The following is a 57,671-nucleotide window of genomic DNA, read 5'->3' as shown; positions in this document are numbered from 1 at the left end:
CCAATAGCGATGGAACCGGTGACATTCCCGGAATCATTGAAAAGCTCGACTATCTGGAGTGGCTGGGGATCGATACGCTATGGCTGTTGCCCTTTTACTCTTCGCCCCTCAAAGATGGTGGCTATGACATTAGCGACTTTATGACAGTGCTCCCAGCTTATGGCAATGTCTCAGATGTTGAGCGCTTGCTCGAGGAGAGTCATTCAAGGGATATAAAGGTCGTAGCTGATTTAGTCATGAATCACACCTCAGATCAACACCCATGGTTTATCGAGTCCTCGTCAAATACCACCAATGCCAAGTCAGACTTTTACGTTTGGTCGGATGATCAAGAACAATACAAGGACGCCAGGATAATCTTCGTAGATACTGAGCGTTCAAATTGGACCTATAACGAGAATCGAGGTCAATACTATTGGCACCGCTTCTTCTCTCATCAACCCGATCTGAACTATGATAACCCCCAGGTTGTCAATGAGATGATGCAGGTTCTGCACTTTTGGCTTGAGAGGGGTCTAGATGGGTTTCGACTTGATGCAGTTCCTTACCTCTTTGAACGCGAAGGAACAAACTGTGAAAATTTGGTTGAGACTCATAATCTCCTAAAGGTGATTCGCAAGGAGGTGGATTCAAAATACCAAAATAAGGTCCTTTTAGCAGAGGCGAACCAACTTCCTCATGAAGTGGTTGAATACTTTGGAGACGGCGACGAATGTCATATGTCATTTCATTTTCCGATAATGCCCAAGATGTTCATGTCTATCAAGAAGGAGTCCTCGGAGCCACTTCGTCAAGCTATAGTTCAGACCCCTCCAATTCCCAATGGATGCCAATGGGGAATATTCTTACGTAACCACGATGAATTGACCCTAGAGATGGTTACTGACGAAGAGCGTACCTTCATGTACCAGGCATATGCGGCAGATCCTAGGGCGCGCCGTAACGTAGGAATCGGGAGAAGGTTGGCGCCATTGATCGACAACGATCGACGAACAGCTGAGTTGCTGCACTCGCTCTTGCTTTCGATGCCCGGTTCGCCGGTCTTGTACTATGGTGATGAGATTCTGATGGGCGACAACATGTATTTGGGTGATCGAGATTCGGTACGCACGCCAATGCAATGGAGTTCAGATCGCAACGGTGGCTTTTCGAGATCGGACTATGCCAGTCTGTATCTGCCAGTTTTGATGGATCCGGTCTACGGTTATGAAGCTCTAAATGTTGAATCTCAACTTCTAAATCCAAGCTCTTTTTTACAGTGGCTTCGTCATATGCTTTGGATCCGTCGTGGTAATCCAGTCTTTGGCACCGGTGATTTTGAGTCGATTGAAAACGATAACGACGCAATCTTTTCTTTTGTTAGGCGAGATCCAGAGACTGGAACTGCAATTCTGTGTGTGAATAACTTTGCCAGAACAGCTATGCCGGTGAGCCTAGACATTAGCGCATACGAAGGAAATATCGCCAGGGAACTTTTGGGCGGTGTCGTATTTCCTAGGATTACCTCGGTACCATATGTCTTGACCCTATCGGCTTATGGTACCTTTTGGTTTGATATCTCAGCGAGTGGGACCTCAATGCGAAGTCAAATCGAAGAGCAAGAGGTAGATCAACAAGAGAACGATCTTTATGGCGGTGCGTGATCTTGGATAGACACCCAACAATAGATGAACTCGGCCAGGTCGTGTGTGAACACATAAACGCCCACTCTTCCTCGTTGAGGTGGCTTGGCCAGGGCCAATCTGTAAAAAGCGTGGATTTGGATTGGCTCTACGGTGATTTATTTGAGCCAGGATCTTTTGACGGTGCTATCTACGAAGCTCGAATATACACCTCGAGCGGTACATTTAGGGGGCTTTACTCTATTTCGTTCAAGGAGTCCTTGGGGCTAAATGGCGACGATGAAGGTGTCGACCAAGGTTCGGCGCACAAGGCTGCCGAGGTAGTTTTTGACTTTGAGGTTGTAGATCTTTTGAGCAAGGACGCTGGTGAGATCCTGGGGGTGGCTCTTGGTCTATTGGTCGGTTCGGGATCAGTGGTAGTTCGAGAAGGATCCGAGCTCCAAGGTTTGATTAACTCTTATGGGGAGAAGATATCTCCGATTGTCTTGGACCAGACCAACTCTGCCTTTCGAGTGGGCGACATTGCCTTTGGCAAATATTTTCGAAGTGTGGGGACCCGTCCAAGGGAGGCTCGTCTCTATGGCCTTCTTGCCGATTGCGATGTGGTTCCTCGTTTCTACGGCGAAATCTTCTCTAAGGGTGGCGAAACTGTAGCAATTGTTACCGAGCTTCTATCTGAGCCACGCAGTCTTTGGGACTATCTCATAGAGTCGCTAACTCTAGAGTTGGATGAAACGCGCCGTGAACTATTATTGAGCCATATTCATGGTATCGGTTTGGCGCTTGGCAAATTGCATGGTCGTCTAGATGAGCTTGCTCGAATAGACTTATCAGCCCATGACGAGGTCTACGATCTCGATGATTGGGCCCGTCATCGATGTCGAGCTCGAGGTGACGTGGTAAGTGGCCGATGGGCTAGCTCGCTCGTTGGGGACGAGAAGATCTCTGTGCCCCTCTTTGGAATTGTCGATAAATCAGACTTGGCGAAACATCGTTTTGAGATTCATGGTGACTTTCACTTGGGGCAAGTCATGCTGAGCGGTTCAGATTTGAAGATCATCGACTTTGAAGGCGAGCCTATCAGCGATGCCGGCCAAGTTAACCATCCCCTTCGGGATCTCGGTGGGGCTCTTCGATCACTGTCGTATGCGATCGAGATCGCTCGCTCTCAAGGAGATCTGTTAGGGGATCCTAACGCTCTACTTTTAGAGCTGAGGCGCGCGCTCGTGGATGGATATGCCAAATCGCCTTTTGGAGCTTTCATCTTTGAGGACATCCAAAGTACATATTTGACACTTTTCTTTGAGATGGAAAAGGCTCTTTATGAGCTATATTACGAGAAGCGCTTTCGACAGGACTACATTGGGGTTCCACTTTCCTTTTTGCTAGCTCTGACTTCATCTCTTGGTGGGGTGGAATTTAAAGTTGGTGACGATGCCTCTGAGGAGCTGGTCTCTAATTGGCTGAGCGAACTAGGCAATTACGATCCCAAGGTCGCCATCTCGGACCTTTACCTTCTTGGTGGGAGTTAGCTCCTTTTGGTAGATCTATGCCAAAAGGATTTCTGAGGTGCTTTTAATCTTTTTGCTTTGGCAGCTAATAGGTCTTGTCTCTTTTACTGGTAAATATGAAGGCGTTACAAAGATGTTCGTGGCTTTGCCTTGCCATTTTACTTTTTGCGCTTGACAGCGTATACCTAATGCTTGTTGCATTGGCCAGTTAGATGGAGCCAAAGGTTTCGATTTCAAGGTGAGAGCCCGCTATGTTTATTTATCTCCGTTTGCTAGAGATCTTATCAGCCTGAATGGCGCAAGTAATTTTTTGACTCGGATCCATGTGTTTGAGTTGATTCAACGTGTGAAGCAGGGGAGATTAAATGAAGCGGGATGATAACAGATCGACCGAGTTATCCTTTTGCAATGTTGGATAGGTAATTAGATTCGTGTCGTCTAAATCATATTGAAGCCCATCAGCCCCTATTTTTGCTGACACTATCCAACTTGATTGGTTGGTGACTCCAAAATCTTGCTCCTTGAATCCTATATGATGATTCGGGTTGCCTTTTAGGGTGATTTTTTTTGGGTTATCTTTAGCATGTAGTAATAAACCTAGATTGAATAAAGGTAGCCATTTAAAAGATCATCTACGGGTGATTTCAACTCCATAACCGTGGGCATGTAGTTGGCACGGGGTGAAATATGGGCGTCGATAGAATCTTTGATGTGGCCGGATCTCGATGAAGTATTGGTTGCGAGACGATTTGAATATTTTTTAAATCCAGAATGAGGAGTACCACTAAGATGGCCGAGTTGACGTTCATGGGAGAACTTGATCTTTTCTTATTTGGCCACGGAAGGCATAATCGAATCTTTGACCATTTAGGTTCCAGGGTCGGAACTATGGATGGAAGTTTTGGTACTCGTTTCGCGCTTTGGGCCCCACACGCTAAGAGCGTTGCAGTCTTTGGAGATATGAATTTTTGGGATCCATCAACTGCCTACTATTTGAATCCAGAGGGAGACTCTGGGATTTGGCAAGGGTTTATGGTTGGTGTTGGTCCAGGTCAGCGCTATAAATATCGCATTGAGACTCAGTGGGGTGGAGTGGTTGAGAGAGTCGACCCCTACGCCAGGCAGAGCGCCGAACCACCTTCTTCGGGATCAGTGATACCATATGACTCAAATTATGATTTTCAAGACGATGGGTGGATGTCGACTAGACCGACCTATTTAGGCGATAAGGCGATCTCGATCTACGAGTTACATCTGGGTTCGATTGCCCGTGACCCCAGCGATCCTTCTCGTCATCTGACCTTTCGGGAGTTAGCTGACTTCTTGTTGCCTCATATCATAGAGACCGGGTTTACCCACGTTGAGTTAATGCCTATCAATGAGCATCCCTTCTATGGCTCGTGGGGCTATCAAACGACCTCTTTGTATGCTCCCACTACACGATTTGGAACCCAAGACGAACTTCGGGAATTTATAGATCGATTCCATCAAGCTGGAATTGGGGTCATCGCCGATTGGGTTCCGGCCCATTTTCCGCGCGATGAATTTGCCCTTGCGAACTTTGATGGCTATAGCCTCTATGAAAAGGACGACCCAAAGATGGCCAGTCATGGTGATTGGGGTACGCTGGTCTTTGACTACTCAAAGCCACAGGTGAGAAATTTTCTGCTGGGATCGGCGCTCTATCTTATTGAAGAGTTTCACCTTGATGGTCTTAGGGTCGATGCTGTAGCGTCCATGTTGTATTTGGATTATTCGAGGAACGACTACACCCCTAATATCTTTGGTGGCAACGAAGATCTAGATGCGATTGAATTTCTCAAATACTTCAATGAAATGGTGCATCAAATCGGTGCTACGACGATTGCTGAAGAGTCGACAGCCTTTGCGAAGGTCTCAAAACCCACATATGACGGTGGTCTTGGTTTTGGTTTTAAGTGGAACATGGGTTGGATGCACGACACCCTTGCTTATCTTACGAGGGATCCAATGTATCGCTCCTATCACCATGGTGAGATAACCTTTGGCCTTCATTACGCCTTCTCGGAGAATTTTGTCCTGCCTCTCTCTCATGATGAGGTCGTACATGGAAAGGGATCTCTTTATTCGAAGTTTGCGGGAGACCAAGAGACTAAAGTAGCTACCATAAGGGCGCTCTATGGATGGATGTGGGCTCATCCAGGCAAGAAGATGCTCTTTATGGGCGATGAATTTGGCCAGATTTCGGAGTGGGCTCACGATCAAAGCCTTGATTGGCACTTGCTTGACAATCCAGTACATAAAGGGATCGCTACCTTGGTGAGCGATCTGAATCGAATTTACAAGAGTCATCCTGAGCTATATCAGGGAGATTCAAATCCAGCATCATTTTCATGGATCCGAGCAAATGATGCTGATAAGAATCTTTTTATTACAGCTCGCTTCTCTTTGTCAGGGACATTGATCTGTGTGGCTAATTTTTCTGGTTGGCGATACGATTCAATTGCTATTGGTCTGCCAGAGGCGGGGGAGTATGAGGTTATCCTAAATACAGATGCCACCAAATATCAAGGACGTGGAGTGGAAAACCCAAGAAAAATCGTCTCGAGGCCAAATGAGTGCGATGGCTTTAGTGACTCCACTTCGATCTCAGTGGGCGCGAATTCCGTGGTTTGGCTCTATTTAAAGAAATGATCTTTTGAAGGTCAAGTTGTCCTTGGTCATATATTGTGAATGAATGAAAATTATTAGTGAATTTAAAGCGTTCGTCTTGCGTGGCAACGTTGTTGACCTTGCTGTGGGTATCGTAATTGGCGCCGCATTTGGCGCCATGGTAACTGCATTGGTGAAAGATCTCATAACACCACTAATTGGAATTGCTGGAAATTTCAACTTTTCTGCTCTTCATTTCACTGTAAATAAGAGCGTTTTTCTAGTTGGTGATTTCATCAATGCGATCGTTTCATTTATTATTTTGGCAGCGGTAATCTTCTTCTTTGTAGTAAAGCCCATCAACTCATTGGTGGCACGGACAAAGAAGGCTCCGCTTCCAGCCGATCCGATCACTAAGGCATGTGACTTCTGTACCAGCGAAATCAATATTGCTGCCACAAGGTGCCCTTTTTGCACTTCGGAGCTAGCCGCCTAGACCAAATAGTTAAAACCACAGAGCATGCTCTTGGGATTCGTCAATCACAATGGCGACTAACCCTAGGTGACCGTCTGTGATGGTATTGTTTGGCGGCTTGTCAGCAAATGGAGCGGTGAGCTAATTGTTTGCTGGGCAAGGATGGTTTATTTTAATTGATCATTTATTTCAATTGTGAGCGATTGGCAATAGACCACAGGGCGTTTATGATGTTTCATGCTGCCCGGGTGGCGGAATGGTAGACGCAGGGGGCTTAAACCCCCCGGACCTGAAAGGGTCATGCGGGTTCGAGTCCCGCCCCGGGTACGCTAAAGCTTTGCTAAGTAAGCCTCACAAGCTACCCTTTGCCCAGTTGCTTTTGCCCAGTTGCTTTTGCTCATGAACCGCTGCTTAGGAGGATAAGGCTCCTCTTTTAGAGATTTGTTCTTCTTGTTTTGTCAGATCTAGAGCTTTTTTCTGGTTTATATCGATTTGTCTTGTCCTGGGCTGGCTGGCAAATCAAGCTGGGTCCATCAAGCTGGTCTAATTTCTCGCGTAGGTCAGAATTGATCGAGATTTATTTGCTGGTGACTGGTCTTTCTGACTCCTAGCCCCAGTTTCGGCGTGCGTCATGAATGAAAGAGGTTGTAAATCATGTAGAAGCTGATAACAATCACACTGCAATGCTACATAGATGATGGAGGTAGGCCCTCCGGGATCGCCTTTTGGGAGGAGATTCCAAACCACCGTACGGGGCATTAGCTAAAGACTGTTGTCCAAAGCGGTACGGAAAAGTTAGAGCAATGACTCTTTCAGGTATGAGTTAAGAAGACGAGTGAAAACAAACCACTGACGAAGCGTTCGAAATTGGTATGGATGATGTCGAAACCGAGGGACGTCGAACTTTCGGGACAACTTGGAGACTAACCCAATTAGTGCTCCTTGGGCATCCGGCGTGTAGGTGGCGTGAGCTTAACATCAGGCGTTTATGTGGAACATGAGAACCCAGTCCTAGACGTTCTTGGCTAAGCCCACATGGGCTAAGCCCATAGATGAGGAAAAACCTACAAGTTGCAGATCAACAAGAGGGAAAGTACCAAATGCCTATGGATTGGGGGCGGACCATCCCGTAGTAGCTACGAAGTCCTTGTAATGAGGATGGAGCCAAGGGGATGGAGTGAACAGGAAATGCAAATGAACAACTTCTCAAGGTAAAAGTTGAGGGGGAGGGATCAAATGTCAAGACCGGTAACCGTCAGTGTATTTGCTGGAAGTAACTGTTATATATCTTAGTTGCTATCCACTCGACCGGGGTAGCAATAAGTCAACTATCCCCGATTTATTTTCTTGCTTGTGTCAACTCCTCCCCAAGTAGATCGGTAATGGAGATTGGTTCGTCACAGGAGGGACAATATCCCCCTATTCCTACTCGAGCCATAAAGGTATTACACTCTAAGCAGCGTTGTTCTCCGAGGGATCTTTCACCACAACACCTACACTCATAGACGGTGAAGCCTCGATGTGACTTTGACCCTGGAACTGTGACTGGAAGAATGCCACCTATATCGTGACGTCGTCGATAAGCAAGAGCCCGACAAGCATCTGAGCAATAGGTTCTCCTCCCTGACAAGGGGAAGTTGCCTCCACAGACAGGGCACGCTATCGTGACGCTATCGTGACGCAACGGAGGTCTGGCACTCATGGCAGACTCGTTAGGTTCAAATCAGACGCTGCAGTGGTGGACTTTGATGTTGTCGTTGTCTGGTTTGTTGGAACAAGTGACGTAGAGACAACTGGCTTTCAGTTCCGGGTGTTGGCATTGATCCATCGTTTTGGATTCTTGGCTTTGGCCTCCTCGTAGACCTTGACTCGCTTGGCGAGGATCATGACATCTTCGCCGTTATGTTTTTGGTTTGGGGTCACAAAGTTCAAGCCAGAGTGATGGTGCTCCTCGTTGTAGAACTGAACGAATCCCTCGATCCAGACCCTTGCCGCCATGAGGGAGGCAAAGCCATCGTGGGGATAGCTCGCACAGTACTTGACTGTGCGAAACATCGATTCCATGTGAGCATTGTCATTCGACGTCCTGGGACGTGAGTAGGAGGCAGCTATACCAAGTAGGTAACACAGTGCCACTAGGGTTGTCCCCTTCATAGGTGAACCGTTGTCTGAATGTAGTACAGAAGGAGCGAGTGAACCCTCATTCAAAGTGGCCCTCTTTAGGACAGTTGCTAGATTTTCAGATGATTCATTCTCGTAGATCTCATAGCCGACGATCTTCCTGGAGTACAGGTCCATAATGAAGTGCAGGTAGTAGAAGAGACCTTTGATAGGCCCTGGCAGGTAGGAAATGTCGGTGACCCAAACTTCACGTGGTCCCTTAGCTACATGATTGGGCTCAGAACGCCTACGAGGCAGCGCTACCCGTCCTCGTCGCTTATTGAGTCCCGCGTCTCCTAAGACCCGATAGAAGGTGGACTCTGATGCTAAATAGACTCCTTGATCCGCTAGAGCTGGGACAATCTGAGCCGGTGGCAGTGAGCGGTACTCAGGACTGGCGCACACCTTTAGGATCTCGGCCCTCTCTTGATCACTCAGGGCATTAGGTGGGGTTGGATAGACCCTGGTGAGTCGTTTATCTTCGAGGATCGCATCTGAGATCTCCTTAGGTGATGCTTTGGTGGCATCCACTCCACCTGCCTTCCTCCAACGCTCATAGGTGCTCTCGCAGATTCCCACCTCCCTTACTGCGCAAGAGAGGTTGACACCAGCGCTATTGGCCTCAGCAATGAGAGTTACGGCTCGTTGGCGCTCTGAGAGAGGGATCAATCTTCCCTGTCCCCCCAGAACGCCTGGGCTTTTCCCCGCAACACCAGCAGAGCCGCAGTTTCTGCTAGTGCCTTCTCCTTACGAGCAAGTTCTCGTTCTAAGAGTGTCACCTTTGCTCGTTCATTGGCTAAGTTCGCACGGTACTCCTTGGCAGCGATACTAGAGCGGTCATTGGCTTCTTGACAGGCCGACTTCCAGCTATCGAGATCCTCCGCAAGAATCCCATGTTCTCGCAGGTAGGTACCAAGTTCGAGTTCGGTCATGGATTCAGTTCTAACAACAATCTCGTACTTTGCCTTCGACGAGAGCGTAAGCGACGGATTCCCAGATGCTGAGAACTTGCCAACGGCACCAGTTCGTTTCAGTGACGCGTTCCAGGTGTAGAGCGTATTGAGTGGAATTCCTTCAGCATTAGAAAGCTCGGTAATAGCACCCTCTGGAGCATTTCCACCATCGCCTAGCTCTAAGAGCTTCCTCAGCACTCGTTCCTTTTGTTCTCTTGGGTATACCTTTTTCATGACTCCTCTATCCTCGCCCTATATATGACTGTAGTAGATTTTCCGGCAAAGACTCTGAGGGCTAGGGAGACCACGACAAGAAAAAGCTTTTGATATCGACAAGTACGTCGTACTTAAAGCATACAAAGAGGCAAAAGCCAATCGAGGAGCACCAGGGATTGATAAGCAGTCCATCTCAGTCTTTGAGATGGATCTAAAGAACAATCTCTACCAACTCTGGAATCGAATGGCTTCTGGAAGTTATTTTCCAGCGGCAACTAGATATGTCGAGATAGACAAGTCAGATGGCGGTAAAAGAATCCTAGGTATTCCAACCGTCAAAGATCGCATCGCCCAAGGGGTAGCTAAAGCCTACATAGAGCCAAGATTGGAAGAGGTCTTCCACGAAGACTCCTATGGTTACAGGCCGAATCGCTCAGCCCATGATGCCATTGAAAAAGCACGCAAGAGATGTTGGAAGTACGATTGGGTCATTGATCTAGATATCAAGGCCTTCTTCGACACAATAGATCATGAACTGCTGCTAAAAGCTGTCTCTATGCACGTATCAGAGCCATGGATAATTCTCTACATCAAACGTTGGTTGAAAGCTCCAATGCAAAACAAAGATGGACAACTAATAGATCGAGAGCAAGGATTACCCCAAGGCGGGGTGATTTCTCCGATTTTGGCGAATCTGTTCTTACATTACGCTTTTGACAAATGGATGGTAAAGAACTTCCCGGATGCCCCGTTTGAACGATACGCGGATGACCTTTTGGTACATGTGGAAACAAAGAAACGAGCCGAAGAGATCCTAGAGGCTATAGGTCAGAGAATGACGCAGGTCAAGTTGGAGTTACATCCACAAAAGACCAAAATCGTCTATTGTAAGGACTCCAACCGTAAAGGAGAGTTCGAACAAATACGCTTTGACTTTCTAGGATTTACCTTTGCACCACGCTACGCCCGCAATAAGTTCAAGCAGCAGTTTAACAACTTCCTGCCAGCGGCTTCAGATAAAGCGGTAGAAGAAATGGGCAGAGAACTTAGGCGGTTTCGTATTCACCTCCAAACAGGCCAAACCATAGCCGAACTCGCCAGGCTTTACAACCCGGTGATCTTAGGCTGGATCAACTACTATGGACGCTTCTACAAATCCAGATTAGGCCAACTCCTCCGACGTATCAATATCTATTTGATTAGATGGGCACGCAAAAAGTACAGGCGACTTAGCATACGAGCAAATGCTTGGAAATACCTATCTCAAATAGCCGAACGTGAACCCAATCTTTGGGCTCACTGGTCATTTGGGGTAATACCAAAAGTCGGTTCGCTAGGAGCCGTGTGAATTGAGAGGTTCACGCACGGTTCTGTGAGAGCGGGGAGGGGAAGTTCCTCCCCGCCACTCGACGTGCGTCATGAATGAAAGAGGTTGTAAATCATGTAGAAGCTGATAACAATCACACTGCAATGCTACATAGATGATGGAGGTAGGCCCTCCGGGATCGCCTTTTGGGAGGAGATTCCAAACCACCGTACGGGGCATTAGCTAAAGACTGTTGTCCAAAGCGGTACGGAAAAGTTAGAGCAATGACTCTTTCAGGTATGAGTTAAGAAGACGAGTGAAAACAAACCACTGACGAAGCGTTCGAAATTGGTATGGATGATGTCGAAACCGAGGGACGTCGAACTTTCGGGACAACTTGGAGACTAACCCAATTAGTGCTCCTTGGGCATCCGGCGTGTAGGTGGCGTGAGCTTAACATCAGGCGTTTATGTGGAACATGAGAACCCAGTCCTAGACGTTCTTGGCTAAGCCCACATGGGCTAAGCCCAAAGATGAGGAAAAACCTACAAGTTGCAGATCAACAAGAGGGAAAGTACCAAATGCCTATGGATTGGGGGCGGACCATCCCGTAGTAGCTACGAAGTCCTTGTAATGAGGATGTAAGCCAAAGAGATGGAGTAAACAGCAGATCTAGTTGTAATTGGCAAATGAACAACTTCTCAAGGTAAAAGTTGAGGGGGAGGGATCAAATGTCAAGACCACGACAAGAAAAAGCTTTTGATATCGACAAGTACGTCGTACTTAAAGCATACAAAGAGGCAAAAGCCAATCGAGGAGCACCAGGGATTGATAAGCAGTCCATCTCAGTCTTTGAGATGGATCTAAAGAACAATCTCTACCAACTCTGGAATCGAATGGCTTCTGGAAGTTATTTTCCAGCGGCAACTAGATATGTCGAGATAGACAAGTCAGATGGCGGTAAAAGAATCCTAGGTATTCCAACCGTCAAAGATCGCATCGCCCAAGGGGTAGCTAAAGCCTACATAGAGCCAAGATTGGAAGAGGTCTTCCACGAAGACTCCTATGGTTACAGGCCGAATCGCTCAGCCCATGATGCCATTGAAAAAGCACGCAAGAGATGTTGGAAGTACGATTGGGTCATTGATCTAGATATCAAGGCCTTCTTCGACACAATAGATCATGAACTGCTGCTAAAAGCTGTCTCTATGCACGTATCAGAGCCATGGATAATTCTCTACATCAAACGTTGGTTGAAAGCTCCAATGCAAAACAAAGATGGACAACTAATAGATCGAGAGCAAGGATTACCCCAAGGCGGGGTGATTTCTCCGATTTTGGCGAATCTGTTCTTACATTACGCTTTTGACAAATGGATGGTAAAGAACTTACCCTATGCCCCGTTTGAACGATACGCGGATGACCTTTTGGTACATGTGGAAACAAAGAAACGAGCCGAAGAGATCCTAGAGGCTATAGGTCAGAGAATGACGCAGGTCAAGTTGGAGTTACATCCACAAAAGACCAAAATCGTCTATTGTAAGGACTCCAACCGTAAAGGAGAGTTCGAACAAATACGCTTTGACTTTCTAGGATTTACCTTTGCACCACGCTACGCCCGCAATAAGTTCAAGCAGCAGTTTAACAACTTCCTGCCAGCGGCTTCAGATAAAGCGGTAGAAGAAATGGGCAGAGAACTTAGGCGGTTTCGTATTCACCTCCAAACAGGCCAAACCATAGCCGAACTCGCCAGGCTTTACAACCCGGTGATCTTAGGCTGGATCAACTACTATGGACGCTTCTACAAATCCAGATTAGGCCAACTCCTCCGACGTATCAATATCTATTTGATTAGATGGGCACGCAAAAAGTACAGGCGACTTAGCATACGAGCAAATGCTTGGAAATACCTATCTCAAATAGCCGAACGTGAACCCAATCTTTGGGCTCACTGGTCATTTGGGGTAATACCAAAAGTCGGTTCGCTAGGAGCCGTGTGAATTGAGAGGTTCACGCACGGTTCTGTGAGAGCGGGGAGGGGAAGTTCCTCCCCGCCACTCGACGTGCGTCATGAATGAAAGAGGTTGTAAATCATGTAGAAGCTGATAACAATCACACTGCAATGCTACATAGATGATGGAGGTAGGCCCTCCGGGATCGCCTTTTGGGAGGAGATTCCAAACCACCGTACGGGGCATTAGCTAAAGACTGTTGTCCAAAGCGGTACGGAAAAGTTAGAGCAATGACTCTTTCAGGTATGAGTTAAGAAGACGAGTGAAAACAAACCACTGACGAAGCGTTCGAAATTGGTATGGATGATGTCGAAACCGAGGGACGTCGAACTTTCGGGACAACTTGGAGACTAACCCAATTAGTGCTCCTTGGGCATCCGGCGTGTAGGTGGCGTGAGCTTAACATCAGGCGTTTATGTGGAACATGAGAACCCAGTCCTAGACGTTCTTGGCTAAGCCCACATGGGCTAAGCCCAAAGATGAGGAAAAACCTACAAGTTGCAGATCAACAAGAGGGAAAGTACCAAATGCCTATGGATTGGGGGCGGACCATCCCGTAGTAGCTACGAAGTCCTTGTAATGAGGATGTAAGCCAAAGAGATGGAGTAAACAGCAGATCTAGTTGTAATTGGCAAATGAACAACTTCTCAAGGTAAAAGTTGAGGGGGAGGGATCAAATGTCAAGACCACGACAAGAAAAAGCTTTTGACAAAAGACAAGTACGTCGTACTTAAAGCATACAAAGAGGCAAAAGCCAATCACAATAGACACAAAGCGAGCACCAGGGATTGATAAGCAGTCCATCTCAGTCTTTGAGATGGATCTAAAGAACAATCTCTACCAACTCTGGAATCGAATGGCTTCTGGAAGTTATTTTCCAGCGGCAACTAGATATGTCGAGATAGACAAGTCAGATGGCGGTAAAAGAATCCTAGGTATTCCAACCGTCAAAGATCGCATCGCCCAAGGGGTAGCTAAAGCCTACATAGAGCCAAGATTGGAAGAGGTCTTCCACGAAGACTCCTATGGTTACAGGCCGAATCGCTCAGCCCATGATGCCATTGAAAAAGCACGCAAGAGATGTTGGAAGTACGATTGGGTCATTGATCTAGATATCAAGGCCTTCTTGGACACAATAGATCATGAACTGCTGCTAAAAGCTGTCTCTATGCACGTATCAGAGCCATGGATAATTCTCTACATCAAACGTTGGTTGAAAGCTCCAATGCAAAACAAAGATGGACAACTAATAGATCGAGAGCAAGGATTACCCCAAGGCGGGGTGATTTCTCCGATTTTGGCGAATCTGTTCTTACATTACGCTTTTGACAAATGGATGGTAAAGAACTTACCCTATGCCCCGTTTGAACGATACGCGGATGACCTTTTGGTACATGTGGAAACAAAGAAACGAGCCGAAGAGATCCTAGAGGCTATAGGTCAGAGAATGACGCAGGTCAAGTTGGAGTTACATCCACAAAAGACCAAAATCGTCTATTGTAAGGACTCCAACCGTAAAGGAGAGTTCGAACAAATACGCTTTGACTTTCTAGGATTTACCTTTGCACCACGCTACGCCCGCAATAAGTTCAAGCAGCAGTTTAACAACTTCCTGCCAGCGGCTTCAGATAAAGCGGTAGAAGAAATGGGCAGAGAACTTAGGCGGTTTCGTATTCACCTCCAAACAGGCCAAACCATAGCCGAACTCGCCAGGCTTTACAACCCGGTGATCTTAGGCTGGATCAACTACTATGGACGCTTCTACAAATCCAGATTAGGCCAACTCCTCCGTCGTATCAATATCTATTTGATTAGATGGGCACGCAAAAAGTACAGGCGACTTAGCATACGAGCAAATGCTTGGAAATACCTATCTCAAATAGCCGAACGTGAACCCAATCTTTGGGCTCACTGGTCATTTGGGGTAATACCAAAAGTCGGTTCGCTAGGAGCCGTGTGAATTGAGAGGTTCACGCACGGTTCTGTGAGAGCGGGGAGGGGAAGTTCCTCCCCGCCACTCGACTGAATTTCCCCCAAGACCCCGTTTAAGCCCCCTTTTAGCCCCTATTTAGGGGTAACCCCTATTTGGAGATGCTGGTAGATGAAGTTCGGTTTTCTCAAGTGGCGAATGTAGTGCCCTAAGCTGAGAGTTAGCTGGGAATATTGGCCTACAAGGTAATTCATCTGGTATACTTGTTATATGTTCATTCGCGAGAAGACCACTAAGAATAAGGCAACTGGAACTAAATATATAAAGCATCAGTTAGTTAGGTCTTATCGCGAAGGAGACAAAGTACGCCAAGAGATAGTTATGGATCTAGGACGACTTGAGATTGATCCTAAGGACTACAAGAAGCTAGCTCAGATATTGACGATGAGACTAGCTGGCTCTGAGTCTTTGTTTGAAGGTGATCTAGAACTAAAGTCAATCGCCGATAAAGTTCTATCTAGCTTTTCTGTTACTCAAACACTTCGCTCTGATCGTGAAGTAATCACAAAAGATGCCGAGTTCCTAAATGTCAATACATCATCTCTAGAGGCATCTGATATTAGGCGCTTAGGTCCTGAACTAATAGCTAGTAGCTTCTATGACAGATTGAAGATCAAAGAGCAACTACTACGGTGTGGCCTTAGTGAAAAAGAGACAGCAATTGCTAAAGCTGTAATATGTGCTCGTTTGGTTGCTCCTTCTTCTGATCTTGAAACACATCGCTTCCTAAAAGAGGACTCTGCACTCTATGAATTGGTAGACCAAGACCTTAGCAATATCGGTAAAGATGCTATTTATGAGATAGCTGATGCTATCTACGAAGCCAAAGACTCAATCGAGATGGCACTTATCAAAGCCGAGAATGAGCTTTACCCAACTAATAAGCGTCTCTTTTTATTTGATCTTACCAATGCCTATTTTGAGGGACGAACACTTGGTAATGATCTAGCCCAATATGGCCACTCCAAAGAGAAGCGCTTCGACTGTACTTTAGTAAGTCTTGCCCTTTTGGTGGATGATCGTGGACTACCGATCTATAGCCACATATATCCCGGTAATCAGTCAGAGCCTGAAACCCTTGGTGATGTCTTATCTAGTATCTCTAGTCACCTAAGACAGGGACTCTTTAGCGAAGATCTCCCAACGGTTATCATGGATAGAGGGATAGCAACTTATGACAACATCGCACTGATTGAGTCCTATGGTCTTAGCTATCTGGTAATTACACGCGCTAATGCAGCTAGACACTATCTAGCTGAACTACGCCAAGGAAAAGATACCTTCTTAGAGATCAAGAACTCCTCCAATGAGAGCATCTACATCAAAGAACTGGGTGATGACCTGGGTGTTGAGCTGGACGGCAAGGTGGGAGTTGTCGAGTCGGGTGCCGAGATGGATGGCAAGGTGGGAGTTGCCGAGGCGGCCAATGAGTCTCTTGGCGTCGATTCCATCGATGCCGGTCTACAAGTTGCCGGTCCTCAAGTCGCTCATCCACAAGCTAACCATTCACTTGGCGGCGAGTCCCTCGGTATCGATTCGATGGATACTGCTCCACAAGTAGGCGGTCCACAGGCCAAGCACTCCCCGAGCAATGAACCCCAAGCCAATCATTCCAATAGAGCTCAACCATACGCAAGTGACTCAATGGACAACAAGATAAAGCAGATCCTATGTATCTCAGAGCGTCGCAGGGATAAAGAAGAGGCAATTGCTAGAGGTATGCAAACTAAGTTCCAGAGTGCATTTGACAAACTAGCTGACTCAGTTAAGCGTGGTCAATATTCCAATGCCACAACTGTGGCTTCAAGAATAGGAAAGCTAAAGCAAGAGCATCGCTCTATTGCACGTCGCTATGAGATAGATGCCATAACTGGCGATGACCAAAAAGTCAAAGAGCTGGTTTTGACCGAGAAACCAAAAGTAAAAGAAGCAGCTGAGACTCTCTATGGTGCCTATGTGATTGAGACCAATAGGAACGATCTAGAACCAGAAGAGATCTGGAAGCTCTATATGACCCTAACAAAGGTAGAGGATGCATTCAAAGCCCTAAAGAGCAATCTAGGGATGAGACCGATCTATCACCAACTAGCTAGTCGTACCGCTGCTCATCTATTTATCTCAGTAGTTGCTTATCACCTCTATGGAGCAATTGCACTTAGCTTATCTCAAGCCGGTGACAAAAGAAGTGTTCACAGCATTCTTGCTCAAGTGTCTACCCATAGCCGCTTGAACGTAACGATGTTAGATGATAACAAACGTCTACATAACCTTCGTATCTCCTCTACTCCAAACTCTACCCAAAAAGAGATCTACTCTATTCTTGGAGTAGTAGATACCCTAGCTCGAACCAAGAAGGTGATTGCTCAACTGTAGTGCCCAAATCCAGACACCAATATGGTCATGAACTGGGCTTTCATGGGGTGGTTGCCGAAAGTAGGGCTAGATAATTATGTAATATTTTTCATACTTATCAAGTTTCGTAAGCAAGAGCCATTTTGGAATCAGATTCGCGGAGTAGCGGATGTGGAGACGCAAACACACATGTATTGAGAAGTCGCTCTACCAAGGACATTTCAAAGTGCCTTCGGTTGAATCGGTATGCGAATTCCTCGAGGTAAAGTTGCTTATGTTCCTCACGTCCGTGGTATGTTCCGTCGATAAATTTCTTGCAGTTCCCTATCAGGATGTTGAGCCATTTGAATGTTACATGTGCTTGTTCGTCTTTGGATAGAGTGATCGAATGCGCTAGTCCAAGGTCTCGAGCACATACCCCGTAACTTGGGTTACCATCACTTATCAGCTTGGTATCGGAATCTAAACGTCTCACAAAAACATCTTTGAATGATTTAGCAGTGGTATCTTTGATTACTTCCATGAAGCAATGAGTAGGAGCACCATTGCTAATCGACACTCCAATTAGGACATTGGTTTGTTTTGTTCCCTTTCCTCTTCTGCCTTCGCCATGGCTCTCACCACCTAAAAAGAACTCATCTACCTGGACGTTTCCTCCAAGTTTATATAAACCATTTCGGTCAGCCATTGCTTTTCGTAGCTTATTTAGCATCAACCAGCCAGTCGAATAAGATACTTGAACGAATTTAGCAATGGTAGTAGCCGAAAGACCACGCTTGTCGTTGGACAATAGATAGATAGCGGAGAACCACTTGGATAAAGAGATATGGCTTCGATGGAAGATGGTTCCGGAGGTAACGCTAGTTTGACGGTGACAAGATTTACATTGAAAAAGTGGAGCTCGAGATGCTGCATTTCTTCGATGGTTTGGCCTGATTAAGGTAAACTGGTCAGAGTCACACTTTGGGCATCTAAATCCCTCTTTCCACCGCAATTTGATCAAATGATCTTCACATGCTTCCTCTGAAGCGAAGCGTACCATAAAGCCTGAGATATCCACCATGCCTCCTTAATCGAACATCTGTTCTACTAAAGATTAGCTCCAATCTGGTCTCGGTGGAGGCGAAACTTACGAAACTTGATAAGTATGATATTTTTCTTGTAAACTTACGGGCATTATTATATGAGAACTAATTTCGATCTAGTGATTTTATCGGATTTAGAGTACTGAAACTAGGAGAAAGTAGGCATGGAGAGAAAAATTGGCTTCGGGCGGCTGTCCCGCCTATTGTTGGTACAGATTGCTGTGGTATTGGTAACTGGACTCGTGCTTTCGGTACTGTCGGTTACCCCGGCTTCAGCATCACAGGTATCCAACACATACTATGTCACAGTCTATGCCAACCAAGCCTACGGGATAAATGGTACTTTTTTTCAAACTCGGGTGAGCCCAGCGTTGCCCACAGGGGTATCTTTGACGGGTAGCGCTAGCTGTTCAACTATGTATGACAGTGGGGAGACCGGGACGACTGAGACGGTACCGACGAACGGATTAAACACACTTAACGTGGGCTCTTATTACTTCGTCACCAGCTCCTGTGCTAGCGAAAAAAGCTATCCGTTGGCCCTGACTGGTACAACCCAGCTATACAAACTTCAGATCCTTGGCGGTGCATACACAATTACCCCTGATGCAACGAAACTCCTAGCCTTTAGTTCAGAGAATAAGACCAATAACACGGTTACATTGGAGGTGGCCCTTGCGTACTTTCCGCCGAGTAGTGATAGCTCTCCATTGACTGGCCAGACAATCACCTTTGGTGAACAAGGCCAATTAGATGTCAATGGAATCACTACCGAGTTGTGGTCCGACCCTCCCTGTTCTCAAGGTAGCACTGCAAATCCTTCAAGTATTCAAACCGTTGGACCGTCTTCCTCTTCCTCTTCCTCTTCTCAAGCAAACTTGTCATTCGCAACGTGCACTCTGACTGGTCAAGATGCCACCAACTTTATTAAAGGCACCGGTGCGTGGACTGCCTCCTACGCTGGAAGCACGAACTACAAGCCTTCGTTCACCTATGGGGAGCTCGGTGGCGATACCTCAGTCGCACAGGCCACTTATGCGATACAGCAAGCAATACAGCAGCAAAAGAATCAGGTACAGATTGTTCTTAACACGTCGCCGCCGAATTGCCACCCAGCAAATCAGACAGACACCTCTATTATCACAGTAAGCATCGGTGAGCTCAGCTGCTCTCAAATCCAGATTTTGCAGACGGTCGTTGGAGTCGTCTTTGGAGTCGCGGCTGCATTGACCTTCGGTGGAGGATTACAGTTGGTAGCTGACATAATTGACCTCGTTAATTTCTCAAATGCCTCAGTGATAGACCTGCCAACTCTTCTCAACACCCTTGCTGCCCAGCAGAAAGCCCAGCTGGAAGCTTATTTTTCCACATCTATTTGATAAAGTGAGTACTAGAGTGAAAAATGAAATGACGGCGGCAAGGACGCACTTTCTTTCTGGGTTCGGACGCTTATTGTTGGCTGTAATGTTCGTATTGGCCGTAGGGATGATGGGGTTGACTCGAAAATCCACAGTCCAACTCGTTTCCGCGGTTGGAACTCTCTCGGCGACGAGCACAGCTATGGTGCCGAATGGCTTGGCTGTAGACGCGGCCGGCAACCTTTATATATCAGATATCGGAAGTCACGTAGTTTACAAGGTCACTCCACAGGGGGGTCTTTCAATTGTGGCTGGGGTTTCGGGCTCAAGTGGCGCCCTCACCCGGGGACCGGCTACAGCTTCGGAAATTGGCACCCCAGCCGGTTTGGCGGTTGACGCTAGCTCCAATGTGTACTTCGCAGACTCTTACAATCAAGCAATTGGGAAGGTGACATACTCGGGATCTACGTTGCCCGGAATACTCTCTATCTATGCTGGCAATCCTGGAAGTTACGGAGCCCCCATTCCAGGCCCCGCGACTAGCACCCCACTCTCGTCTCCGGAGGGTATTGCACTAGACAGCGCTGGCAACCTCTATGTCGCTGATTCTTTCCATTCGGTGGTTGAAAAGTTCACGCCCTCTGGGACCATGTCGATAGTGGCAGGTCAAGCTGACACCATCGGGGCACCCAACTGCACGTTGTCGACAACTACGCTTTACGCCATCACGTGCACGCCGATTCCGGCCACCAGTGCTTATTTGGACATCCCCGAGGCAGTGGCGGTTGACGGTAGTGGTGATATCTTTATCGCTGATACGGGTAACCATGTCGTCGAGGAGATTAATTCACAGACAGGGCTTCTTTCAGTTATTGCCGGGGTACCGGGCTCAAGCGGTGCTCCTACCTTAGGCCCGGCGAATAAGTCTGCGCTAGGTGATCCCACGGGGTTAGCCCTGGAAGCCAGTGGCAACCTTTACATTGCCGACCCGTCCAACAATGTGGTCGAGGAGATTAATTCACAGACAGGGGTTCTTTCGGTTGTAGCTGGGATGGTGGGCCAAAGTGGGCCGCCTACGCCGGGTCAGGCTACCTCATCTAAACTCAACAGTCCTGGGGAATTGGCGATATCGGGCAATAAGCTCTATATATCGGACACCAAGAACAACGTCGTGGAAAAGGTCGACCTTGCAGCGGGTACCCTTTCCATCTTTGCTGGTACAGGTACCGCACCAACACCAACACCAACCTCAATACCAATACCAACACCAACACCAACACCAACCTCAATACCAATACCAACACCAACCTCAATACCAGCACCAACACAGGGCTCTGGATATCAACTTGCTGCTGCCGATGGAGGCGTCTTCTCTTTTGACGCCCCCTTCTATGGCTCCGCGGCCAACACCCGATTGAATGCGAGGATTGTGGGTATGGCCCGCACTCCTAATGGTGGCGGTTACTGGCTCGTGGCCGCCGATGGAGGCGTCTTCTCCTTTGGTGACGCCGCTTTTCATGGATCGGCTACCAATATTCGTTTGAACCAACCGGTGGTGGGTATGGCTGTCGACCCCGCGACCGGCGGTTACTGGCTCGTGGCTGCCGATGGAGGCGTCTTCTCCTTTGACGCCCCCTACTACGGTTCGAAAGGCGGCGGAAACCTTACCTCAGCGATCGTCGGGATCGCCTCTACTCCGGATGGTGGCGGATACTGGATTACTACCGCGGACGGGCATGTCTACGGATTTGGGGACGCCTCTTACCACGGGGATATGGCCGGTAAGTCCCTGAACCAGCCGATAGTGGGTATCGCCTCTACCCCGACGGGTGGCGGTTACTGGCTCGTGGCTGCCGATGGAGGCGTCTTCTCCTTTGGTGACGCCGCTTTCCATGGATCGGCTACCAATATTCGTTTGAACCAACCGGTGGTGGGTATGGCAGTCGACCCCGCGACCGGCGGTTACTGGCTCGTGGCTGCCGATGGAGGCGTCTTCTCCTTTGACGCCCCCTTCTATGGATCGGCTGCCAATATTCGTTTGAATGAGCCGATAGTGGGCTAGGGCACTAGGTGCTGGTCTGGTAGCGCCCATGCGGATCGAATGGTCTTTGCAACAGCGAGGTGGACGATGTCAACAGAGAAGACGCTGACGCCCTCCATTCGGAGATTTCCTTCCGAGGAAGTTGGTTGACGCTAGCCGTCGGTGTTGGAGTGGGCATCAAAGCGGGCTCGGATCTCGGGAGCGCGTTGATGCCCGGGTTCTCGGCTGCTTCCGTGGAACCGTGCCCGTGCCCAAAAGCAGCTCACCGTAGCTATAGGCTCGATCCAATGCTCCGGCATGCCTGGCGATGACACAACGAAGCTGGGAGAGTTGGAGCTCGGCGTAAAATCCGTTGCCGTTGCAGTGGCGAATATTTCACTTTGTCTTGTCTATCTACTCCAGTAATATGTTTCCACCCATTCCGGAAACCCTTTACCGCTTCTTTGAAGTAGGTAAATGCGAGAAACTTGCAAGTGGATCGAATGTCTTGATCCACTTGCAAAGAGCGAGGATTGAAAAGAAAGAGAAGATGGTTCTTGGAACCATTGGTGATTAGAAATTGTTTCAAGGATCCTTTTTTTGACCAACTTGCAGCAAGATATTTTTGACCCATCTCGCCCATTCGTGGTACTTCTTCCAAGCAGATTGAGATATCGCTTATTTTAGAGTTTTTAATTCTCTTGGGTCAAAGTCGACTTCGGTCGGGGATAAGTTAGATGACGCATCTGATTGACTTTTGATGATTGCTTCGTCGTGTCAATTAGATTTTTCGAATTGCTGAACTATTTAGGTTGTCGAAAGCTTGGCCGTCTTTGAGGATTAGTTCACATACGTCCGTTTAACTGTCCAGTCAACTCGACCTTCAGAGGTATTCGGGTCCTGATGCGCGTCAGGGAGAAGTCTTGGTTTTAGGGTACTTCTCATTACCGTCAAATGGTGGCAAAAGCTTAAGCCTCGGATTGTCTCTGACGTCCACCTTTCTCGACAAGACGACGGTAATGAGGTTTTGTGAATGATGCTGGGTAGTTTTATATCGAAAAAGCCGATACCGCAAATCTGCGAATTTTGTTGGTTAAATCGGCGAACCAGAATTAGAATCAGCTCTTGTTACGAATTGCTTGCCCTTCCAAAACTAGTGTCCTTGAGGCTCTTGAACATACTCGGATTGTAGTAGTGGAGGGTACTAGTGTCCCCTCTCATAAGTTCCCTGAGTTCTAGTTCCCCAGATACTTTGCCATCGATGCGAATATCTCGTCAGCTGTCTTTACCCACCTAAATGGTGTTGGGTCTTGGTTCCAGCGCTCTGCCCAGGTGTTGATCGAAGCAACGAGTTGCTTTTGTGACTTATGGGTGGATCTGTGGAGCATTTTGGTAGTCAGTTCCGAGAACCATCTCTCAACCAGGTTCATCCACGAGGAGTAGGTGGGTGTAAAATGGAAGTGGAATCTGGGGTTTTTTATGAGCCAGGCCCGTACAGCATCGGTTTTATGCGTTGCATAATTGTCCAGGATGACGTGGACTTCGAGTTCTTTTGGAACTTCTTTTTTCACCTGATCCAAAAAGGCTATGAACTCGATCGCCCGATGAGCCTTTGTGGTGTTGGTGATCACCTTGCCAGAGGCAACATCAAGTGCTGCAAAGAGATTTGTTGTGCCGTTGCGTTTGTAGTCATGTGTTTGCCGCTCTGGAACAAAAGGTCTCATGGGAAGCAGTGGCTGGGTTCTATCCAACGCCTGGATCTGTGTCTTTTCGTCAATACATAGTACCAGTGCAGCATCAGGGGGATTGAGATAGATCCCAGTTATGTCGCGGACTTTTCGGTAAAGGCCGGATCGGTACTGATGTTGAAGTATCCCAAGACATGGGGCTTGAGGCCAAAGGTTCTCCAGATACGTGAGATGCTCGCTGGTGATACCCCGATCCGCTTGGACATTGAAGACGTCGACCACTGGGTAGCAAGCGGGGGCTCTTCTTCCAAAGTGATCCTTAGAATCTCGGCGATCTTTTCGTCATCAATGCTTCTCGGTTTTCCACTTCTCGGTGCGTCATCGAGAAGTTCCACTCCGTAGTTGATAAAACGCCGCTTCCATTTGCATACCGTCTCTGTAGATATCTGAAGTCTTTGCGCGATCTCGTTGGTTCCAACCCCTTCGTTACTCCATAGGGCAATGCTGGCCCTTGCCACCTGTCCTATGGGAGCTGTGGACTTTCTTACCACTGCTTCTAATTCGCTACGTTCTTTGGGACTGAGCGGAACCACCGAAGCTTGTCGTCCAGATCTCTTCTTGGGCGGCTTGCTCTGGTTGGCATCAATGTTTGGCTCCTCTGAAACGGTGTGACTTAGCATCGTTCTCCCTTGCAAGGTTATGTCCTTACCAAGGAGAACAACCTTACGAAGGGATTAATTCCTCAGTTTCAGGGAACTTATGAGAGGGGACACTAGGAGACTATTGCGCAATTCATAGATCGACTCTTTCGGGTGGTATCTTTTGACTCAGAATGCAGTTGCTATACCTTATCTAGCATTAAGTGAGGAGCTTTAAATCCAAAACAGCTAAAGATCTACTTTTGCAATTGTCTCCTAGACAGGTAGGTAAAACCACACTGATCAAGGAGATCATCGATACTCGAGGCGGACGATTTGTCACGTTCGACGATATAGTTGCAGCCATTGGTGCCCGAGAAGACCCGGTTGGATTCGTGGACTCAGACCCAAATCGCCTGCTGACAATTGATGAAGTTCAACGTGTTCCAGGGTTAATATTAGCCCTAAAGTATATAGGTGACCGTGACACTCGCCCGGGTAGATTCCTATTGACCGGATTGGCCAACCTGCTAAAGTTATCGGCTATGCGGACAAGTTCGTGGGCGTACTGAGGGTATCGAACTTTACGGCATTAGCCAGGGCTAACTCGTAGAACACACGGTAAAGTTCATTGATAGGCTTCTTTCTCGGGATCGTTTCACAAACTGCACCAGTCAACTTAACCGAAGTGATTATCTCAACCTGGCGATTATCGGCAGTTACCCTGAAACGATCGCCCGGCCGACGCCGTAATCGTTGAATCGATAATTGTAGGGCGACGCTTTGGTTGATTACTATGGGGGTGTAGAGCGTCACTGGAGCTGATGATGCTGTGGGGGCGACCGCGTAGCCGCCCGAAGCCGATCTGGCATGCGATACTGAAATTTCCCAACGAACTTTAACTACTTACTTGGAGTTACTGCAGACGCTCTATCTAACTCAGCAGATTCTAGCTTCGAACACTAATCTAACTAAGGGAAGTTTTCTCCAAACCAAAGGTATCGCCTCTCGATAAGGGCTTAGCCGCGCGGCTATTCAACCTATAGTCGAAAGGAGGTTCGCTCGAGGCTAACCCAAATGCAGAGGGTGGATTGATCGAGAGTTTTGTCGTCAGTGAAATCAGACGTCAACTCACATGGAGCCAGGAGGCAGCCAGGCTTGCACACTTTGATGACCAGTGCCGTCGGTGAGGTAGACCTGGTCCTTGAGATGCCCGACGAAAGCTAGGCCGGCATGGAAGCGACGATATATTTTCAAGCTGCAGCTTTTGGCTTGTTGATCCCATTTGCACACGTGACAAGGTCGATAAGAGAACTGAGAATGTTAAGTGCTTTTTGAGTTATGGGATGACCTTGCACTACTCGCCCAAGAGTGCGTCATAAAGACTAAATTACCATTCGATAACTTCGCACAAGCTTTTTCTTGTAAAAGAATTATGAATGCGGAAACCGCATCTGATTGTATTTTCGAGAATTTTATTTTATTTGCTAAGGATACGAAGGAAGCGTCACTGCTAGTTGCTCAATTCGTATTAAACTTCGACCAACATAAACAATCCATGATTTTCAATAGCACTCCAGTAGTGGTTCTTTTAGACAATGGCGATCTCTATCTATGAAAATAGATTACGGGTTCAAGGTTTTATTCTCAAGAATAAAATAGCGGGGAAATGCGGTGCAGTTTTGGTTGGTTGATCTTTTTCCGGATGAGAGCAAGCAGCCTAAGTTGACAGCGTTGAGCAGGCCGTTATGAGATTTTGAGGTAGTCACTTGGTGTCTCAAGTTGAATCTCTTGGTATGGATGGATCCGATACCAAGGTTTGGTTGAATTGCCATGAGTTCGCACGGTATCCTTGATCTCTGTGGCCCAGGCGAGATTGCGGGCCTTGATTTTAGACCTCGGCGAGCTGGGTAACATCAAATTTTAGGATTTCAGGTATCAAAGATAACGCTACCTCTATTGGCTAAATCTTGAAACGGCCCCTATACCGAAGCCAATTTTAAACCAATAGCGATAACGCTATCTTTGCGTAATTGTAATGGTTCTTGCTGGATCTCTTTGGAAAACACTAGAGATCCAACCGAGCTATCAATCGGTTTGGCTAATTTTAGCGATCTGCGCCATTAGGCGTGACTTGCGTCGCGATGCCTGATTCTTGTGAATGATACCCTTGGTAACTGCTTTGTCAAGCTTGGAAATCGCAGTTCGAAGCGTTTGCTCCGACTTTTCCGCGTTACTTTGGGCGTCTGCGATTGCTACCTTAACACGAGTCTTGAGCTCAGATTTTAGGGCCTTGTTCCTAGAGTGTGCCACTTCGTTCTGCTTATTGCGCTTGATCTGGCTCTTGATATTTGCCATGTTTACCTCAGTTGTCGTTATGTCTAAAAACTATCGCTTCGAAAGATGGCTTTGCGTGAATCCAGCCCAAGGTAGGATTTGGCGTTTGGCCACATATAGGTATGAATATTGAGCGAACCGCACTATTTTCAACTACCTACATCTATTGCGAACAACTTAGTTTAGCGCTAATGGATCATAAATGCGCCGAAAGAACCTAGTCTGATTGTTCAGAAATGGTAGAAATTAATAAGATTCGCAATCTTTCAATAATTGCACATATAGATCACGGTAAGTCAACTCTCTCAGATCGAATTCTGGAGCTGACTAAAGCCGTCGACCCCAGAGAGATGCGCGAGCAGTATCTCGACTCGATGGATATTGAGCGCGAACGAGGCATAACCATAAAAGCCCAGAATGTGAGGGTAAATTGGAACGGACATATTCTTCATCTGATCGATACGCCCGGCCACGTTGACTTTGGTTATGAGGTAAGTCGATCATTGGCGGCCTGCGAGGGAGTGGTATTGCTGGTGGATGCGTCTCAAGGGATTGAGGCACAGACCTTGGCGAACTGCTACTTAGCGATCGAAAATGATCTCGAGATTGTCGCGGCGCTAAATAAGATTGACCTTCCCGCTGCGGACCCCGATCGTTATGCCGCCGAGATTGAAAACGTATTAGGAATCCCAGCGGATTCAATACTTAGGGTCTCAGGAAAGACTGGCGTGGGGGTAGATGCTCTTTTGGATGCCGTTGTCGAGAGAATTCCCCCTCCAAAGGGAGACCCAAATGATCCTTTGCGTGCTCTGATATTCGATTCCATCTACGATCAATATAGAGGTGTCGTCTCTTCTATAAGAGTAATGGACGGCACTCTGCATGCCAATGATAGATTGCGGTTTCTTCAGGCTGGAACGCTACAGAGCGTCGAAGAGATTGGTGTTCGTACTCCGGTTCAGGTACCTGTGGAAAAGCTCGGACCTGGAGAGGTTGGATACCTTATAACCGGGCTAAAGGATATCGGCCAAGCACGTTCCGGAGAGACGATAACAACGGCTGAAAAGGGGGCTACGGTCGCTCTAGATGGCTATTTGCATCCAAAGCCTATGGTCTTTTGCGGATTGTATCCCATCGATGGTGATGAATTTGAAGATCTTAGGGAATCCTTGGAAAAGCTGCGTCTGAACGATGCCTCATTTACCTATGAGCCAGAGTCGTCATTGGCGCTGGGGTTTGGTTTTCGGTGTGGGTTTTTGGGGCTACTACATATGGAGATCGTTAGGGAGCGTTTAGAACGGGAGTTCGGCTTAAGTTTGATAGCGACGGCACCATCGGTTGAGTATATGGTTACCGTTGCTGGATCGGTTGACGCAGTTTTGGTGGACAATCCTTCAGAGATGCCGGCCGCTCAATCGATAATAGCAATTTCAGAACCATTTCTCAAGATCAACGTCTTAACTCCAAGCGAATACACCGGCACCATCATGGAGCTTTGCCAAAGTCGGCGAGGCGAGATGGTTAATGTCAACTACATCTCACCTGAGCGTGTCGAGATGATCTATAGAATTCCACTTGCTGAAGTAGTGATGGACTTCTTTGATGCCCTTAAGTCCCGAACCAAAGGATATGCCAGCTTAGATTACGAATCTGATGGTTATGCGCCATCAGATTTAGTCAAGGTCGATATCTTGTTGAATTCGACTCCCGTGGACGCCTTTTCTGCAATTATTCATAAGTCAAAGTCATATGACTACGGACGAAAAATGACCACAAAGCTTCGCGAGTTGATACCTAGGCAGCTATTTGACGTTCCGATTCAGGCAGCTGTTGGCGGTCGAATCATTGCTCGTGAGACAGTGAAAGCGCGCCGTAAGGATGTCCTTGCTAAATGTTATGGTGGCGATATCTCTCGTAAGAGAAAGCTGCTCGAAAAGCAGAAAGAGGGTAAAAAGAAGATGAAGAATATTGGAAGGGTAGAGGTCCCTCAGGAGGCATTCATCTCCGCACTGCGCCTCGACGATTAGAACGGCGACATGGAGTAAGTCTTTTATCTTGTTGGGTGGCGTAAGATAAAAGACTATGATCCAAAATCCACTTGATATCGTTCAGCTCTTGGCCGGCGATTCAAAGGTGCGCGAGAATCCTTTTCCAATCTACGACATGGCCCGTTCGATGGGAGAGGTAATCCCTGTAATGGAACGGTTTTACTTAGCCACCTCCTTTTTTGCATGCGATAGCGTGCTTCGTAACCACAGCTTTGGCAAGCGAGCAGATTCGATAGAACAGGCACGACCTCTAATCTTTGATTCCAAGTATCCGCCGTCGATGCTCTTTCAGGATCCGCCGAACCACACCAGATTAAGGCGATCGGTCACGACGTTTTTCACACCCTCAAAGATCTCTGGTCTAGAGCCATTGATTCGTGAAACTACTAGGAGCGCCTTATCGTCAATGGTCAAAGATGGAGGAGGAGATATCGTCTCAAAGGTGGCTCTAGAGATACCGATTTCTGTGATTTCAGCGATGTTGGGGGTCGATAGAGGTGAGCGGTCGAACTTGGCCCAAGAGGTCGCCATCGTTGCAGCCAGTTTGGATATCGGAGAGCGCGTTCGACAAGGTGACCGCCAAGAGCTAATTGATGCTGGAAGTAACCTGTTGTCTTTTTTTGATGAGCTTATTCAATCTGACCTAGAAAAGACCAGATTGCTTACATCCCTAATGGAAGGCGATAGTCCTCTTGATGGTAAAGAGACCGCCGTAATGGCACTTTTGCTCTTCATGGCAGGATTTGAAACTACCGCCAATCTCCTTTCAAGCATGGCCTATCGCCTGGGTACCGATGATGAGGTGTATTCGAAAGTAGGGGGTTTTAACGACCTTTTGCCAAGGGCGGTAGACGAATTTTTGCGTCTCGACTCTCCGGTTCAACTAGACGGTAGGGTGGTTCAATCTGAGGTGACGATCGCCGGCGTCGAATTAGAGGTTGGAAGTTTTATCCTGACGTTGCTAGGTGGGGCAAATCGAGATCCATCCGTCTTTGAAGATCCGAACGCTTTTAGGCTAGATCGGTCGAATTCCTCGCTTATCTCCTTTGGTGCTGGTATCCATCATTGTGTTGGTGCGACACTTGCTCGACGTGAGGGTGCGATCTTTTTAGAGGAGTTACTGAAATTGCCGACTTATGAGGTGGTTTCGGCTAAGGCGAAGAGCTCGTTGACCCTGCGAGGTTTCGAATCCATAGAAGTAAAGTTTTAACAAGATAGTTATCAACCACTAAACCTTGACCGTGGCTTCGAAAAGGCGCGATGCTAAGGTCAATTCGTACGATCAAAGTTGAATTTGAGTATTGGAACTTTCCAGTGCCTCGTGGTGAGCCTGACAAGATTAACAGAAAGTTCACTGGATGCAAAAGGTGATTGTCTGGCTAAGGCGAGACTTGAGATTGAGCGATAACCGAGCCATGGCGGCGGCTTTGTCGCTACCTGATGCGGTTGTCTACCCCTATTTTGTTTTTTCACCCAAGTTGTTAGAGAAGACCTCTCCTGTTCGTTCGTCTTATTTGGCTGGTGTGGTCAGGGACCTCGATGGAGATCTCGATGGTCGACTCAATTTGGATTGGGGCGATCCTGTTGGGTCACTCGTCTCTTTCGCGCTTGAGATTGGCGCCACAAAGGTCTATGCAACTAAAGAGTTCTCGCCGCTAGGACGGACGCGCGATGAAGCTGTTGGACTGAAGCTCAGGTTAAATGGTATTCAATTTTTACTAGGAGATTCGCCATATTTGATCTCACCCGGAAAGATCAATCGTCAGAGTGGTGGATGGTACAAGGTGTTTACTCCCTATTACCGTGCTGCGTTGTCCCATGGATTCGAACTTCCTTTCGATATTCGATTTGATCCAAATAGGTTCTCAAACCGAGTTCTCTTTCATCGCCAGGCTGAGGCATACCTTGAAGGTTCCGATTGCTTTGATAGGAAGCGGTTCCCTACCAAAGCTTCATTTGTGTTGGAGGCCTTTTCGACCTTTGTGGAGGAAAAATTAAGTCACTACAGCATTGGTCGCAATAGTCCATCGACCGAGAATACCTCCGTCGTTTCACCAGCTCTTCGCTTTGGAGTGGTACATCCCCGCCAACTCGCGTACTTGGCCTCTGGCCAGGAGGGTGGCTCTGACTATATTCGCGAGCTTTTTTGGCGAGATTTTTACGCCCAGGTCTTGTTGAACAATCCAGAGAGCGCATGGAAGAACCTTAATGAACAGTTTGATCAACTTGTTTATGATGAAATAGACGAGGCAACGACGCGCTCGCGCTTGCAAGCATGGAAATTAGGGCTTACCGGATATCCCATTGTCGATGCCGGCATGCGTCAGCTGCTTGCGACGGGCTGGATGCACAATAGGTCAAGAATGATCACTGCGTCGTTTTTGATCAAGGATCTGCACGTTCCATGGCAGGTTGGTGCCCGCTACTTTATGGAGCATCTCATTGATGGAGATTTGGCCTCGAATAACCACTCTTGGCAGTGGGTGGCTGGTTCGGGTACAGATGCAGCCCCCTATTTTCGAATCTTCAATCCCGTGCTTCAATCTAAAAAGTTTGATCCCAACGGAGACTATATAAAAACATGGATCAAGGAGTTGGCGGAGATCCCGAGCCGATTTGTGCACGATCCCTCTGAAGCCAAGCGTCTCGGTCTTATTGGGGAAGCCTCTTATCCGTCGCCGATCGTTGATCACGCCTTAGAGAGGCAAATAACACTGGAGCGTTACGAGGCGATGAAGGTCGTTACCGCTTCGAACTCTGATGAATAGCCATCGACCCTTCGCTTTGACTTTTCGGCTTCTTCAACCATTGGATATTCATTTTTGGCTGCTCCAAGTTACTTCAAATTCACATGGCAACCCATTACAGCGTTATCTATCTCAAAGCTAGCCGGAGGACCACTGTTCTTGTGGTTTGCGTATTAGCCGAGGAACTGAGGTTTTCACTCGATATGCTAAAGAAGTTGTTCAACCAGGAACGGCTAAGGTAAATCCATGCTTGGACATTTGGAGGAAAGTGGTGCTTGAGCCAATCAGTCTTAGACGAATTCATCATGTGTATACCGAAGTCCGATTTTATTAGCGGATGCTAGATCGCACTAAGATTCACTCTTGATCCATAAATTGTCAGATATTGACGTATTAACAGCTGTAAGTGCTGTAATAATGCTAACAAAATGTTTTTCTGCTTAGGTTTTAAGAATGAGGAGCTTCAATACAGCAGTCGCTATTTGAAGAGTCGGGGAGCGCTCCGGCGGTATCGCGAGAGTTAGCATTGGCACTTTTGCGTTTCGCTGATTCTGGTATTGACGATGTACAAATTAGCGAATTTAAAATAGATGGGTCGCGGGAAACTCGCCAAGTACATGTTAACCCCCGAAAACAGTTGCGATTGATACATCGTGTGCTAGGCGAAGAAATAGCTTTTGATTTTGAAGAAGCATTAGTTGGAACTCAAATGTGATTCTCTCTCATTGGGCCTACTCTAAGAGCCTTAGGCGGAGGCCAAATTCTTATCTTTGATGAGATCGATTTGAGTTTTCATCCAAGATTATCAGCACGTTTGGTGAAACTATTTCAAGATCCCGAGATTAACCCCCCCCCAAAAAAAAAGGTGCTCAGCTGATCTTCACCTCCCACGATACCAGTCTTCTAAACCACCTAAATCGTGATGAAGCCTGGCTAACCGAAAAGGGTGAGAGTGGTGCGATTACTTTGACCGCTCTGGTGGAATATGGTGGAGACAAAGTTAGGAGATCCTTAAACTCGGAAAGAGCGTATCTGCAAGGAAGATTTGGCGCAGTTCCTGAAATTGACCAGTTCGCGCTTCGTCAGGCGATTGGACTGGTTTCGACCGGTGACTAGATCTCAAAGAACCAAGGGTACCGGAGGAAACTCTCTCAAGCGCCGGGTGGAAGTTCGCAAACCTCGATGATTGTTTCTCATATTTTACGAAGGGGTTAAGGACCGAGCCGGAGTATCTTGAAGCACCAAAGTCGCAACCGTGGGTACGTGATAGTGTGGCAGTCACCTTACAGGTGCAAGATGGACTGACGCAGTGTCGAATCATCATTGTCTAATTGAGAGTTCCTCACTGCAGTAATCCTTAGTGCATCGGCAATCTCAGGTCGCTGGTAATGGCGGCACAGAGGAGAGTTTGCCAACCTGACTCATCATCGGCGCGCTAAATTACTACTTTTCTAGCATGACATAACCAACGCGAGAGTCACGGCAGAAAAACTTTCTCAAATTTCACTCATTTTCGGGCCTGGTTGCTCTCAGCTACTGGCAAACTTGACTAGACGTAGCTAGCTACAATCACTCCGGCGACAACCCACTTACCTAGAGCACATCTCCAATTGCGAGTCCAAACTAATCGGACAGCTGGTAAATATAAACAACGACATAATGTCTCTTTATGCTGGTCAATGGGACTTGAATCCAGTACTGACAGGTTGAACCGGGGAGAATCGAAGTACGATAACGGGTATACAGCTTATTTCGGAAGGCTAGTTAGGCTGAGCGTGTGCGGAGTCCTATCGAGTTCAGAGAATACGAAGAAGGTGATCTCGATGGTGTGATTGCCTTGTGTAGTCAAGAGAGCTGGACCTCCTATGCCGACGACAGGGATCGAGCGCGGGAAGTCTTCGCCGCGCCCGGGGTGGTCGCCGTGGTTGCCACTGCTTCCAGGCATATTATTGGGTTCGCCTACTTCCAAACCGATAGAGCGATACAAGCTCACCTGTCTCTTCTCGTTGTAGAACAGACCTTTCGCAGACTCGGTGTCGCCAAGGGAATCATATCCTACGCGTTCCCGTTGCTTGGGGCTACGAGAGTCGATCTAATTACCGATACCGCCGAAACCTTCTATCGCTCTCTTTCCCACAAGGCGGAGTCGGGCTTCCGGCTCTATCCACCTAGGACATCCACTAACGACATGTAAGCGAGGTAGGTTCTCTTTGGCGATGAGAACCGATCCGATTTTATTAATGACCAGTTATGGTGGACGCTAGACATATGCCGGGCCGTCTTGCTGCTGGAGGGCAATGGGTGTCGTTCTGCCCGGATGGTTGAGAGTTTTGCCTCGCTCGACACAGCTACCAATTCGTGTCAAAAAAAAGTTACGGAATCCTGAACAACTATGAATGTTCTCGACAAATACTGAATAAGTTACCCGCTCTGAGCTGCGTTGATATAAACTCATGACCCTTATTTAAGAACCCAAGAGCCAACTATCCACATATTGGAATTGACCCAATCTGTGGAATTTATGTAGTGTTCGACGCTAGCGCCATTATTGCAATTTATATGGCATCAACTACTACTTTTGTTGTAATAGTTGCCGAGTTAACTTCCAAAAGCTACATATCTGATCGAGGCGGAATCCTTGCCTCCGCATGGAGCCTCGAACTGTTGATGCGGTTTTTTTGCAACCACACTCAGAGATTAGCGACACTGGGAAAACCAGGTACTAAGGGAAAACCAGGTGCCAAAGCGACCACTTCGAGCAATCAATAGTATTGATTTGGCAAGAAGATGGCGCTTTTCTTGGCCAAATCTTTTTTGGAAGTGTGTTTGTGTTGCCAGCAACCTGTTTTTGACCCACCCCACTTATTCGTGGTAGTGCTTTTGAGCATATAGAGATATCGCTGATTGTAGATTTTTGAATTCTCTTGGGTAGGTCGATCCATGAGAAACCGCAATTAGCTAGATTTTGCCGGCACCAAAATGTCAAAAAACTATTAATCGAAAAACTAAGCAAACGTGCCAACTATCCTGACACTCACCGCTATGGACAACCTCGTATCTAGGTCGTAAACCTATCTAATTCAGAGGATCTGAGATTGCGATCAGAGCGCTTTTTTAGTCATTTTCGTATGAGTTAATCGAATGTAGATTGTCATAACGGTAACTAGATAAGTGATCCAAACAATGCCTTGTAGGACTGTGGGTGTTGAAGCGTATCCAAAAAAGCTATGGACGATATCACCGAGAGTTGAAGAGTCGGGTAAAAGCGACGAAGAGTTCCACATCGTCTCTCGAAGTAGAGGGAGATATCCCAGACTCTGGAGGTTTTCCGCTGCGTCCACCAAAAGCCCAGCGCCAAATGCCATGAGTGCGATCCCAAGTATTCGAAACGCTTTAGCTATATCTAGCTTTTTTCCAAGGCGATAGATCGAAAAAGCAAAGGCTAAAGAAGCAAGTAACCCAATTGCACCGCCAATAATGGCGCCCTTCGCGCTGGTAGCAAAGACGATTGCAAGAGTAAAAACCATCGCTTCGAGAGCTTCGCGCCCCACAGCTTGGGCTGCCATTATCGCGATTCCTAGGCGTGCACCTCGCTCAAGGGCTTCATTGGTCTGTTTTTTTAGTTGTGTTGATACTTTTCTGGAGTGACTGGTCATCCAAAATGTCATATAGGTCATTACGCCTGCGGCGATGAGGTATGTGACCGTCTCGAATTGGGTTTGAAGGCGTGTTCCCGCGTAATCTTTAAGGGTCAGGTAAATTACTGTTCCAGCTATTAGAGCAAAGGCTAGCGCAACGCTCACGCCTAAAATGACGTCTTTGAAGTTTTCCCTTTTCCCGATCTTGTCAAGGTAGGCGAGAAGGATCGCAACGATTAGAGATGCTTCAATCCCCTCACGTAGAAAGATTACGAGCGTTGCCAGCAAACAGACCGCCTCGATTCATGATTGGCGACGTCAAAGGGTTTCTTGGATAGCCCTTTAGCCACATAGAGCGTATGAAATCGAAGATTCATTCCAAGAAGGATTCATAGTTTACACAAATTAGAGGGGCTGCTGGCTGCAATTGCGAGGTTGAGTGCCCTAGCTATCTCTTAGATCTTTTATTGAGTTTTGGTGGCTTGTTGAATTGATGGGGCTATGGATGGAGGAGGCCTACTGTTTTGATAGGCATAGAGTCTGATTCGACCAGGTGCGATAAGCGCCTAATAGTTCTTTGATTTTTCGCCGATAGTTGCTTGGTATCTTTGTGAGGGTAGCCTAGTTTCTTGCGTGCACTATTGAATTTTGAGTCTTGATGTGGTTTTGTGGCTTCTGGTACCCCCTAGGGTATGGTTTTAGGGATAATCGGTGACTCGAGATACGGAACTTCGAAATATTGGACTAGTCAAGGAGCGGTTTTGAAGGATAATGAGTATTCGCTAGCTGAAGAGATTGAGTCTCACGGCTATGTCATTGTTTCCTCGAACGCTATCCAGAAGTTTGTGCCTGAGGGCGAAGACGAAGTTCCTCTTATCTCGATTGTAACTCCGTTTTATAATCCGGGTGAGCATTTTGAAAGCGCTATTCGTGAGATGGTGAATGTTCTAGATAGCGTCGGCCTCTCATATGAGCTGATCGCGGTAAGCGACGGTTCGACTGATTCAAGTCCTTCCACCATCTCTAAGATCGGAATCTCTACCATCAAGGACGTATATCACCTGCGACGTCAAGGTAAAGGTGCTGCTCTTAGAACGGGTTTGGCGCTAGGTCGTGGAAAGTACCTTGGGTTCATCGATGCTGATGGGGATATCGATCCATCTGCACTTAGGGCATTCATTGGCACGGTCGCGCTTTATGAGCCTGATATTGTGCTTGGATCGAAGCGTCACCCAATGTCCAAAGTCGTATATCCTCCAATCCGGCGTCTCTATTCGGCAATGTATCAACTCTTGATTAAGGCTCTGTTCGGTTTGAGCATTCGAGATACCCAAACAGGAATCAAACTTGCTCGCCGTCAAGTAATTGAAGATGTTCTCCCACTGATGGTTGAAAAGCGGTTCGCATTCGATTTGGAGCTGTTTGTGGTGGCTCGCCGTTTGGGATATCGGAACTTTTTTGAAGCACCGGTGGTGATTCGGGAACGACTTACCTCTACGGTCAATAGCCGAGCAGTCTTCAATACCATCGTCGATACCTTTGCGATCTTTTATCGCGAGAGGATCTTGCACTTTTATGATAGGGTCACCTAAGACCTCAGGTGACGCTGTAGTTTTCATTGTCAACCTGGACTTGTAAGGTTGTCACATAGCATTTTGCTAACTATTTGTCACCTACTGGCTCTAGCGGAAGGATTATTGAAATCCCTAAATCTGAAGGAGGAGATTTCGGGTAGCTTTTCATTGTTCTCGATTCAATGGTTGATGTACGTCCAAAGTCTTTTAGTCGATCCCCAATGTAAGCTTTGTCTTTTGGTTTCCGCGGATATTTTGCCTGAAATCATAATTTGACTTACCATTTTTTGAGACGGTGTCGATATATTTTGACGGTGTCGCGATTGCTCAATCTGCCAGTACGGCGTTAGTGGGTTGTAGCAAGGTCACCAAACGAGCCATAAAACTCCGGAAAACTTTTAGCACTCGGTAAACTTAAGTGCTAGAAAACTTCAAGATTTAGTCGTTAGGAGTCGAAATTGGGCTCTCATTCGGATGATAGGCGTGCGCGAATCTTACGTGCAGTTGTGGAAGGGTACGTTGGAACTGCTGAGCCAGTTGGTTCTGCCTATATTGTTGCAACTACCGATATTGCTGTATCGTCGGCCACAATTAGAAACGACATGAGTTTTCTAGAGAGTGAAGGATATCTTCGTCAACCCCATACCAGTGCCGGTAGAGTGCCCACTGAAAAGGGATATCGTCGCTACGTCGATGAACTTATGGGTGAAGCTGATGGTGGAAACAAGAGCGACCAGGTTTTGGGGTTTTTCAAATCTGCTCACTTGGAGATAGACGAACTCTTGGGCGCGACAACGACGCTATTGACGAATTTGACTAATTGTGCGGCAATTATTACAGGCCCCTCTCCGCAGCGTGCACAGATAATCTCCGTAAAGTTCGTAGGACTTGCCTCTAGGCTCGTTCTGGCTGTAGTGGTCGATGTAAATGGGTCGGTTGAGAAACGAGCTATCGAATGGCCCCTAGATGTCGATTACGGGCAACTTGAGCAGCTTTCAGAGGTTATGACCGACCATTTCAAGGAGAAGGAGCCTCATTCGGTCGATGAAGCTCCATATTTTGACGATCTTGACTTTAGTAATTTGGTTTCGCGTTGCTTTGTCGCAGTTAAAAGTGCAGTCGCCGACGCTGAGCGAGACGGTGTATTTATTGGAGGAGCCAGCACGGTGGCTGCTTCGTTTAATGCTCTTGAGACCGTGCGTGGAATAATTTCAATTTTGGAGCGTCATTATCTCGTGGTCTCGTTGTTGAGATCTGTGATCTCCACAGGGCAGGCGGTGGCTATTGGCTCCGAACACGGGCTTACCTCCTTGCGGGAGTGCGCAGTGGTTGCTGCCCCGTATTCGATAGATGGTATTCAAGTGGGAAGCGTTGGGCTCATTGGTCCAACAAGAATGAATTATGGTTCGGTGATCGGCGCTGTTCAGTTGGTCAGTGAGAACCTTGGGAAGAGACTTAGCGAGGGATAGATGGCAGCAGATTTTTATGAACTTCTTGGAGTTTCTCGTACCGCCTCAGATGATGAAATCAAAAAGGCATATCGCAAGTTAGCCCGTGAGCTACACCCCGATACCAATCCTGGTGACAAAGAGTCCGAAGAGCGCTTCAAGCAGGTCTCTAGGGCATATGAGACTCTTAGCAACGCTGAAAAGCGTAGAGCCTATGACGTCTATGGTGAAGGCGGAGCCTCACAAATGGGCGGTGACCCCAATGACTTCTTTGGACAAAGTGGATTCGGAGACATTTTCGAGTCGATGTTTGGTGCTGCTTTCGGAGGAAATGCCCGAACTTCAAGGTCTGGCGCATTGCGTGGTGAAGATATGCAAGTTAGCGTATCACTCACCTTTGAGGAAGCCGTATTTGGGGTTCATAAGGAGGTTTCGATTCGTGTGCCCGCTACCTGTACTACTTGTGGCGGCAATGGATCTAAGCCAGGAACCACCCCTACGATATGTCCCTCATGTCAAGGCGCAGGAAGCGTCAAGAAGATTGCCCAGACGATTCTAGGACGTATGGTTACGACAGTTGCATGCGATCGCTGTCGAGGAAATGGTCAGATTATTTCAACTCCATGCCAGGACTGTCGAGGTGACGGTAGAAGGACCGTGGATCGAACCTATACCGTCGATGTGCCACCGGGTGTGGATGATGGGACCACCTTACACCTGACAGGCAAGGGTGCTGCGGGAGGTCGGGGCGGGATGCCTGGAGACCTTTTTATTTCGCTGAGAGTTACACCAGATCCTCGCTTTACGCGAGAGCGAAACGACATCCATTCAGTCCTGCACATCAGTTACGTCCAAGCAGCGCTGGGGGTTGAACTCGAGGTTGAGACGATCGATGGTCTTGAAGGGCTGGTTATTCCAGGGGGAACTCAATCAGGGAAGCGTTTCACGATTCGTGGTAAGGGTGTTCCTCACTTAAGATCTCGTGGACGCGGTGACCATATCGTCACAGTCTCGGTTGACATTCCCACCGCGGTAAGCCACGAAGAAGAGACTCTACTTAGGCAATTGGCAACGGTAAGGGGAGATATAGTTGCTCATCACGAAGCTGGCCTTTTTTCGCGCATAAAGTCGGCACTTTTTTAATTAGTTGATTGATTGGTTTGGGCTATAAAATTTCAGATCCTCATTTGGTCTCTAAAGCGCACCTGATCGTAGACGATTTTAATGAGCCTTATCTCACTGAGCACGAGGCCCATCATCTTTTTGTGGTAAAGAGGCTCATAGAGGGTGATTCTGTTACCCTTTGTGATGGAAGAGGGACTGTAGTTCCCTGTCGAGTCGTTTGTAACCCAAGCGATCGAACAACTCGGCGCAATAAACGAGACAAGGTGCTGGTTCTCCAGACGGATGGTGATCGCTATTATCGTGATTTTTCAGCGCCAATCTTGGAGATGGTTCTAAGCGTTATTGATCCAGATCGGTTAGATATAGCTATCTCAAAGCTCACCGAATTGGGTGTAGCAAGAATTACCCTTGTTGAGGCTCATCGCTCGCGTTCTGTACCACAGCGTCTAGGTGAAGGTCGATTAGGTCTCGCCAGACTCACAAAGATCACAAGGGAGGCGGCCGGTCAATCCCGAAGCTTATATCTGCCCGAGCTTTCATTTGGTGACTATGACGCAGTTATGGATCGGGTGATCGTATGTGATATAGACGGAGAGGATCTAGTCCTTCCACCGTCTTCGGTCTTGATCGGTCCAGAGGGTGGCTTTGCTCCTGGTGAAATACCATCAACTGTTACGAAATGGCGTCTTCCTGGAAATGTACTGCGTGCAGAGACGGCCGCTTTAGTTGCAGCTTCATTGGCAATGGGAATGTTCCAAAATTAATCTGACATTGTTGTAATTTTGACGCCTAACGTGAGCTTTTTGCGCTAGTATCTTCACTAGTAACCACATAACCATGCGAAGAATTATGACGATAAGAGATGAAGAATTAGTAGACGGATACGCAGCAGCGGTTGGGTCGCGGCTTCGTTCGGTTAGAAAGCAAAAGAAACTTTCGCTCCAAGCTGTTGAAGCTATGTCGGAGCTGGAGTTTAAGGCGTCTGTTCTTGGTGCGTACGAACGGGGCGAGCGATCGATCTCTGTTCCGCGTCTTCAAAGACTGGCAGCACTATATGATGTACCGATTGATCAACTCTTACCTAAGGATCCGTTCACTTTAAATTTACCACCGAGTGAATTCCGTTCTGGTGAGATTAATTCGGCGGATCTGATTCTTGATCCTATGATGCAGCCAGAGGTGACCTATCGTCGTTCGTCGCCGACTGAGACAAAAGTTACGATTGATCTAAATCGTCTTAATGAAGTTTCAGGACCTGAGCGTGACGTCTTGAAACGGTATCTTGGAATGATCCAGGTTCAGAGGCAAGATTTCAACGGTCGAATGATTACGATTCGAACCGACGACCTTCGGGTGATCGGATGTATCTTTGAGCTCACTTTAGACCAGATGAGTGCGCGTCTAGATGAACTCGGTTTAAGGCGTTATTGATTGAATTTTTTGAATTCAAGGCTATCGTTTCGTTCGAGGCGATAGCCTATTTGTCGTGATGGGTCTGTATATTCATGTTCCTTTTTGTATCTCTAGGTGCGAGTATTGTGCCTTTGCAACTTGGTCCGATCGTTTTGATTCCATGGATAGGTACCTAGAGGCTCTCGCAATAGAACTCTCCGAGGCCGGTAGCGGCCTTGTCTTCGGCACTGTATTTTTTGGTGGCGGCACTCCCAGCCTTCTTTCCCTTGAAGCCTTATCTAAGATAATGGCAATGATCTCTCTCTCGCCGGGTGCTGAAGTTACCATTGAAGCCAATCCAGAGTCTTTGGCCGATGAACCCGCAGATTATCTGAAATTAGGGATCAATAGGGTTAGTGTGGGGGTCCAATCGCTTAGCGACACCGAGCTAAAGCGTCTAGGTCGCGATCATCGATCATCGACTGCTAGAGCGGCTCTTGGGCGACTCTCTAATAGTGGACTTTCCTACTCGGTTGACCTTATGTATGGTGCTGTCGGGGAAGACTTTGGATCCATCGAAGGGTCGATTGCTCAGATAATGGAGGTAGAGTGCCCTCCGGATCATATCTCCATCTATGGTTTGACAGTTGAAGGCGGTACCCGACTCGCTGCTAAAAAAGAGATGCATCCTGATGACGATGATCTAGCTTGGAAGTATTTGGTGATTTGTGAGATCTTGGATGGTTTTGGCTTTGTTGACTATGAGGTCTCTAATTTCGCACGAGCGGGTCACTACTCAAAGCACAATTGGAGCTATTGGATGCAGGGTCGATATTTAGGAGTTGGACCAAGTGCTCACTCTTTTATTGGAGATGAACGTTCCTGGAATATCAGAGATTCCCTGAGGTGGATCGCCTCGATATCAAATAAAAAGAGTGCGAAAGCGGGCTCTGAGCGCCTAGATGTTGAAACCGCAAAGTTTGAAGGATTGGGCCTCTTGCTTCGTACGGTATTAGGAATTCCGTCCCAGACGTTTGAGATGGAAAACGTTCCCGAAGACCTCTATAGCCTAACCGAAGACCGGCGATTGGTGTTGACGCCTAAAGGACGTCTGCTTCACAATCAGCTGGTTGGATTTATAGACACATCGAAGATTACAATAGAAGAGCTAAACGAATTTCAAGGTAGGCGTCTTGAGGATATCTTGTCCTTTTCGAGCAGTCGCTGACCGAAAATTCCAAAGGACACTTGTAATGCTTTCAAAAAAAATCGCTATGGACATAGGAAATCACCTAGTCCAGTTGGATTTCAATAATTCGCAGGGCGTTAACGAGATGCTTGTGCTCCTTGAGAACTGTTTTTTTGAAGTAGGCGTCGGCGACGATTTAGGGATCTTTAGTTTTCTCGTACGTGCCTTTGATCGAATTGTGGCAATGGACGCACTTGTAGTTGCAAGGGCAATCTCTTCTAATGTGAATAATGGCTATGTGGGCGAGTCTTTGAAATTTACTTCAAGTCAAGAGTATTTAATTGAAGACCTATCAACTCTCTTGATTGAGACCAGAGGCCTTCTAGAGCCAGTAATTGATCCGAGAAGCCAAAGGGAAGCCGTAAATCTATTCAGCAATATATTGCTTGATATCCGCTACAATAAGCCACAAGGGGTCGTGAAGGCTCTCGCTAAGTTGCTCGTGTTGGATGGCGTCGGAAACTTCGTCGATAGCATCAGCGTGATCCTTGAACACGTGGATGCTTTGCCAGGTGTCGACGAAAGTGGGGTGGTCTTTACTGATCTGTCGTCGTTGAGGGTAAAGTTACGCGAGGTACTTTCAGGGGGTCCATTCGAAGCTCTCATAGTAGAAGTGGCCAGAGGTTAGTATCGATTTGGCTGACGACTCTTAGGCAAAGGTTCATTCAAAATAGTAGATACATGGTTGGACTGATCTTTGGCTAGCCCAGTTGAGGCACTGACATATAATTAGCGGGAATCTACTCTTGGGTAAGCTCAAATGGTGCCCTTTGAATGTTTGTTGTCATCGCAAATATGGCTTGACCTGTTTTCAATTCAGCGTATGATTTTTGCAATTTTATTGTCCGCGATGGAATAGATGAGGTCGAATTTACTAAAATTCGCTTTGCATTTAATTAAATTGTAAGCCCCAGAATCCCAAGGGGAGAAATCGCCTTAAGATTCTGGGGCCGTACTTTTATAGGGCATTAGATCAAGCTGAGCTGATCAATTTGGCAAAGTTACAACTATTTCTTGAATGGGAATAGTGGAAATATAGGTTTACCCAATGTCGTATTAGCGATATTCGCCATTGCTCCGTACCACGCCAAGATAGCGGTGATGATTCCGAAGTAGCCACCAATCTTGGTTGTCCCACTGCTGTTTCCGAATGCACCTAGCGTCAAGAAGATAAAGGTGATAGTAAGGACTACGAAGATCGCAGCCAGTACACCATTGGTCCCAAAGGATGCAACGAGCAAGATGACGGTAAAGATGGTCCAAGCAAGAAGGAATAGGCCGGTTGCTTTGTTAGCGTCACTTGCAGGAAGGCCGCCAGCTACGTACTTGACATAGTAGAAGAAGGCGATCCAGAATGCGCCATGAGGTGAATGCAACCGCTCCAAAAACATTGTTGCGTTTGAATTCCCACATTCCAGCGAGGATCTGAGCTGTACCTCCGTAGATGAGTGCTAGTGGTAGCACGACGGCGGTTAGCTTGGCATTGAGGATCCCGGCATTAAAGATGCTTAGCACAAAAGTTGTCATAGCGAAGGCCGCAAGTCCTAACGGACCTGGGTCTGCGATTGTAGGCGTATTATCTGCCATTATTTTTTCTCTGTCCTTTCTGACAAAGTTTCTTCCCCCAATATGACCGCTCTTTCTCTTTATCGCGGCCAATCCCAGGTTCGAGTTGTTCGAGCTTTGTGATTTTGTGCGATTTGAGCTGCTAGTAGTCCCTCTAAGAATTACTCCTATGGACCACTAACCAAGAGCGGTCGATCGATCTTGGCAAAAATCCTTGATCGATCTCATAAGGAAAATCATTGAATTCGTCAAAGACCTTTTGGTTTTTGTAGAACCCCATTGATTTTCCTTATGAAGTGACGACTGCTGCGCATATTTTGTATACGTTTTGAGTCGTCGTTGTCTCTCGAGTAGTTCTTTACTCTTGAGAAGCTTGGCTAGCTGCTGCAGAATTTGCGCGATCGGCTATCTCTCGAACAACATCTGCATTGGCTAAGGTCGTTACGTCGCCGAGCTTTCGCTGCTCGGAAATGTCTCTTAGTAGGCGTCGCATTATCTTACCCGAACGTGTCTTTGGAAGTTCATCGGTGAAGACAATTGAAGCAGGGCGAGCTATCTTACCGATCTTGGTGGCTACGTGCTCTCGAAGCTCAGCAAGTAGGTCGTCATTGCCAACGACGTTACCTTTTAGGGTAACAAACGCAGCGATTGCCTGTCCAGTGGTGGCATCTGCCCGTCCGACGACTGCAGCCTCAGCTACACTTTGGTGATCGACAAGGGCCGACTCGACCTCAAGGGTGGAGATTCTGTGGCCAGAGATATTCATGACGTCATCGACTCGACCAAGTAGCCAGTAGTAGCCGTCGGTGTCACGCTTAGCACCATCGCCGGCGAAATAGACCCATTTGTTCTCTTCTGGCTTGGAGAAGCGTCCCCAATAGACATCTTTGAAGCGCTCTGGGTCACGATATATCGTGCGCAACATTCCAGGCCATGGATGAGTTAGGACCAGATAGCCACCGCCGCCCAATGGAACTGAGTTTCCTTCGTCGTCAACGATGTCGGCACCGATTCCCGGTAAGGGAACTGTAGCCGACCCAGGCTTGGTGGTAGTTACTCCAGGTAGTGGTGAGATCATTATGTGGCCAGTTTCAGTCTGCCACCAAGTGTCAACGATGGGGCAGGTGCCGTTTCCGATGTTCTCGTTATACCAGATCCAGGCCTCTGGGTTGATTGGCTCGCCAACGGTCCCAATGACTTTGAGGCTGGAGAGATCATGCTTGGCTGGGTATTCGGTTCCCCACTTCATGAAGGTGCGAATTGCTGTAGGGGCGGTGTAAAACTGATTCACCTTGTACTTGGCGATAATCTCCCAGAAACGATCCTTGTCAGGAAAATTGGGAACACCTTCGTAGATTACGCTTGTGCAACCATTTGCCAAGGGGCCATAGACGATGTAGGTGTGACCTGTAACCCATCCAATGTCTGCGGTGCACCAATAGACATCGTCTTCTTTTACGTCGAAGACATTTTTATGGGTGTAGGCAGCTCCGACTAGGTAGCCACCGGTCGCGTGTTGAATTCCCTTTGGTCGCGCAGTTGTGCCCGAGGTATAGAGAATGAAAAGCGGATCTTCTGAGTCGGTCTCAGTAGCTGCTTTTTCTGTCGATTGATCTGCGACTAGGTCGTGATAGAAGATATCGCGGCCGTCAACCATGTTTACTTTGGCGCCAGTGCGTGCTACTACGACGACATTGGTTATGGTTGGTGTCTCTTCGATCGCTGCATCTGCATATTCCTTGAGCGCTACGCGGTTTCCGTTTCGCCAAGATTCATCACATGTAATTAGTATTTTTGCTTCGGCATCATTGATACGGTCTCTTAGGGAGTCTGAGCTGAAGCCACCAAATACTACTGAATGGGTTGCGCCCAGGCGAGCAGAGGCAAGTAGTGCTATGGGAAGTTCTGGAATCATTCCCATGTATATGGCGATTCGATCGCCCTTTTGAATACCTAGGCTCTCTAGACCATTGGCTAGCTGATTGACTTCTTTGTAGAGGTCGGAGTAGGTTATGACCCGGGAATCACCAGGCTTGCCCTCAAAGTAGTAGGCGACCTTGTCGCCGTTTTTTTCCAAATGGCGATCGAGGCAACTTTCGGTAACGTTTAACTTTGCATCTACAAACCACTTCGCGAATGGTGCGTTAGACCAGTCAAGCGTCTGGGTCCATGGTGTTCGCCATGAGATGTTTGCTGCTTGACCGTCCCAGAAACTTACGTAATCGTCCCCCTCGGCGTAGATTGATTGCGAATTGATGTTGGCTTGCGATTTGAACTCTTCGGACGGAGTAAATTTTCTTTGTTCGTCCATGAGAGCCTCAATTGTTACCGCATGCTCTTCCGGTAACTCAGGCATAGCTTCCCCCTTAACATTGTGACAAACTTCATACAAAGTTGAAGCGACACGATAATAGGCATTTAATGGTCGCGATGTCCAAACGAAGCAAATAATTCTTATATTTGTTGTTTTCGGATGATTGATCTTGATTTTATGGGTATCATGTATTCTCCCTTTGGCGAAGGATTGCGATTTTCTCTAATTCGTGTTCAACTGTGACCATTGGTGCCCAGGCGATAGCGTGCATATCTTCTCCTCGGATTGGCGCTTATGGGATTTATGTTTGCCTCTCGATCGGACCATTGCGGGATTGGTCCTGTCTAAGATTGTGGCGACGCCTAAAGCACTCCTAGAGAAGCAGGAGACGTCTACCAAAACCATTCGGGCCTTTTAATTTATATAAGCAATTTCAAGCAGATCTTTTTCAAGCTAAGGCGAAATCTTCAAAGCCAATCCAAGAGATAGGCCACGGCTGTTCAAGCGCTATTTAGAGTGAAAGCGTACTTTAAGTACCCAGGGGATTTTTGATGAAAATTTTTTGTTGCAAGAGTTTCGCGCAATCTCCTATCGCATGAGGTAGGCCGGGTACGGTCGAAATTGACGATGGAGCCCGGTGTTTTATGGACATGTTTTGCGCTTCAATATGGAAAGTCCGAGAGGGATCGGTGACGAGCGTAGAGGAATCTTCTTATATTGCAACGTTTATTTGCAACGTTGCAATCAAATTAGGACGTTCAAGGGAGACTTTAAGGCTATGTCTAACAATTGTTTGAGATGTTCGTGCCAAGGGTCTGAAGTTTTTAAGAGATTGTGGACGAGGAATTTTTAGCCATTTTTACTGTCCTGCTTAGCCTCTAATGTTAACATTTGAAATGGATCTTATCAATCTGTCAGGATTAATATATACCTCGAATTGTCGTCTTGATGAGATCAAAAGTTTGGATTAGATGCAATCAATTTAGCATATCGTTGACCAATTAGTTATAAATTATTAAAAGGTACGCTAAGCCATCAATTTATGGGTGGATTGAGTTAATAAACGTCGTAGCGAACGGATTTTTAGGTCTATGACTACATTAATGGATCTTGATAAAATGGGTGTAGGTTCAAGAGATATGAGTTATTGATTGTTGAATTTAAGCCGGACTTGCAGTTATTTCCTAGCTTACATATTAGAGATTGCGATTTAGTACTTTATTCCGTTCTCTTCGATCTAGTGAATGCAATGGATTTTGTTTTGGCTCGTTAGCTTTCAGAGGCTAGGTAGTGGTAGCTGATCGTTAGTCAGACACTTATCGTCAGTATTTGCGAGGTAGCACCGCTATTCTAAGCGGGTATCGCCAGTATAGAGGTAAAACTTCACTTGCTATCGTGTTTATCTAATTTGGATATGGGAGAGATGATAGGACTATAAATTGGGATTATCTATCGTTTCAGCAGCCTCGATTAGTTCGTCAAATATTGACTCTAATGCCTCGTATGGTGCTGATAGATATGGCTTGAAGTTTTGTATATCAATTGAATGTTCCAAAAAATGTGGTTCAAGCGTTTTCATTCGAAGCGGAGTTCTGTATCTATTTGAAAGTAAAAAATCATGGAAGATCGTCTCTTGATCTACTCCGAAACTAAGTTGAATTAGAGCAGCTAAAATACCGGTTCGGTCTTTCCCTGCGGTGCAATGGAAGATCACGTTGTCCTGTTCGTTTGCGATGATTGCGCTTGCAACCCCGAGGAGGTCATCAAGGTGAGTGTCGACGATGGATTGGTACATTTCACACATGTGGTTATCGTCAAGACCAGATAGCTTGCCAGCTAGGATTTCTGGCAAAGCATCGCTTAGATCTGCAATTGTGCTAGTGATGGGTACTTCGATAATTTCGATCTCTGACGACTTCAATAGTCGAGTGGGACTTAATTCGCGTTCTTGATCCCGGCGTAGATCGTAGATAGTCGAGATCTTTAGCTCGCTCAAGACTTTAAGATCTGATTCAGTTAGATTGGCAAGATTGTCACTTCTAAAATATCGCCGCCAAGGCATATGTATACCTTTGAGACCAGCGTATCCCCCAGCGTCTCTGAAATTTGTGGCACCTTCCAGCTTTATGTGGCGCATGGCTAGCTCTTGGCTCTTGCCGTCACTGAATTCAAAGTTGAAGATCGTCATATGGTCAATCGGTGCTTCAAACTTGAGTTCGATTGATTCGAATTTGGTCAGACTAATTATTTCAGTTGTCATCAATCCAATTTGACCCTGGCGTATGGTTCTTAGCAGTACTTTAGGATCGTCGATGAAGGAAAAGAGTCTAAGGCTATTCTGGTTATTATTGGTGTAATTTTCGTACAGATATACAGAAGTGTTCTGGCTATTGATGATTAGCATTGATCAGCTCTTTCTGTCTAATCTTTTTGACGCCATCCCAACAAGGTGGCTTTATCTTTACTTTCGATCCTAACGCCGAGTTGAGATTTTGGGTGATGTTAGGGGTTGATCACTTGAAAGTGTCGCTGAGGTGGATCTTTGATGGCGCTATGTAACCTTTTGAGATCCTCACCTCCATAGTAGCAAAAAAGAGTTACTTGGTTGTCGATGCCCCCTTTGCGATCCAGAAATAAGGGATAACCCTAAGGCGAGATGTTCTAGGTTATTTAATATTCTTTGGGGATTCGGATCTTGTCGATAAGCGGTTTTACTTCAGTTGGTGGAGGTCGACTACAGAGGGTTAATTGTTGTGCTAGTAGGGCCTATAAAGCGCCAGAGGCGGTGCACGGAGTTCATTTGGCTAGGGACATTAAGAGACAGACCTGTTTGGTCTTCATCCTTAACCGCCAGCCTTTTTTACAAATTGGGCTATTGCTCTACCGACTATATATCGGAGAATTCAGATTGTAAGGTTGGCAATTGTGCGCTGTTGGCTTGTCTGTGATTGGAGTTATTCTCCGATCAAATTGCTTTGGGTAAGACTGGTGAATTGATTTCTTCTTTTTCTTTTCAAAGATGGGTTTTATGGCTGATGCTCGGGTTTAGTGCAGCGTTGGCGTAGATTATCCTCTTCCAGCTGGGAATGCCGATCTTCTTCCTCGCAGTTACGATGGCCTTAGAGATATAGCCTGGCGTAGCGGTGCTCAATTGTTGATTTGATCACGATGTTTTAGGTTTCTGCGCGACCTCTATCACCAAAAGGAGTGCACTGATCGCAATTTTTACGGTTTGAAATGTTTTTCCAGTTTGTAGAAGCCATCGAATTATTGATATTGCTAATTGGATCGCTTGTTAATCTGGGATATAGAAGATTAATGTTAAAGGTAATAGATGTTAATCTTAATTTATTTAAATTATCGACTCATACGTAAGTAGTGCGAAAGATCTTTGTTTTACTTAGGTATTTGAGAATCGTGGATTAAGCAAATGTGATTTAGCTTGATTAGCAATTTGGTATTGTTACCGGTTGATTGTTAACGGGGTTGGGTAAATATGCAACCGTTTTCGAGGTGATTGTCGGAGCGATGCTCGATAGTATTCCAGCAAATGCAGGTAAGGAGACAGATGCAGTTGCGTTGACACAAATAGAGGAGGCGCTCGAAAGGAAGTTGTAGGCGATTATTCGATAACCGTGACCTTGGTGATTATTTAATGATTGCCACAAAAATTGAGCGCTAGCGTTCCGATCGATTTCTATCGTGCCATTTTGATAATAGAGAGATTTGTTGACTGTGTTAGCTGCTTCTGTGGCCGCAACCTCAACTCTATTTTGAAGCTGTGTTTTTGCCATGTAAAGGTAATTTAGATCGATCAACAGTCCCGCGAGGGTGATGGCAACCACAGCAATGGCTGGTGCGAGGATTATGATCGAGCCGCGATCTTCATCTCGGTCACAGAAGGTGGTGGCAGCTGATCTACATAATCTTCGAAGTCGGCTACGTTTCATGGACAGCCCTTCGAGATACCAAGGTTGGACGTGGACGACGACGTAATCGGAATTATGGCGATCAAGGGATTGGAGATAGAGATCGTGAAGGTCTCAAGAGTGCAGCCCCCGTAGGTCATATTGGTATTTACGTTGAGCGTTGAAGATGAGATGCCCAACTGCTGTAGATAGCTGGCCGCTAGGGTAAAGCTTTCGCTCTGGCTCAGAGGCGTTTGTCTTATTTGAGCCGTTCTCACCAAGTTACGCAACGTCTGTGAGATGCCGCTTGAGTATTTCTGGGTTACCGACGTGATCGCGAATATATAGCTGGAGAAGCCGAGAACTATTACTAGCGCGATGATGGCTAGGGCTACATCGATAACGCCCGATTCATCTTTTGCAATTGCATACATTCATTACTCCTCTTTGTTAGTTGGTTATTGTGGCACGTGAGCTTATGGACGAACTGACTATATTTCCGAGGGAAAATATCAACGGAACACTGCACTGTATCGCTACCGTGACGTTCATTGGTGCTTTTGTCGTTTCATTTAGGGCACATTGCTTTGCTAACGACCCGAGATCGGCCTTGGCGGTATCTAGGATCGTTGCTCGGGAAAGATAGCCATTTTGGTAGTCGATTCCGGCAAAGAGTCTTGCAGTATCTTGAGCTACCGCAAGCGAGCGGATACGGGTATCAGCTATCCTGGCCAGGTAGACGATTGCCTGAAGGATCAAGAGTGCGACAAGAATTCCAGCTATCGAACTAATGATTCCCGTACCGCTCTCGGAGGAGATTGCTTGCTTGGGATCTTTCAAGTGAGGTTATTGTCCTAACTTTGCAACTTGGGCATTTATGGTGTTGGTCGCAGTTCCCATGGTTGCTTTGAAGGCAACCCATAGGATTACCCCAAGAAAGGCGAAGATCAGGACCGCTATTGCTGCAGAGACGACGCCTTCTCCGGCTTCGTCAAAGTCGTAGCGATCTCTCCACTGAGAAAGCCAATGAACTCCGTCTCCGACCAAAAGGGTTATTTTGATTATTGTTTGATTTATTAGTGACATAGCGACTCTCAATCTTTTGTGTGCGGTGCATACCTTTGGAAGTTGGTTACTGGAGGCGTTCTGGGCGCGATAGTTTTTCAAAGTTGAATTCGAGAGGTGGTTTACTATCCGCTCACGGTGCGGAGTATTGAGAGGAAAGGAATAAATATCAGGATGATGCCTGGTACCAATGCAGCGATTGTGATTGGAATCCAAATTTTTTGCGAGTTTTTTTCCATTAGGGCGAGTGCTTGACGATGTGCATCGACCCTTTGCGATTGAGCCTCATGTCTGGCAGCCCTAGGTAAGTTTCCGCCCCAAAGTCCGCTCTCTAAGATGATACAAAACCGATGTAGAGAATCTGAATTGAATGTGATCTGTAAGATGGCGAGGGCCTCGGAGAGTTCGACTCCACTGGCGAGGGAGAGATTTAAATCTTCAAACAGTGCTCTGCATGCGATGGTTGAGTTTTTGGACAGCCGTGCTATTGCAGATGTGATTGATAGTCCTGCGGAGAGGTATACAGCCATCTTTTCGATATCCAATGCAAGATTTGCATCGATCGCTTTTGTGATTTTAGCTTTTCGGAGTTGGTCATTTACGACTGGGAATGCTACCGCCAAAGTTAGGCCAGATAAAAAGGCTAAGAACGACAAGACAGAGACCGACCAGGACCTGCTCAGAATTGACAGAACGAACAGTCCTATTGTGGCCAAAGCTATGTGAGGTGTGTAGTTGGCTTTTAGCCATCGACTCCGTGCAGTTAATCCCTCTATGAGATCTTTCGAGGAACTATGGCCTTTCAAATTGATTGAGGGCGCACTTTGTTCTGCTATCCAATGGCGAGAGATTCGTTCTTTGGCGGATCGGTTTTTTTGATAATAAACTGATATGGTGATTCCACCTCCGATGCCCGATGAGATTGTCGCTAATGCAGCTGGAATGGATGGATTCATTCTGGAAGTACCGCCTCTTTTGTCTTTAGAGTTGCATACAGGCGCTTGGGATCCGACAGACGGCTTGCCCAAACCCACGTTGCTATCAAAACCAAAAGCGATAGGACAAGACCGAGTTGACCGAGCGAACTTTGGTAGGGCCCTGTCCCTGCTATTGCGCTTCCTGCGCCAAGCATTCCCAAAGGCACGATTATTACGAAGTATTTTGCGAACCGAACTCCTGCTAGGCGAGCCTCATATTCGCTTTGACGATCCCATTCGGCTTGTCTATCTTCTTGTAAGTCTGAGATCAGTGTCATAAGATCTGACCCTGGAGCGTCTTTGGCGACACTCAGAAGTTCAGTGACTATCGAGGTGCCGCTGTCATTTAGACCCTTGGACAAGATGGCAAGGGCTGAGTCGAAAGAGCCAGTAATTGAGAAGTTCCGTTCGGCTTGGTGAAAAAACTTCGATATCGTGGGCGGCGCTGATTTGCCAGATGAAAAGAGTGCGTTCGGAAGCGGTGCGCCCATTGTGCCGATGCGTAGTTGAAGCTCGGAGAGGATTAGTGGCCAGCTTCTAAGTGCATCAACGCGGATCTTTGTCTCTTTTTTGATCTTTAACCCACGGACACCGCCTAATGCCGTGATCGCAAATACAATCGATCCAAGGATGGGGCTAGAGGACAAGGAGAGGGCAGTTCCGGTTGCAAAGATTGAGAGTGCAAAGATCAAAGAGAGTTCACCCGTGCTAAATGTTGACAGTAGAACGTTGACCTTTTCGACTATTTTTTCCTGGTGACCCTGTTTTCCTTGGGTTTTTTCGCATTGGAGTGCGCAATTATGACGGTTGATGCACCAATGAAAGCGATCCCGCTGGCTAGAGTCGTCAGCTCCTTTGTGTTAAAGCGTCCTGGATTAATCATTCAAGAGCTCTTCCATGGTAATGTCAATCCCTTTGTTTCTGCTCTTTTGTCTGAGCCTTTGGGGGAGGAGGCCGCTGGGCACCAACTTATTGTCGACAAGTTCAAAGATCGTGGAAGTTGTGAAGGAATTTGAGTCGACTCCACCGTTGGGATCTTCAACCGCCACAATCTCAGTTACTTTGGGGACACCGTCAATTCGATTTGCATAAACCACTAGGTCGACGGCGTCCGAAACCATTTGAGTGACCGCGCTAAAGGGCATTTGGAAGCCTCCGATTTGGATTAGCAGTCTCAGTCGAGAAAGCGCCGCCCGCGCCGAGGTGGCGTGGATGGTCGTATATCCAGGTACCCCTGATGATAGGGTGAGTATGAGAGGTAGCGCCTCTTTGTCTCTAACCTCTCCCACGATCGCAAAGTCTGGTGACATTCGCAAGAAGCCTGCAACTAAAGTTCTAAGGTCGATTCCGTTTCGATCACTTCTTGTGGGTCGGCTTTGGAGATGTGCAACATTGGGCAGTTCAACTAGAGTTTCTAGGACCTCTTCGGCGATGGTAACTCTCGTCTCAGGTGGCAACTCACCTACCAAAGTCCCCAAAAGTGTAGTTTTGCCGGATCCTGGTGGCCCCGCAAAGATAATGGTCGATCTGGCCTCTTGCGCTTTCAATAGAAAGCGAGCAGCAGAAGCTGAGAGCATCTGCCGTTTGATCAGCTCTGATATATTACGAATTGGCAGGCCCGTAAATTTCCGGATATTTACGATAAGTGACCCTTCTTTGGTAAGGTCGGGATGCACTATGTGTAACCTGGCGCCCTGGGCTAATTGCACGTCTTGGAGACCATCAGCTGGTTCTAGCTTGCGCTGATTTAGGCCATTTTCCGAGAGAATTCGCGCGATAGTTCTTCGCAGGTGCTCTGGGTCATGAAAGCTTTCATGGTGGAAAGTGGTTCCTCTGCCATGTCGTCGAATGAAGATTGAATCGTGGGCGTTGATCATGATCTCCCAAACAGAATCGTCGGCGAGAAGGCTATCAATCGGGCCATAGCCAACAATGTTGGATTCAATCCGTCCCGATATATGCCGCTTAGAGTCGTCAGTTAATGGTCTGTGCGAGTTTCGCTGTTGCCAAAGGTCGATCTCTTGGTTTATGATCCCTACCAGCCTCGGGCGATTTGAGACTATCGTGACGTCAATATCGTTCTCATGTGCAATGAGTTGAACTGATCGCTCGATCTCCTGTAGTGGAGTTTGGGTGCTTATTATTGTCAATTTATAACTCCCTGAATAAGATCCCAAGGATCCAAATGTTCTCCTAGCGGGAACCCGGAGATCCTGGATGGTTCATTTTGGATCTGACATCTAGCGATGATCGTGCCGACATCGACGATTTTTCGGGACCAAGTTTTAGATCAAAAGGGGATTTAACCGATAGATTTAGCATCGAACAGAGTTTTGGCTTGTGCAAGTCTTCTTATTTGCTCAAGTTGTCATTTTTGGCCGTGCGGTTTTTCAATAGAGATCAAGGAGAAAACTGGCTTTTCTGTTTTGAAGCTTGTGGATATACGCCTTGATGACGCTTGGACCCTGTCCGGTCGATTCGAAAATTGATATCAACCAAGCATGATTCACAGTGACTGGAGCGACCTGCTTTGTCGATTACTTAAATATATATCAAACAAGTCCGATAAAGGGTGTTAACATTCGAAATAACTCAAAAAATTTTAGTGATAGATCAAGAGTTTGTTTAGTTGCATGTAACATGCAACTAAAATAAGATAAAAACATATAATTAGGAGCATTATGAAGATTGTTGATAAAGCACCTGAACCAGGTGGTGACGGTCAATCTAAGCAAGAACGGCGTTACCAATGGATGGTTCTCTCCAACACAACTTTGGGCGTCTTTATGGCTTTTTTAAATTCGTCCATCGTAATAATTGCACTTCCTGCAATCTTTAGAGGAATCAAGCTCAACCCCTTGGCGCCTAGTAACGTAAGTTATCTTCTTTGGATGCTTCTTGGATTCTCGGTCGCCTCTGCTGTTCTGGTGGTTTCGCTAGGTCGATTGGGTGATATTCTCGGACGAGTACGCCTTTATACTTTGGGCTTTCTAATCTTTACCCTGGGATCTATTGCCTTAGTGGTGACTCCAGGTAGCGGATCCAGTGCGGCCCTTTACCTTATAATTATGCGAGTCGTCCAAGGAATTGGTGGCGCACTTCTCTTTGCGAATTCAAATGCAATCTTGGCGGATGCTTTCCCGCCATCGCGCCGGGGTACGGCACTTGGAATTAATCAAGTTGCCGGTCTCTCTGGAGCTTTCCTTGGTCTGATTGTGGGCGGTCTTTTGGCGGATGTCAATTGGAGGCTCGTCTTTGGTGTCTCGGTCCCATTTGGTATTTTTGGAACCGTTTGGGCATATTATAAGTTGAAGTCTTCGGCACCGCGTAGACAGATCAAGATTGACTATCTAGGTTCAGGCCTCTTTGCAGGTGGCCTCATTTTGATCCTCATCGCGATCACATACGGAATTCAGCCTGCCCCTGGCCACACAATGTCATGGGCAACTCCGACGATTCTGGCAGAGTTTGCAGCTGGATTCATCTTGCTCGGTCTATTTTTCTACACCGAGACCAAGGTTGAAAATCCCATGCTTCAGATCTCGCTCTTTAAGATTAGAGCTTTCGCGGCTGGAAACGCCGCGAACCTGATGGCAGCTATTGGACGAGGTGGCCTTCAATTTATGCTGATCCTGTGGTTGCAAGGGATCTGGTTGCCGCTGCACGGCTATAGCTTTGCCCGCACCCCTCTGTGGGCCGGTATCTACATGTTGCCTCTTACTGTAGGGTTTTTGGTAGCCGGGCCGGTTTCAGGCTTCCTTTCAGATCGCTTTGGCGCGAGGTTATTTGCGACGCTGGGAATGTTGGTGGCCGCGATCTCTTTTTTCCTTCTGATTCTTCTTCCGACCAACTTCACTTACTGGGTCTTCGCGCCAATTCTGGTCTTAAATGGGATCGGATTTGGCCTCTTTGCGGCCCCCAATAGCTCGGCGGTAATGAATAGTGTGCCAGCTAACGCTAGAGGGACTGCCTCTGGGATGTTGGCTACTTTGACCAACACGGGGCAGGTGCTTTCAATCGGTATATTCTTCTCCCTTATGATTGCCGGAATATCCTCGACCCTGCCTGGTCAGCTATATTCGGGGTTGAGAAGTTCGGGAGTCGGTATTCATAAGGCGGCATACATCGCGCACCTGCCCGCAGTCGCCTCATTGTTTGGCGCATTTTTAGGATTCAATCCTATAAAGACGCTTCTCGGCTCCTCGCTGTCAAGTCTGCCTGCTCACACCGTTGCAACGCTAACTGCTAAGAGTTACTTTCCGACCTTGATATCCAACTCCTTTAAGCATGGAATTACTATCGCCTTTAGCTTTGCTCTTGCACTATGTTTATTCAGTGCCATTGCGTCGTGGATGCGAGGTTCGACCTTCGTTCATGAGGATGCACATAATGATTTGAATGATGAGCCAAAGCCTGTTCAATAAAGATCCTCTTCAAAAAAGACGAGAACTTACCCATTTCTCATTGACTACACAACGATCTAAAAGGAGCGTGGTCAATGAGAAATGGCTTTGTTTTTTTGCTTTGTGGTGCATTTGTCTTCATGATCACATGAGCCGATGGTGAGGACCCTGGGCATTTAGCTCTGAGGAGAATCATCGATATTGATTCTCACAATAGCGAAAAATCTAGTTGCTAGAGGACTTTAGACGAACTTTCATCGTTACTATGGGATCTGTCCTTCTTGGATTCTAGATTGGAGTATCTCGTGCGATCGTTTTACTGTGGAGATGGTGAAATATGAACTTCGAAGATCTGCCTGTTGTGGATCCTAGGGTTGCACAGGTGCCTTTTGGCTCTATGGAAACGGTGACCGAAATTGGACCGAATGCGATACGAATTGTCGCACCAAATGCATCGCCAATGACTCTAGATGGAACCAATACCTATCTTTTGGTGGGCGACAAATTGTCCACATTTATCGTAGACCCAGGCCCTTCGACGCTGGAGCACCTCTTGGAGGTAAAGGGAGTAATCGAGAAAAAGGGGCTTGATCCACGTGGCATTCTTTTGACCCATGGTCACTTTGATCACTCTGAAGCAACCAAGGCTTTCGGCTTAGAATTTGAAGTACCTGTCTATGGGAATGGCCACCTAGATGATTTGGAGATGATACACCTTTCAGATAATGACTCCATCGAACTTGATTCGTCCAAGGTGATAGCACTTGGCACTCCGGGCCACACCGGGGACCATCTTTGTTTTCTTCTACCTGATGGAGAGCTCCTAACCGGTGATCACATTCTTGGCAGGGGTACCTCGGTGGTGGCCGCTCCAGATGGTGACCTCGAAAGCTACATCGGATCATTGATCAAGGTTTACGACTTGGATCGACGTCATCTTTTACCTGGTCATGGACCAGACCTAACCTCTGAGATATCCAAAGAGGTCGTAGGGTATTACCTGAGTCATCGCATGTTGAGGTTGAAGCAAGTTCTATTTTCTTTTGACGAAAATCCAAAAGATGTCAAGGATGTTGTCAGAGGAATATATGGTGATTCGGTCCCGGAATCACTTTTTTTTGCAGCCGAACTTTCCACCCGGGCCTCGGTTGTCGCACTCTTAGAAGGTGGCCATTTGAGAGCTGTTGGCTCAGGGGGCTACATACGCAATGAGGCATCTGATTTTGATATGACTCTCTTTTTGAAGGGGTGATTTGTCGGGCGACTTCTTATTTTGACGGTTCAATTGATTCCATCACTGGCGAGCTCTCCAGGCATTATTCGCCGCAAATTGACCTTAGGTTCGGACTTTGTTTGTTTGGGAGTATCTTCACGTGCAAGCCATGACATCAGGGGTTGATATAACCCTTTGGGAAGTGGTCTAATCGATTCATGAATTGACTCTAAATTGCGCTCAAATCCGCAGGTAAAGATCTTTAGTGCAGCATTATCGGGGCTGACTTTAAGGTTTCGTCTTGATTTTGAGGTATTAGGTTCGTTGTGGAGGATGAATTCACTGCAAACCTGGTTGCAGAGTCGTTCCAATTGAGAATGCTGAGGATTCGAGGAGCGTCGAATGGTTCGATTGGATTTGCAGACTACTAAGGCAATGCAAGCAATGGGCGTCCCAAGCGATAAGACTCGATGGAGTAACCGGAGGGCTCCATGAATTCCTCGCAGGTCTTCGCTAAGTGTGATTATTACACGGTCAGCTAAGGCGAGCGCCACTTCACTTCCAAGGACCGTTGGATCTGGATCTACGGCGTCGACGATCCGAGGAGCACGAATCTTATTGTCGATGTCAAACACCACGTAGTTGAACTC

At 47.1% G+C, this 57,671-nt stretch carries 42 protein-coding genes, 1 tRNA gene and 2 pseudogenes (2 of these 45 cut by a window edge); 27 read left to right on the top strand and 18 right to left on the bottom strand.

Going from position 1 to position 57,671, the window contains the following annotated elements; translation table 11 throughout:
* The 5 genes from treS to ACIDITHRIX25_RS76320 all read left to right on the top strand — a co-directional run.
* Positions 1–1,643, top strand: the 3' portion of a protein-coding gene (gene treS, locus ACIDITHRIX25_RS76340) for a maltose alpha-D-glucosyltransferase (RefSeq protein WP_249685722.1). It extends 79 nt beyond the left edge of the window; 1,643 of the gene's 1,722 nt are visible here — the last part of the coding sequence; the start codon falls outside the window, past its left edge; the stop codon is at positions 1,641–1,643.
* A 2-nt stretch (positions 1,644–1,645) separates the two neighbouring features.
* A complete protein-coding gene (locus ACIDITHRIX25_RS76335; protein WP_152625902.1) occupies positions 1,646–3,154 on the top strand; it encodes a hypothetical protein in 1,509 nt (502 codons plus the stop codon).
* A 768-nt stretch (positions 3,155–3,922) separates the two neighbouring features.
* A complete protein-coding gene (gene glgB, locus ACIDITHRIX25_RS76330) occupies positions 3,923–5,806 on the top strand; it encodes a 1,4-alpha-glucan branching protein GlgB (RefSeq protein WP_201733015.1) in 1,884 nt (627 codons plus the stop codon).
* A 43-nt stretch (positions 5,807–5,849) separates the two neighbouring features.
* Entirely contained in the window at positions 5,850–6,260 is a 411-nt protein-coding gene (gene mscL / locus ACIDITHRIX25_RS76325) for a large conductance mechanosensitive channel protein MscL (RefSeq protein ID WP_052605010.1), read from the top strand.
* Between the two features lie 221 nt (positions 6,261–6,481).
* Positions 6,482–6,566: transfer RNA gene (locus ACIDITHRIX25_RS76320), tRNA-Leu, on the top strand.
* A gap of 1,012 nt (positions 6,567–7,578) precedes the next feature.
* Here the strand turns inward: ACIDITHRIX25_RS76320 and ACIDITHRIX25_RS76315 are convergent.
* The 3 genes from ACIDITHRIX25_RS76315 to ACIDITHRIX25_RS76305 all read right to left on the bottom strand — a co-directional run bounded on the left by ACIDITHRIX25_RS76315 (position 7,579) and on the right by ACIDITHRIX25_RS76305 (position 9,586).
* Positions 7,579–7,941 (bottom strand): hypothetical protein, encoded by a 363-nt coding sequence (locus ACIDITHRIX25_RS76315; RefSeq protein WP_201733014.1) that lies wholly within the window; start codon positions 7,939–7,941, stop codon positions 7,579–7,581.
* Positions 7,942–8,039: 98 nt separating this feature from the next.
* Entirely contained in the window at positions 8,040–9,068 is a 1,029-nt protein-coding gene (locus ACIDITHRIX25_RS76310) for an IS3 family transposase (protein ID WP_201732301.1), read from the bottom strand.
* Positions 9,065–9,586, bottom strand: a complete 522-nt coding sequence (locus ACIDITHRIX25_RS76305; protein WP_201732300.1) for a hypothetical protein — start codon at positions 9,584–9,586, stop codon at positions 9,065–9,067. Before ACIDITHRIX25_RS76305 ends, ACIDITHRIX25_RS76310 begins: the two co-directional genes overlap by 4 nt.
* Before the next feature lie 94 nt (positions 9,587–9,680).
* Between ACIDITHRIX25_RS76305 and ltrA (ACIDITHRIX25_RS76300) the strand changes: the two genes are divergently transcribed.
* The 4 genes from ltrA (ACIDITHRIX25_RS76300) (at position 9,681) to ACIDITHRIX25_RS76285 (ending at position 17,249) form a co-directional block, all read left to right on the top strand.
* Entirely contained in the window at positions 9,681–10,916 is a 1,236-nt protein-coding gene (gene ltrA, locus ACIDITHRIX25_RS76300) for a group II intron reverse transcriptase/maturase (RefSeq protein ID WP_201733576.1), read from the top strand.
* A 689-nt stretch (positions 10,917–11,605) separates the two neighbouring features.
* Entirely contained in the window at positions 11,606–12,874 is a 1,269-nt protein-coding gene (gene ltrA / locus ACIDITHRIX25_RS76295; protein WP_201732343.1) for a group II intron reverse transcriptase/maturase, read from the top strand.
* Between the two features lie 829 nt (positions 12,875–13,703).
* Complete coding sequence (gene ltrA / locus ACIDITHRIX25_RS76290; RefSeq protein WP_249685720.1) at positions 13,704–14,846, top strand: group II intron reverse transcriptase/maturase; 1,143 nt, start codon at positions 13,704–13,706, stop codon at positions 14,844–14,846.
* Between the two features lie 240 nt (positions 14,847–15,086).
* Complete coding sequence (locus ACIDITHRIX25_RS76285; protein WP_201733013.1) at positions 15,087–17,249, top strand: IS1634 family transposase; 2,163 nt, start codon at positions 15,087–15,089, stop codon at positions 17,247–17,249.
* A 97-nt stretch (positions 17,250–17,346) separates the two neighbouring features.
* On the opposite strand, the gene ACIDITHRIX25_RS76280 is transcribed toward ACIDITHRIX25_RS76285, so the two are convergent.
* A complete protein-coding gene (locus ACIDITHRIX25_RS76280; RefSeq protein ID WP_052604138.1) occupies positions 17,347–18,288 on the bottom strand; it encodes an IS1595-like element ISAxf1 family transposase in 942 nt (313 codons plus the stop codon).
* Positions 18,289–18,477: 189 nt separating this feature from the next.
* Between ACIDITHRIX25_RS76280 and ACIDITHRIX25_RS76275 the strand changes: the two genes are divergently transcribed.
* From ACIDITHRIX25_RS76275 to ACIDITHRIX25_RS76265, 3 genes are read left to right on the top strand one after another with little or no spacing between them, the layout of a single operon-like run.
* Positions 18,478–19,692: a hypothetical protein gene (locus ACIDITHRIX25_RS76275; protein ID WP_201733012.1), complete on the top strand. Its 1,215-nt coding sequence runs from the start codon at positions 18,478–18,480 to the stop codon at positions 19,690–19,692.
* 16 nt (positions 19,693–19,708) lie between these two features.
* The gene (locus tag ACIDITHRIX25_RS76270) at positions 19,709–21,733 is read left to right on the top strand and encodes an NHL domain-containing protein (protein WP_201733011.1); all 2,025 of its coding nucleotides are present in this window, start codon (positions 19,709–19,711) and stop codon (positions 21,731–21,733) included.
* 59 nt (positions 21,734–21,792) lie between these two features.
* Complete coding sequence (locus tag ACIDITHRIX25_RS76265; RefSeq protein WP_152625972.1) at positions 21,793–22,023, top strand: hypothetical protein; 231 nt, start codon at positions 21,793–21,795, stop codon at positions 22,021–22,023.
* A 903-nt stretch (positions 22,024–22,926) separates the two neighbouring features.
* Here ACIDITHRIX25_RS76265 and ACIDITHRIX25_RS76260 read toward each other — a convergent pair.
* Positions 22,927–24,026 (bottom strand): annotated as a pseudogene (locus tag ACIDITHRIX25_RS76260) (IS630 family transposase).
* 260 nt (positions 24,027–24,286) lie between these two features.
* Between ACIDITHRIX25_RS76260 and ACIDITHRIX25_RS76255 the strand changes: the two are divergent.
* Positions 24,287–24,589, top strand: coding sequence for an AAA family ATPase (locus tag ACIDITHRIX25_RS76255; RefSeq protein WP_201733010.1), 303 nt, complete (start codon positions 24,287–24,289; stop codon positions 24,587–24,589).
* 1,516 nt (positions 24,590–26,105) lie between these two features.
* Here the strand turns inward: ACIDITHRIX25_RS76255 and rpsT are convergent.
* Positions 26,106–26,375, bottom strand: coding sequence for a 30S ribosomal protein S20 (gene rpsT, locus ACIDITHRIX25_RS76250; protein WP_052606336.1), 270 nt, complete (start codon positions 26,373–26,375; stop codon positions 26,106–26,108).
* 215 nt (positions 26,376–26,590) lie between these two features.
* On the opposite strand from rpsT, the gene lepA reads away from it, so the two are divergent.
* The 5 genes from lepA (at position 26,591) to ACIDITHRIX25_RS76225 (ending at position 33,918) form a co-directional block, all read left to right on the top strand.
* Entirely contained in the window at positions 26,591–28,381 is a 1,791-nt protein-coding gene (gene lepA / locus ACIDITHRIX25_RS76245; RefSeq protein WP_201733009.1) for a translation elongation factor 4, read from the top strand.
* A gap of 55 nt (positions 28,382–28,436) precedes the next feature.
* Complete coding sequence (locus ACIDITHRIX25_RS76240; RefSeq protein ID WP_052606338.1) at positions 28,437–29,612, top strand: cytochrome P450; 1,176 nt, start codon at positions 28,437–28,439, stop codon at positions 29,610–29,612.
* 148 nt (positions 29,613–29,760) lie between these two features.
* Positions 29,761–31,170 carry a cryptochrome/photolyase family protein gene (locus tag ACIDITHRIX25_RS76235; RefSeq protein WP_283770421.1) on the top strand — a complete coding sequence of 470 codons (1,410 nt, stop codon included), beginning with the start codon at positions 29,761–29,763 and terminating at the stop codon, positions 31,168–31,170.
* A 1,756-nt stretch (positions 31,171–32,926) separates the two neighbouring features.
* Positions 32,927–33,343, top strand: a complete 417-nt coding sequence (locus tag ACIDITHRIX25_RS76230; protein ID WP_052606340.1) for a GNAT family N-acetyltransferase — start codon at positions 32,927–32,929, stop codon at positions 33,341–33,343.
* A 332-nt stretch (positions 33,344–33,675) separates the two neighbouring features.
* Positions 33,676–33,918 (top strand): hypothetical protein, encoded by a 243-nt coding sequence (locus tag ACIDITHRIX25_RS76225; RefSeq protein ID WP_249685718.1) that lies wholly within the window; start codon positions 33,676–33,678, stop codon positions 33,916–33,918.
* A 332-nt stretch (positions 33,919–34,250) separates the two neighbouring features.
* Here ACIDITHRIX25_RS76225 and ACIDITHRIX25_RS76220 read toward each other — a convergent pair whose 3' ends face one another.
* A complete protein-coding gene (locus tag ACIDITHRIX25_RS76220; protein WP_201733007.1) occupies positions 34,251–35,075 on the bottom strand; it encodes an FTR1 family iron permease in 825 nt (274 codons plus the stop codon).
* A gap of 473 nt (positions 35,076–35,548) precedes the next feature.
* Between ACIDITHRIX25_RS76220 and ACIDITHRIX25_RS76215 the strand changes: the two genes are divergently transcribed.
* From ACIDITHRIX25_RS76215 to ACIDITHRIX25_RS76185, 7 genes are all read left to right on the top strand, one after another.
* Positions 35,549–36,379 carry a glycosyltransferase gene (locus ACIDITHRIX25_RS76215; protein ID WP_052606344.1) on the top strand — a complete coding sequence of 277 codons (831 nt, stop codon included), beginning with the start codon at positions 35,549–35,551 and terminating at the stop codon, positions 36,377–36,379.
* Positions 36,380–36,819: 440 nt separating this feature from the next.
* A complete protein-coding gene (hrcA, locus tag ACIDITHRIX25_RS76210) occupies positions 36,820–37,830 on the top strand; it encodes a heat-inducible transcriptional repressor HrcA (protein ID WP_052606345.1) in 1,011 nt (336 codons plus the stop codon).
* Positions 37,831–38,952: a molecular chaperone DnaJ gene (gene dnaJ / locus ACIDITHRIX25_RS76205; RefSeq protein WP_052606346.1), complete on the top strand. Its 1,122-nt coding sequence runs from the start codon at positions 37,831–37,833 to the stop codon at positions 38,950–38,952.
* 17 nt (positions 38,953–38,969) lie between these two features.
* Positions 38,970–39,698, top strand: a complete 729-nt coding sequence (locus ACIDITHRIX25_RS76200; protein ID WP_201733006.1) for an RsmE family RNA methyltransferase — start codon at positions 38,970–38,972, stop codon at positions 39,696–39,698.
* 85 nt (positions 39,699–39,783) lie between these two features.
* Complete coding sequence (locus ACIDITHRIX25_RS76195) at positions 39,784–40,365, top strand: transcriptional regulator (RefSeq protein WP_052606348.1); 582 nt, start codon at positions 39,784–39,786, stop codon at positions 40,363–40,365.
* Between the two features lie 58 nt (positions 40,366–40,423).
* Positions 40,424–41,554, top strand: a complete 1,131-nt coding sequence (hemW, locus tag ACIDITHRIX25_RS76190) for a radical SAM family heme chaperone HemW (RefSeq protein WP_249685763.1) — start codon at positions 40,424–40,426, stop codon at positions 41,552–41,554.
* A 25-nt stretch (positions 41,555–41,579) separates the two neighbouring features.
* Positions 41,580–42,203 (top strand): hypothetical protein, encoded by a 624-nt coding sequence (locus ACIDITHRIX25_RS76185; RefSeq protein ID WP_052606350.1) that lies wholly within the window; start codon positions 41,580–41,582, stop codon positions 42,201–42,203.
* A gap of 379 nt (positions 42,204–42,582) precedes the next feature.
* On the opposite strand, the pseudogene ACIDITHRIX25_RS76180 reads toward ACIDITHRIX25_RS76185, so the two are convergent.
* The 10 genes and pseudogenes from ACIDITHRIX25_RS76180 to ACIDITHRIX25_RS76135 all read right to left on the bottom strand — a co-directional run bounded on the left by ACIDITHRIX25_RS76180 (position 42,583) and on the right by ACIDITHRIX25_RS76135 (position 53,555).
* A pseudogene (locus ACIDITHRIX25_RS76180) lies at positions 42,583–43,102 on the bottom strand (acetate uptake transporter).
* A 397-nt stretch (positions 43,103–43,499) separates the two neighbouring features.
* Complete coding sequence (gene acs, locus ACIDITHRIX25_RS76175; protein WP_201733002.1) at positions 43,500–45,497, bottom strand: acetate--CoA ligase; 1,998 nt, start codon at positions 45,495–45,497, stop codon at positions 43,500–43,502.
* A 1,390-nt stretch (positions 45,498–46,887) separates the two neighbouring features.
* A complete protein-coding gene (locus tag ACIDITHRIX25_RS76170; protein ID WP_052606352.1) occupies positions 46,888–47,859 on the bottom strand; it encodes a tyrosine-protein phosphatase in 972 nt (323 codons plus the stop codon).
* 1,042 nt (positions 47,860–48,901) lie between these two features.
* Entirely contained in the window at positions 48,902–49,405 is a 504-nt protein-coding gene (locus ACIDITHRIX25_RS76165; RefSeq protein ID WP_052606353.1) for a pilus assembly protein TadG-related protein, read from the bottom strand.
* A complete protein-coding gene (locus tag ACIDITHRIX25_RS76160; RefSeq protein ID WP_052606354.1) occupies positions 49,402–49,797 on the bottom strand; it encodes a hypothetical protein in 396 nt (131 codons plus the stop codon). The genes ACIDITHRIX25_RS76165 and ACIDITHRIX25_RS76160 overlap by 4 nt, the downstream gene beginning before the upstream one ends.
* 16 nt (positions 49,798–49,813) lie before the next feature.
* A complete protein-coding gene (locus tag ACIDITHRIX25_RS76155) occupies positions 49,814–50,203 on the bottom strand; it encodes a hypothetical protein (RefSeq protein WP_052606355.1) in 390 nt (129 codons plus the stop codon).
* 6 nt (positions 50,204–50,209) lie between these two features.
* Positions 50,210–50,449, bottom strand: a complete 240-nt coding sequence (locus tag ACIDITHRIX25_RS76150) for a hypothetical protein (RefSeq protein WP_052606356.1) — start codon at positions 50,447–50,449, stop codon at positions 50,210–50,212.
* A gap of 104 nt (positions 50,450–50,553) precedes the next feature.
* Positions 50,554–51,384, bottom strand: coding sequence for a type II secretion system F family protein (locus ACIDITHRIX25_RS76145; protein ID WP_052606357.1), 831 nt, complete (start codon positions 51,382–51,384; stop codon positions 50,554–50,556).
* Entirely contained in the window at positions 51,381–52,097 is a 717-nt protein-coding gene (locus ACIDITHRIX25_RS76140) for a hypothetical protein (RefSeq protein WP_201733001.1), read from the bottom strand. The genes ACIDITHRIX25_RS76145 and ACIDITHRIX25_RS76140 overlap by 4 nt, the downstream gene beginning before the upstream one ends.
* A 183-nt stretch (positions 52,098–52,280) precedes the next feature.
* A complete protein-coding gene (locus ACIDITHRIX25_RS76135) occupies positions 52,281–53,555 on the bottom strand; it encodes a TadA family conjugal transfer-associated ATPase (RefSeq protein WP_152626082.1) in 1,275 nt (424 codons plus the stop codon).
* 531 nt (positions 53,556–54,086) lie between these two features.
* Between ACIDITHRIX25_RS76135 and ACIDITHRIX25_RS76130 the strand changes: the two genes are divergently transcribed.
* Both ACIDITHRIX25_RS76130 and ACIDITHRIX25_RS76125 read left to right on the top strand, forming a co-directional pair.
* Positions 54,087–55,829 carry an MFS transporter gene (locus ACIDITHRIX25_RS76130; RefSeq protein WP_052606361.1) on the top strand — a complete coding sequence of 581 codons (1,743 nt, stop codon included), beginning with the start codon at positions 54,087–54,089 and terminating at the stop codon, positions 55,827–55,829.
* Positions 55,830–56,145: 316 nt separating this feature from the next.
* On the top strand, positions 56,146–57,060 hold the full coding sequence (locus ACIDITHRIX25_RS76125; RefSeq protein WP_052606362.1) for an MBL fold metallo-hydrolase: 915 nt from the start codon (positions 56,146–56,148) through the stop codon (positions 57,058–57,060).
* A gap of 29 nt (positions 57,061–57,089) precedes the next feature.
* Here the strand turns inward: ACIDITHRIX25_RS76125 and ACIDITHRIX25_RS76120 are convergent, their stop codons facing one another.
* On the bottom strand, positions 57,090–57,671 hold the end of the coding sequence (locus ACIDITHRIX25_RS76120) for a CpaE/TadZ family protein (RefSeq protein WP_052606363.1). The gene runs 1,002 nt beyond the window's last position; only the last 582 of its 1,584 coding nucleotides appear in the window; its start codon lies off the right edge, out of view; it ends in the stop codon at positions 57,090–57,092.

Source organism: Acidithrix sp. C25, assembly GCF_904848545.2.
This window is presented reverse-complemented; position numbering and strand designations above follow the sequence as displayed.

Excerpts from the sequence above, each read along its gene's own strand:
- ACIDITHRIX25_RS76315 (WP_201733014.1), bottom strand. The coding sequence starts at position 7,941 with ATGAGTGCCAGACCTCCGTTGCGTCACGATAGCGTCACGATAGCGTGC.
- ACIDITHRIX25_RS76125 (WP_052606362.1), top strand. The coding sequence starts at position 56,146 with ATGAACTTCGAAGATCTGCCTGTTGTGGATCCTAGGGTTGCACAGGTG.
- acs (WP_201733002.1), bottom strand. The coding sequence starts at position 45,497 with ATGCCTGAGTTACCGGAAGAGCATGCGGTAACAATTGAGGCTCTCATG.
- ACIDITHRIX25_RS76165 (WP_052606353.1), bottom strand. The coding sequence starts at position 49,405 with ATGAAACGTAGCCGACTTCGAAGATTATGTAGATCAGCTGCCACCACC.
- hemW (WP_249685763.1), top strand. The coding sequence starts at position 40,424 with ATGGGTCTGTATATTCATGTTCCTTTTTGTATCTCTAGGTGCGAGTAT.
- ACIDITHRIX25_RS76275 (WP_201733012.1), top strand. The coding sequence starts at position 18,478 with ATGGAGAGAAAAATTGGCTTCGGGCGGCTGTCCCGCCTATTGTTGGTA.
- ACIDITHRIX25_RS76285 (WP_201733013.1), top strand. The coding sequence starts at position 15,087 with ATGTTCATTCGCGAGAAGACCACTAAGAATAAGGCAACTGGAACTAAA.
- lepA (WP_201733009.1), top strand. The coding sequence starts at position 26,591 with ATGGTAGAAATTAATAAGATTCGCAATCTTTCAATAATTGCACATATA.
- ACIDITHRIX25_RS76305 (WP_201732300.1), bottom strand. The coding sequence starts at position 9,586 with ATGAAAAAGGTATACCCAAGAGAACAAAAGGAACGAGTGCTGAGGAAG.
- glgB (WP_201733015.1), top strand. The coding sequence starts at position 3,923 with ATGGCCGAGTTGACGTTCATGGGAGAACTTGATCTTTTCTTATTTGGC.
- ACIDITHRIX25_RS76240 (WP_052606338.1), top strand. The coding sequence starts at position 28,437 with ATGATCCAAAATCCACTTGATATCGTTCAGCTCTTGGCCGGCGATTCA.
- ACIDITHRIX25_RS76170 (WP_052606352.1), bottom strand. The coding sequence starts at position 47,859 with ATGCTAATCATCAATAGCCAGAACACTTCTGTATATCTGTACGAAAAT.
- rpsT (WP_052606336.1), bottom strand. The coding sequence starts at position 26,375 with ATGGCAAATATCAAGAGCCAGATCAAGCGCAATAAGCAGAACGAAGTG.
- ACIDITHRIX25_RS76130 (WP_052606361.1), top strand. The coding sequence starts at position 54,087 with ATGAAGATTGTTGATAAAGCACCTGAACCAGGTGGTGACGGTCAATCT.
- ltrA (WP_249685720.1), top strand. The coding sequence starts at position 13,704 with ATGGATCTAAAGAACAATCTCTACCAACTCTGGAATCGAATGGCTTCT.
- ACIDITHRIX25_RS76160 (WP_052606354.1), bottom strand. The coding sequence starts at position 49,797 with ATGTATGCAATTGCAAAAGATGAATCGGGCGTTATCGATGTAGCCCTA.
- ACIDITHRIX25_RS76145 (WP_052606357.1), bottom strand. The coding sequence starts at position 51,384 with ATGAATCCATCCATTCCAGCTGCATTAGCGACAATCTCATCGGGCATC.
- ACIDITHRIX25_RS76150 (WP_052606356.1), bottom strand. The coding sequence starts at position 50,449 with ATGTCACTAATAAATCAAACAATAATCAAAATAACCCTTTTGGTCGGA.
- ltrA (WP_201732343.1), top strand. The coding sequence starts at position 11,606 with ATGTCAAGACCACGACAAGAAAAAGCTTTTGATATCGACAAGTACGTC.
- ACIDITHRIX25_RS76195 (WP_052606348.1), top strand. The coding sequence starts at position 39,784 with ATGACGATAAGAGATGAAGAATTAGTAGACGGATACGCAGCAGCGGTT.
- ACIDITHRIX25_RS76185 (WP_052606350.1), top strand. The coding sequence starts at position 41,580 with ATGCTTTCAAAAAAAATCGCTATGGACATAGGAAATCACCTAGTCCAG.
- mscL (WP_052605010.1), top strand. The coding sequence starts at position 5,850 with ATGAAAATTATTAGTGAATTTAAAGCGTTCGTCTTGCGTGGCAACGTT.
- dnaJ (WP_052606346.1), top strand. The coding sequence starts at position 37,831 with ATGGCAGCAGATTTTTATGAACTTCTTGGAGTTTCTCGTACCGCCTCA.
- ACIDITHRIX25_RS76235 (WP_283770421.1), top strand. The coding sequence starts at position 29,761 with ATGCAAAAGGTGATTGTCTGGCTAAGGCGAGACTTGAGATTGAGCGAT.